Origin of the sequence: Gordonia prachuapensis (assembly GCF_036350515.1) — a bacterium.
GTDB classification, from domain to species: domain Bacteria; phylum Actinomycetota; class Actinomycetes; order Mycobacteriales; family Mycobacteriaceae; genus Gordonia; species Gordonia prachuapensis.
The window spans coordinates 170,748-227,006 of the sequence record NZ_JAZDUE010000008.1 but is presented as its reverse complement, the minus strand read 5'-3'; the positions used below and the strand labels follow the sequence as shown (position 1 = coordinate 227,006).

The 56,259-nt window shown below is 66.7% G+C and carries 56 protein-coding genes and 1 pseudogene (2 of these 57 running past the window's edge); 29 read left to right on the top strand and 28 right to left on the bottom strand.

Going from position 1 to position 56,259, the window contains the following annotated elements; translation table 11 throughout:
• Positions 1-908, bottom strand: the 5' portion of a protein-coding gene (gene fbaA, locus V1Y59_RS11885) for a class II fructose-bisphosphate aldolase (RefSeq protein WP_330505161.1). Its footprint begins 130 nt before the window's first position; 908 of the gene's 1,038 nt are visible here — the first part of the coding sequence; its start codon is at positions 906-908; its stop codon lies beyond the left edge, outside the window.
• Between the two features lie 155 nt (positions 909-1,063).
• Here fbaA and V1Y59_RS11880 point away from each other — a divergent pair, with 155 nt between their 5' ends.
• The gene (locus V1Y59_RS11880) at positions 1,064-2,041 is read left to right on the top strand and encodes a DUF368 domain-containing protein (protein ID WP_431309153.1); all 978 of its coding nucleotides are present in this window, start codon (positions 1,064-1,066) and stop codon (positions 2,039-2,041) included.
• Between the two features lie 57 nt (positions 2,042-2,098).
• Positions 2,099-2,839 (top strand): DedA family protein, encoded by a 741-nt coding sequence (locus V1Y59_RS11875; protein WP_330436312.1) that lies wholly within the window; start codon positions 2,099-2,101, stop codon positions 2,837-2,839.
• Positions 2,840-2,859: 20 nt separating this feature from the next.
• Here V1Y59_RS11875 and V1Y59_RS11870 read toward each other — a convergent pair whose 3' ends face one another.
• Positions 2,860-4,008, bottom strand: a complete 1,149-nt coding sequence (locus tag V1Y59_RS11870; protein ID WP_330505160.1) for a phosphatase PAP2 family protein — start codon at positions 4,006-4,008, stop codon at positions 2,860-2,862.
• A 114-nt stretch (positions 4,009-4,122) separates the two neighbouring features.
• On the opposite strand from V1Y59_RS11870, the gene V1Y59_RS11865 reads away from it, so the two are divergent.
• Positions 4,123-5,112, top strand: a complete 990-nt coding sequence (locus V1Y59_RS11865) for an MOSC domain-containing protein (RefSeq protein WP_330505159.1) — start codon at positions 4,123-4,125, stop codon at positions 5,110-5,112.
• 183 nt (positions 5,113-5,295) lie between these two features.
• Here V1Y59_RS11865 and V1Y59_RS11860 read toward each other — a convergent pair whose 3' ends face one another.
• From V1Y59_RS11860 to V1Y59_RS11845, 4 genes are read right to left on the bottom strand one after another with little or no spacing between them, the layout of a single operon-like run.
• The gene (locus V1Y59_RS11860) at positions 5,296-5,961 is read right to left on the bottom strand and encodes a TrmH family RNA methyltransferase (protein ID WP_330505158.1); all 666 of its coding nucleotides are present in this window, start codon (positions 5,959-5,961) and stop codon (positions 5,296-5,298) included.
• A 2-nt stretch (positions 5,962-5,963) separates the two neighbouring features.
• The gene (gene pyrE, locus V1Y59_RS11855; RefSeq protein WP_330505157.1) at positions 5,964-6,533 is read right to left on the bottom strand and encodes an orotate phosphoribosyltransferase; all 570 of its coding nucleotides are present in this window, start codon (positions 6,531-6,533) and stop codon (positions 5,964-5,966) included.
• An 8-nt stretch (positions 6,534-6,541) separates the two neighbouring features.
• Positions 6,542-7,498 carry a type III secretion system chaperone family protein gene (locus V1Y59_RS11850; RefSeq protein ID WP_330505156.1) on the bottom strand — a complete coding sequence of 319 codons (957 nt, stop codon included), beginning with the start codon at positions 7,496-7,498 and terminating at the stop codon, positions 6,542-6,544.
• 4 nt (positions 7,499-7,502) lie between these two features.
• Positions 7,503-8,528, bottom strand: a complete 1,026-nt coding sequence (locus V1Y59_RS11845) for a D-2-hydroxyacid dehydrogenase (protein WP_330505155.1) — start codon at positions 8,526-8,528, stop codon at positions 7,503-7,505.
• 121 nt (positions 8,529-8,649) lie between these two features.
• Between V1Y59_RS11845 and V1Y59_RS11840 the strand changes: the two genes are divergently transcribed.
• The 8 genes from V1Y59_RS11840 (at position 8,650) to V1Y59_RS11805 (ending at position 19,594) form a co-directional block, all read left to right on the top strand.
• Positions 8,650-9,255 (top strand): DJ-1/PfpI family protein, encoded by a 606-nt coding sequence (locus tag V1Y59_RS11840; protein WP_330505154.1) that lies wholly within the window; start codon positions 8,650-8,652, stop codon positions 9,253-9,255.
• Positions 9,252-9,716 carry a MarR family winged helix-turn-helix transcriptional regulator gene (locus tag V1Y59_RS11835; protein WP_431309152.1) on the top strand — a complete coding sequence of 155 codons (465 nt, stop codon included), beginning with the start codon at positions 9,252-9,254 and terminating at the stop codon, positions 9,714-9,716. The genes V1Y59_RS11840 and V1Y59_RS11835 overlap by 4 nt, the downstream gene beginning before the upstream one ends.
• A 114-nt stretch (positions 9,717-9,830) precedes the next feature.
• On the top strand, positions 9,831-11,156 hold the full coding sequence (locus V1Y59_RS11830) for an aspartate aminotransferase family protein (protein WP_330505153.1): 1,326 nt from the start codon (positions 9,831-9,833) through the stop codon (positions 11,154-11,156).
• Positions 11,153-14,278, top strand: a complete 3,126-nt coding sequence (locus V1Y59_RS11825) for an FAD-binding and (Fe-S)-binding domain-containing protein (protein ID WP_330505152.1) — start codon at positions 11,153-11,155, stop codon at positions 14,276-14,278. Before V1Y59_RS11830 ends, V1Y59_RS11825 begins: the two co-directional genes overlap by 4 nt.
• A 2-nt stretch (positions 14,279-14,280) precedes the next feature.
• On the top strand, positions 14,281-15,786 hold the full coding sequence (locus tag V1Y59_RS11820; protein WP_330505151.1) for an NAD-dependent succinate-semialdehyde dehydrogenase: 1,506 nt from the start codon (positions 14,281-14,283) through the stop codon (positions 15,784-15,786).
• A gap of 57 nt (positions 15,787-15,843) precedes the next feature.
• The gene (locus V1Y59_RS11815; RefSeq protein ID WP_330505150.1) at positions 15,844-17,037 is read left to right on the top strand and encodes a M24 family metallopeptidase; all 1,194 of its coding nucleotides are present in this window, start codon (positions 15,844-15,846) and stop codon (positions 17,035-17,037) included.
• Positions 17,038-17,112: 75 nt separating this feature from the next.
• A complete protein-coding gene (locus V1Y59_RS11810) occupies positions 17,113-18,357 on the top strand; it encodes an aminotransferase-like domain-containing protein (protein WP_330505149.1) in 1,245 nt (414 codons plus the stop codon).
• Between the two features lie 13 nt (positions 18,358-18,370).
• On the top strand, positions 18,371-19,594 hold the full coding sequence (locus V1Y59_RS11805; RefSeq protein ID WP_431309151.1) for a M20 family metallopeptidase: 1,224 nt from the start codon (positions 18,371-18,373) through the stop codon (positions 19,592-19,594).
• A gap of 300 nt (positions 19,595-19,894) precedes the next feature.
• Here V1Y59_RS11805 and V1Y59_RS11800 read toward each other — a convergent pair whose 3' ends face one another.
• The 4 genes from V1Y59_RS11800 to V1Y59_RS11785 all read right to left on the bottom strand — a co-directional run bounded on the left by V1Y59_RS11800 (position 19,895) and on the right by V1Y59_RS11785 (position 24,055).
• On the bottom strand, positions 19,895-21,274 hold the full coding sequence (locus tag V1Y59_RS11800) for an MFS transporter (RefSeq protein WP_330505148.1): 1,380 nt from the start codon (positions 21,272-21,274) through the stop codon (positions 19,895-19,897).
• Between the two features lie 123 nt (positions 21,275-21,397).
• Positions 21,398-22,117: a GntR family transcriptional regulator gene (locus tag V1Y59_RS11795; protein WP_330436352.1), complete on the bottom strand. Its 720-nt coding sequence runs from the start codon at positions 22,115-22,117 to the stop codon at positions 21,398-21,400.
• Positions 22,118-22,139: 22 nt separating this feature from the next.
• Positions 22,140-22,637, bottom strand: a complete 498-nt coding sequence (locus V1Y59_RS11790; protein WP_330436354.1) for a DUF3830 family protein — start codon at positions 22,635-22,637, stop codon at positions 22,140-22,142.
• Positions 22,634-24,055, bottom strand: a complete 1,422-nt coding sequence (locus V1Y59_RS11785; RefSeq protein WP_330505147.1) for an amidase — start codon at positions 24,053-24,055, stop codon at positions 22,634-22,636. Before V1Y59_RS11785 ends, V1Y59_RS11790 begins: the two co-directional genes overlap by 4 nt.
• A gap of 65 nt (positions 24,056-24,120) precedes the next feature.
• Here V1Y59_RS11785 and V1Y59_RS11780 point away from each other — a divergent pair, with 65 nt between their 5' ends.
• Positions 24,121-24,903 carry a maleate cis-trans isomerase family protein gene (locus V1Y59_RS11780; protein ID WP_330505146.1) on the top strand — a complete coding sequence of 261 codons (783 nt, stop codon included), beginning with the start codon at positions 24,121-24,123 and terminating at the stop codon, positions 24,901-24,903.
• On the opposite strand, the gene nhaA is transcribed toward V1Y59_RS11780, so the two are convergent.
• Together nhaA and V1Y59_RS11770 are read right to left on the bottom strand one after the other, a co-directional pair.
• The gene (gene nhaA / locus V1Y59_RS11775) at positions 24,798-26,138 is read right to left on the bottom strand and encodes a Na+/H+ antiporter NhaA (protein ID WP_330505145.1); all 1,341 of its coding nucleotides are present in this window, start codon (positions 26,136-26,138) and stop codon (positions 24,798-24,800) included. The two genes, V1Y59_RS11780 and nhaA, sit on opposite strands and share 106 nt — an antisense overlap.
• A gap of 271 nt (positions 26,139-26,409) precedes the next feature.
• Positions 26,410-26,708: pseudogene (locus V1Y59_RS11770) on the bottom strand (winged helix-turn-helix domain-containing protein); the annotation flags it as partial.
• Here V1Y59_RS11770 and V1Y59_RS11765 point away from each other — a divergent pair.
• Positions 26,629-26,901 carry a DUF6611 family protein gene (locus tag V1Y59_RS11765; RefSeq protein WP_330505144.1) on the top strand — a complete coding sequence of 91 codons (273 nt, stop codon included), beginning with the start codon at positions 26,629-26,631 and terminating at the stop codon, positions 26,899-26,901. The pseudogene V1Y59_RS11770 and the gene V1Y59_RS11765 sit on opposite strands and share 80 nt — an antisense overlap.
• 45 nt (positions 26,902-26,946) lie before the next feature.
• Here the strand turns inward: V1Y59_RS11765 and V1Y59_RS11760 are convergent, their stop codons facing one another.
• From V1Y59_RS11760 to V1Y59_RS11740, 5 genes are all read right to left on the bottom strand, one after another.
• Entirely contained in the window at positions 26,947-27,345 is a 399-nt protein-coding gene (locus V1Y59_RS11760) for a PPOX class F420-dependent oxidoreductase (protein WP_330505143.1), read from the bottom strand.
• Between the two features lie 5 nt (positions 27,346-27,350).
• Complete coding sequence (locus V1Y59_RS11755) at positions 27,351-28,103, bottom strand: maleate cis-trans isomerase family protein (protein WP_330505142.1); 753 nt, start codon at positions 28,101-28,103, stop codon at positions 27,351-27,353.
• Between the two features lie 75 nt (positions 28,104-28,178).
• On the bottom strand, positions 28,179-28,571 hold the full coding sequence (locus V1Y59_RS11750) for a PPOX class F420-dependent oxidoreductase (RefSeq protein ID WP_330505141.1): 393 nt from the start codon (positions 28,569-28,571) through the stop codon (positions 28,179-28,181).
• 155 nt (positions 28,572-28,726) lie between these two features.
• The gene (locus V1Y59_RS11745; RefSeq protein ID WP_330505140.1) at positions 28,727-29,335 is read right to left on the bottom strand and encodes a DNA-3-methyladenine glycosylase I; all 609 of its coding nucleotides are present in this window, start codon (positions 29,333-29,335) and stop codon (positions 28,727-28,729) included.
• A gap of 78 nt (positions 29,336-29,413) precedes the next feature.
• On the bottom strand, positions 29,414-30,415 hold the full coding sequence (locus V1Y59_RS11740) for a zinc-binding alcohol dehydrogenase family protein (RefSeq protein ID WP_330505139.1): 1,002 nt from the start codon (positions 30,413-30,415) through the stop codon (positions 29,414-29,416).
• Positions 30,416-30,498: 83 nt separating this feature from the next.
• On the opposite strand from V1Y59_RS11740, the gene V1Y59_RS11735 reads away from it, so the two are divergent.
• On the top strand, positions 30,499-30,843 hold the full coding sequence (locus V1Y59_RS11735) for a winged helix-turn-helix transcriptional regulator (protein WP_330505138.1): 345 nt from the start codon (positions 30,499-30,501) through the stop codon (positions 30,841-30,843).
• 10 nt (positions 30,844-30,853) lie between these two features.
• On the opposite strand, the gene V1Y59_RS11730 is transcribed toward V1Y59_RS11735, so the two are convergent.
• The gene (locus tag V1Y59_RS11730; RefSeq protein WP_330505137.1) at positions 30,854-31,675 is read right to left on the bottom strand and encodes a MerR family transcriptional regulator; all 822 of its coding nucleotides are present in this window, start codon (positions 31,673-31,675) and stop codon (positions 30,854-30,856) included.
• A 154-nt stretch (positions 31,676-31,829) separates the two neighbouring features.
• Here V1Y59_RS11730 and V1Y59_RS11725 point away from each other — a divergent pair, with 154 nt between their 5' ends.
• The 3 genes from V1Y59_RS11725 (at position 31,830) to V1Y59_RS11715 (ending at position 36,091) form a co-directional block, all read left to right on the top strand.
• The gene (locus V1Y59_RS11725) at positions 31,830-33,671 is read left to right on the top strand and encodes a glycoside hydrolase family 15 protein (protein ID WP_330505136.1); all 1,842 of its coding nucleotides are present in this window, start codon (positions 31,830-31,832) and stop codon (positions 33,669-33,671) included.
• A gap of 187 nt (positions 33,672-33,858) precedes the next feature.
• The gene (sigK, locus tag V1Y59_RS11720; protein WP_330505174.1) at positions 33,859-34,434 is read left to right on the top strand and encodes an ECF RNA polymerase sigma factor SigK; all 576 of its coding nucleotides are present in this window, start codon (positions 33,859-33,861) and stop codon (positions 34,432-34,434) included.
• A 10-nt stretch (positions 34,435-34,444) separates the two neighbouring features.
• Positions 34,445-36,091, top strand: coding sequence for a dihydroxyacetone kinase family protein (locus tag V1Y59_RS11715; RefSeq protein WP_330505135.1), 1,647 nt, complete (start codon positions 34,445-34,447; stop codon positions 36,089-36,091).
• 90 nt (positions 36,092-36,181) lie between these two features.
• Here V1Y59_RS11715 and clpB read toward each other — a convergent pair whose 3' ends face one another.
• Positions 36,182-38,734, bottom strand: a complete 2,553-nt coding sequence (gene clpB, locus V1Y59_RS11710) for an ATP-dependent chaperone ClpB (RefSeq protein ID WP_330505134.1) — start codon at positions 38,732-38,734, stop codon at positions 36,182-36,184.
• 235 nt (positions 38,735-38,969) lie between these two features.
• Between clpB and V1Y59_RS11705 the strand changes: the two genes are divergently transcribed.
• From V1Y59_RS11705 to V1Y59_RS11685, 5 genes are all read left to right on the top strand, one after another.
• The gene (locus V1Y59_RS11705) at positions 38,970-39,923 is read left to right on the top strand and encodes a LysR family transcriptional regulator (RefSeq protein WP_330505133.1); all 954 of its coding nucleotides are present in this window, start codon (positions 38,970-38,972) and stop codon (positions 39,921-39,923) included.
• 232 nt (positions 39,924-40,155) lie between these two features.
• Complete coding sequence (locus V1Y59_RS11700; protein ID WP_330505132.1) at positions 40,156-41,127, top strand: putative oxygenase MesX; 972 nt, start codon at positions 40,156-40,158, stop codon at positions 41,125-41,127.
• Positions 41,128-41,154: 27 nt separating this feature from the next.
• Positions 41,155-42,180: a methionine synthase gene (locus V1Y59_RS11695; protein WP_330505131.1), complete on the top strand. Its 1,026-nt coding sequence runs from the start codon at positions 41,155-41,157 to the stop codon at positions 42,178-42,180.
• Positions 42,181-42,671: 491 nt separating this feature from the next.
• The gene (locus tag V1Y59_RS11690) at positions 42,672-42,914 is read left to right on the top strand and encodes a type II toxin-antitoxin system VapB family antitoxin (RefSeq protein ID WP_330435978.1); all 243 of its coding nucleotides are present in this window, start codon (positions 42,672-42,674) and stop codon (positions 42,912-42,914) included.
• Positions 42,914-43,330: a type II toxin-antitoxin system VapC family toxin gene (locus V1Y59_RS11685; RefSeq protein WP_330505173.1), complete on the top strand. Its 417-nt coding sequence runs from the start codon at positions 42,914-42,916 to the stop codon at positions 43,328-43,330. The genes V1Y59_RS11690 and V1Y59_RS11685 overlap by 1 nt, the downstream gene beginning before the upstream one ends.
• A gap of 58 nt (positions 43,331-43,388) precedes the next feature.
• Here the strand turns inward: V1Y59_RS11685 and V1Y59_RS11680 are convergent, their stop codons facing one another.
• From V1Y59_RS11680 to V1Y59_RS11655, 6 genes are all read right to left on the bottom strand, one after another.
• Positions 43,389-44,249, bottom strand: a complete 861-nt coding sequence (locus tag V1Y59_RS11680; protein ID WP_330505130.1) for a DUF1353 domain-containing protein — start codon at positions 44,247-44,249, stop codon at positions 43,389-43,391.
• A gap of 123 nt (positions 44,250-44,372) precedes the next feature.
• The gene (locus tag V1Y59_RS11675; RefSeq protein ID WP_330505129.1) at positions 44,373-44,831 is read right to left on the bottom strand and encodes an SRPBCC family protein; all 459 of its coding nucleotides are present in this window, start codon (positions 44,829-44,831) and stop codon (positions 44,373-44,375) included.
• 33 nt (positions 44,832-44,864) lie between these two features.
• Complete coding sequence (locus V1Y59_RS11670) at positions 44,865-45,293, bottom strand: nitroreductase family deazaflavin-dependent oxidoreductase (protein ID WP_330505128.1); 429 nt, start codon at positions 45,291-45,293, stop codon at positions 44,865-44,867.
• Positions 45,294-45,372: 79 nt separating this feature from the next.
• Complete coding sequence (locus V1Y59_RS11665) at positions 45,373-45,981, bottom strand: LGFP repeat-containing protein (RefSeq protein WP_330505127.1); 609 nt, start codon at positions 45,979-45,981, stop codon at positions 45,373-45,375.
• A 59-nt stretch (positions 45,982-46,040) separates the two neighbouring features.
• Positions 46,041-46,874 carry an SDR family NAD(P)-dependent oxidoreductase gene (locus V1Y59_RS11660; protein ID WP_330505126.1) on the bottom strand — a complete coding sequence of 278 codons (834 nt, stop codon included), beginning with the start codon at positions 46,872-46,874 and terminating at the stop codon, positions 46,041-46,043.
• A 97-nt stretch (positions 46,875-46,971) separates the two neighbouring features.
• The gene (locus V1Y59_RS11655; RefSeq protein WP_330505125.1) at positions 46,972-47,496 is read right to left on the bottom strand and encodes a Uma2 family endonuclease; all 525 of its coding nucleotides are present in this window, start codon (positions 47,494-47,496) and stop codon (positions 46,972-46,974) included.
• Between the two features lie 171 nt (positions 47,497-47,667).
• On the opposite strand from V1Y59_RS11655, the gene V1Y59_RS11650 reads away from it, so the two are divergent.
• Both V1Y59_RS11650 and V1Y59_RS11645 read left to right on the top strand, forming a co-directional pair.
• Positions 47,668-48,396: a mycothiol-dependent nitroreductase Rv2466c family protein gene (locus V1Y59_RS11650; RefSeq protein ID WP_330505124.1), complete on the top strand. Its 729-nt coding sequence runs from the start codon at positions 47,668-47,670 to the stop codon at positions 48,394-48,396.
• 147 nt (positions 48,397-48,543) lie between these two features.
• Complete coding sequence (locus V1Y59_RS11645) at positions 48,544-49,779, top strand: glucose-1-phosphate adenylyltransferase family protein (protein WP_330505123.1); 1,236 nt, start codon at positions 48,544-48,546, stop codon at positions 49,777-49,779.
• Between the two features lie 12 nt (positions 49,780-49,791).
• Here V1Y59_RS11645 and V1Y59_RS11640 read toward each other — a convergent pair whose 3' ends face one another.
• Positions 49,792-49,992 (bottom strand): hypothetical protein, encoded by a 201-nt coding sequence (locus V1Y59_RS11640; RefSeq protein ID WP_330505122.1) that lies wholly within the window; start codon positions 49,990-49,992, stop codon positions 49,792-49,794.
• 100 nt (positions 49,993-50,092) lie between these two features.
• On the bottom strand, positions 50,093-50,545 hold the full coding sequence (locus V1Y59_RS11635; RefSeq protein ID WP_330505121.1) for a PaaI family thioesterase: 453 nt from the start codon (positions 50,543-50,545) through the stop codon (positions 50,093-50,095).
• 38 nt (positions 50,546-50,583) lie between these two features.
• Between V1Y59_RS11635 and V1Y59_RS11630 the strand changes: the two genes are divergently transcribed.
• Together V1Y59_RS11630 and V1Y59_RS11625 are read left to right on the top strand one after the other, a co-directional pair.
• Positions 50,584-51,186: a maleylpyruvate isomerase family mycothiol-dependent enzyme gene (locus V1Y59_RS11630; protein ID WP_330505120.1), complete on the top strand. Its 603-nt coding sequence runs from the start codon at positions 50,584-50,586 to the stop codon at positions 51,184-51,186.
• A gap of 79 nt (positions 51,187-51,265) precedes the next feature.
• Positions 51,266-52,411, top strand: coding sequence for a metallophosphoesterase (locus tag V1Y59_RS11625; RefSeq protein ID WP_330505172.1), 1,146 nt, complete (start codon positions 51,266-51,268; stop codon positions 52,409-52,411).
• A 30-nt stretch (positions 52,412-52,441) separates the two neighbouring features.
• Here V1Y59_RS11625 and V1Y59_RS11620 read toward each other — a convergent pair whose 3' ends face one another.
• The gene (locus V1Y59_RS11620) at positions 52,442-52,648 is read right to left on the bottom strand and encodes a hypothetical protein (RefSeq protein ID WP_330505119.1); all 207 of its coding nucleotides are present in this window, start codon (positions 52,646-52,648) and stop codon (positions 52,442-52,444) included.
• 274 nt (positions 52,649-52,922) lie between these two features.
• On the opposite strand from V1Y59_RS11620, the gene V1Y59_RS11615 reads away from it, so the two are divergent.
• From V1Y59_RS11615 to V1Y59_RS11605, 3 genes are all read left to right on the top strand, one after another.
• Entirely contained in the window at positions 52,923-53,951 is a 1,029-nt protein-coding gene (locus V1Y59_RS11615; protein ID WP_330505118.1) for a LacI family DNA-binding transcriptional regulator, read from the top strand.
• Between the two features lie 66 nt (positions 53,952-54,017).
• Positions 54,018-55,103, top strand: coding sequence for a pyrimidine utilization protein A (gene rutA, locus V1Y59_RS11610; protein WP_330505117.1), 1,086 nt, complete (start codon positions 54,018-54,020; stop codon positions 55,101-55,103).
• On the top strand, positions 55,100-56,259 hold the 5' portion of the coding sequence (locus V1Y59_RS11605; RefSeq protein WP_330505171.1) for an MFS transporter. The gene runs 328 nt beyond the window's last position; the window shows 1,160 of its 1,488 coding nt (coding positions 1-1,160); it begins with the start codon at positions 55,100-55,102; the stop codon falls past the right edge of the window. The genes rutA and V1Y59_RS11605 overlap by 4 nt, the downstream gene beginning before the upstream one ends.

Genomic DNA, 56,259 nt, shown 5'->3' with positions numbered 1-56,259 from the left:
TCCACCTTCAGGACGCCGTCATAGTTCTCGAACATGTGCCCGGCGACCGGACGGGTGTAGGCGTACTGGGTGTCGGTGTCGACGTTCATCTTCACGACGCCGTAGCTGAGGGCCTCCTCGATCTCGCTCTTGAGCGAGCCGGAACCACCGTGGAAGACGAAGTCGAACGGCTTCGCGCCCTCGGCCAGACCGAGCTTCTTGACCCCGACCTCCTGGCCGGTGTTCAGCACGTCGGGGCGCAGTTTCACGTTGCCCGGCTTGTAGACGCCATGCACGTTCCCGAAGGTCGCGGCGAGCAGGTACCGGTTGCCGGTGTCGCTCGCGCCCAGCGCGTCGAGGGTCTTCTCGAAGTCCTCGGGGGTGGTGAACAGCTTGTCGTTGATCTCGTTCTCCACACCGTCTTCTTCACCGCCGACGACGCCGATCTCGATCTCCAGGATGATCTTGGCGGCGCCCGCCTTCGCGAGCAGATCTTTCGCGATCTCCAGGTTCTCGTCGAGCGGCACGGCGCTGCCGTCCCACATGTGCGACTGGAACAGCGGGTTCTTGCCGGCGTCGACGCGCTCCTGGGAGATTGCGAGCAGCGGACGCACGTAGGTGTCGAGCTTGTCCTTGGGGCAGTGGTCGGTGTGCAGACCGATCGTGACGTCGTACTTCGCCGCGACGACATGAGCGAACTCGGCCAACGCCACCGCGCCGGTGACCATGTCCTTCACACCGAGGCCGGAACCGAATTCGGCACCGCCGGTGGAGAACTGGATGATGCCGTCACTGCCGGCGTCCGCGAATCCCTTGATGGCCGCATTGATCGTCGACGACGACGTGCAGTTGATCGCGGGAAACGCGTAGCCGCCCTTCTTGGCCTTGTCGAACATCTCTGCGTACTGCTCGGGTGTTGCAATGGGCATCGATGAATCCTTCGAACGTAGGTTCCTCGCCGCAGCGAGCTGCCATCGCGTCTCAGTATGGCAGGTACACGGGTCGCGGTTGAGATGTACACATGGAGTTCCCCGGCCGGCCACCGGCGCCGATCGGGGCCCTGTGTGCCCGCTACGATGTCAGCGTGACGCCGAGGCAGGAGAACCCAGCGCCGTCGGACGGGTCTCCCCGCGGCGGACAACGACCACCGGCGACCGAGACGATCGGCAACGTCGTTCGCGGCGGCCTGATCGGACTGGCCGAGACGGTTCCCGGCGTCTCCGGCGGCACCGTCGCTCTGGTCACCGGGATCTACACGCGACTGATCGCCTCGGCCAAGCATCTGACCGACGTCCCGCGGGGCATGATCACCAGGTCGGACTGGCGCGCGGACGCCCGCAGCGTCGACTGGTGGCTCCTGATCCCCGTGGCCATCGGCATGCTCGTCGCGGTCTTCTCCATCGCGGGCGTGATGGAGACATTCGTCACCGACCAGCCGGTGTATTCCAAGGCGCTGTTCATGGGCATGATAGCGGCATCGGTGGCGATCCCGTTCCTGGAAGTCCGGCCCGGTGATCTCGACAGCGGCGGCGCCAAGGCCAAGGCAGCCGCGCTGTTCATCGCCATGGCGACGGCCGTTTTCGTACTCACCTCGTTGCCCCGCAGCGAGATCAGCGATCCTCCGTTGATCCTCGTGTTCTGCGCGGCGGCGGTCGCGGTCTGCGCGCTCGTCCTGCCCGGAGTGTCCGGTTCGTTCTTCCTGCTGGTGGTGGGCATCTATGCGCCCACGATGGCCGCCGTCGACGACCGAAACGTCCAGTACCTGGCGGTTTTCGCCGTCGGCGCGCTGGTGGGCATCGTGACGTTCGTGCGCATCCTCGAATGGCTGCTCGAAAACCATCACACTGCCGCGATGATCGGCGCCGCCGGTCTGCTGCTCGGGTCCCTGCGCGCATTGTGGCCCTGGCAGACCGACGACGGCGGCCTGCTCGGGGTCGGCGACGAATGGCCCGGGGCGCTGGGCCTGTTCGTGCTCGGTGTCGCCGTGGTCGCCGTCGTGGCACTCGTCCAGCACAAGGTGTACTCCGCCGACGCTCGCGCGTCGGAGCCGGCGGATCGGTAGCAGTTCGCCGGCTTCGCTGCGCGGTCGTGGGTCGAATCGCGGGTACATTGTTTCGACGTGATCGACACCGCCCTCTCCACGAGCACGACTGCTCTGAGCACGACCACCACCAACCTCGCCTTGCTGCCGGGGTTCCTGGACCCGGTCAACCTGCTGAACTCGTTCGGCACCTGGATTCTGGCCGGACTGCTGCTGGTCGTGTTCATCGAGTCGGGGCTGCTGTTCCCGCTCCTGCCCGGTGACTCCCTGCTGTTCACCGCCGGGCTGATCGTCGCGGCGAAGTCCGCCGACATCGAGCCGTTCGCGCCGCTGTGGGTGCTGCTGGTGACGATTCCGATCGCCGCGTTCCTCGGCGACCAGGTCGGTTACTGGATCGGCAACCGCGTCGGGTACTCGCTGTTCCGGCCGGACGCGAAGGTGCTCAAGGAGCGCTACATCGTCGAGGCGCACGAGTTCTTCGAGAAGCACGGCCCCATCACGATCTTCCTGGCGCGGTTCGTGCCGATCGTGCGGACGTACGCGCCACTCGTCGCCGGCGCGGCCAAGATGCGCTACCCGGTGTTCCTGACCTACAACGTGGTCGGCGCCATCGTGTGGGGCGCGGGGGTCACCCTGCTCGGCTACTTCCTCGGCCAGATCGAATTCATCCGCGACAACATCGACATCATCTTCCTGCTCATCGTGTTCGTCTCGGTCATCCCCATCATCAGCGAGGTGACCAAGCGGTTCCTCCGGTCGCGCCGGCCGATCGTCGAGGAGCCGGTCGACGTCGAACGCGAGGAGAACCCGACCGCGTAGTCAGTCGGGTTTCTCGCCGATCAGGGGGTCACCGCGTACGCCGCGGCCAGGTCGATTCGCAGCCAGCCACCGTTGGACCCGGCCTTGTCGAGCGGATAACCCGCATCGATCGCGGTCTGTCGCAGGATGTCGAGGCGCTGGGCGTCGGACAGGCGCGGGAAGCGGCTCTTGAGCAGTGCCGCCGCCGACGCCGGGATCTCGTTGCGCTGACCGGGCGCGACCTTTCCGAATCCGTACGTCATCATCTGCCGGTGCGCGGCCACCGCTTCCTGGGTGCTCATGTACGGGGTGTCGGCTGCGATGAACCGCGCCAGCGGCACACCGACCGCCCGTTCGAGTTCGGCGCGCAACTGCCGGCCGGCCTGATCGACGAGCGAGGCGAAACCCGGATCGGACAGTCGCGCGGAGACGAGGTCGGTGGCCAGGATCCGGCCGCCCATGACGTCGAGCGGATAGTGCACACCGAGCACGATCCGGCTGCGTCCGATCTCACCGGCGCGCACGGTGATCTGCGGCCCCAGCTCGGGCAGCCAGTAGGCGAGGAGCCCGCCGATCAGGTAACCCATGCTGGTGTGCCCGGATGGGTAGGAGCCGTTGCCGCCGAGGTCGGCGTACAGATCTTCGCCTGGCCGGTTGTAGCGCTCGATCTTGCCGGGTGCCACCACGAAGGGACGCGGATTGCCGAAGATCTCCTTCTCGATCAGCGTCGTACCGAGCGGCAGCATGGCGCGCGCGGTGTACCCCTCGGTCAGTGCCGCGACCTTGGGCAGCCGCCCGTCGGCGAGCAGCTTGCGGAACACCGGCCCGAGCCGCGCGCCGAGTGCCTCCGACAGTGAGAGGAGCCGGTCGTCGTAGTTGATCGCGACCGCGTCGTTCTGCTCCGCGCGGGTGGCCGACCCGTTGATCCGTTCGACGGTGCGCAGATTCTGCGCCATGATGTCCGGCCGGTTGTCACGTAGGTACGAGAAGCCATCCAGCACCGGGACATACGTCCCACCCGGCGGATAATCCGACGGGTACGGCCCGACGAGCTGGGCCGGTGTGAACGCCGCCGGCGCCGCCACCGCGGTGGGTGTCGCCGCGGCGACTCCACCGGAGACGAGACCGAGGCCGACGGTCAGGGCGGTCAGTACGGAGATGAGCGCAGGGCGGAGGCGCGAGGTCGACACGGGTGATCACTCTTCCGTCCCAGCCGTTGGTTGCGCAAGTGAACGATCGGTTACCGTGGGCGCGACCCACCGCCGCGCACGCAGGTGCCGGGAAGCGCCGGAGAGCAGGGACCGATGAGCAGCACACCGTGTCGTATCACCGAGTTGTGGCGCCATCCGGTGAAGTCGATGGGTGGCGAGTCGCTCGAGTCGCTCGAGTTGAGACCGCGTGGGGTACACGGTGATCGGCTGTGGGCCCTGCACGATGTCGAACGCGACACCACCATCTCGGCGCGCCGGCTGCCCGCCGTCCTCGGATTCTCCGCGCGGTTCGCGGCGCCACCCGGTCCCGACGCCGGCCCGGGCCGGGCACCGGCGGTGATCGTCACCGCTCCCGACGGCTCGGAGCATCACAGCGACGACCCGCGGATCCACTCCGCCATGTCGGCGCTCCTCGACCGCGACGTGCGCCTGGTCCCGCTGCCCGACGATCCGCGCGCGCACCGGTTGTCGTGGCGCGAGCGGATGACGTCGCTGACCCCGGGAGTGCTCGCCCGCGACCTCGGTATCGCGTCCGACGAGAAACTGCCGAAGGTCTCCGACATGAATGCCCGCGCGCTGGCGACGTTGACCCGCAACGCCACCCCGCCCGGTACGTTCGTCGATCTGTGTCCGGTGCACCTCGTGACCGAGACGAGCGTGGACACCATCGCCGCCGCGATGGGTGTCGAGCACCTCGATCCCCGACGGTTCCGGCCGAACCTGGTGCTCGCCGGCGACTTCGGCGCCGATGGCCTGCCCGAGGCCCGATGGGCCGACGCCGGCCTGGGTCTGGGCGACGCACGCATGCGGGTGGTGATGCGGACGGTGCGCTGCGTGGTGCCCAGCCGCGCACATGTGGACCTGCCGGTGGAGGCCGGTCTGACCCGTGCGGTCGCCACGACCGCCGATCGCTACCTCGGCGTGTATGCCGACGTGATCCGGTCGGGCCGGGTCCGGGTGGGCGACCCGTTGACGATCACACCGCCGAGCCCACCGTCGGCGCCGCGACGACTGGCCGGCCGCGGCCGCGTGCTGGCCTTCGACTCCGCCAACCGGGTCGCCGAGATGTTCCGCCGCGGTTGACGCGGTGCTGGTTGGGCGACCGAGATCAACCCGCAGACCCGCACCCTACCGCTGGTTGAGTAGAACGGACCCGCACCCAACCGCTGGTTGATAGAGCAGACCGCACCCCACCGCTGGTTGAGTAGGCGACGAGCTTGCGAGGAGCCGTATCGAAACCTATCGAAACCCATCGAAACCCCTTGCCTACCAAGCCGCCCCGAGATCCGCGTGCTGTCGCACCCACGCGTGCATCGCAATCCCCGCGGCCACACCGGCATTGATGCTGCGCGTGGAGCCGAACTGGGCGATCGAGACGGTGAGATCGGCGTGGCTGTGGGCGTCCTCGCTCACGCCCGGCCCCTCCTGACCGAACAGCAGGACGCAGTCGCGCGGCAGTTCCGCCGTCTCGAGGCGCCGGGAGCCCGGCGTGTTGTCGACGGCCACCACGGCGAGACCTTCGGCGCGCGCCCAGCCGATCAGATCGGCTACCGAATCATGGTGCATCAGGTGCTGATAGCGGTCGGTGACCATGGCGCCGCGGCGGTTCCACCGCCGCTTTCCGACGATGTGCACGGCAGCCGCGGCGAAGGCGTTGGCGGTGCGGACGACCGTCCCGATGTTGGCGTCGTGCGCGAAGTTCTCGATGGCGACGTGAAACGGGTGCCGTCGGGAGTCGATGTCGGCGACGATGGCGTCGCGCGTCCAATAACGGTAGGCGTCAACGACATTGCGGGTGTCACCGTCGGCCAGCAGTTCCGGGTCGTAGCGCGGGTCGGCGGGTGGCGACGTGCCGCGTTCGTCAACCCACGGACCGACACCCACCTCCGGGCCCGACCGCGACTGCCACTCGGTGGGACCGGGTTGGTCCACGCCTACCCCAGTCCGAGGTCGGCGAGCCCGAGCAGCGAGCGGTACGGCACGCCGAGCGCCGTGATGACCTCGTCGGCACCGGTGGCACGGTCGACGACCGTCGCCACGCCGATCACCGTCGCACCGGCCTCCCGCGCCGCTTCCACCGCCGTCGACGGCGACGCGCCGGTGGTGGAGGTGTCCTCGACGACGAGCACGTTGCGCCCGGCGATGTCGGGTCCCTCGATGCGGCGTTGCATGCCGTGGGTCTTGGTGGCCTTGCGGACGACGAAGGAATCGATCGGGCGGCCGTCGGCGTGCATGATCGACGTCGCGACCGGATCGGCGCCGAGGGTGAGCCCACCCACCGACTCGTACTCCCAATCGGCGGTGAGCTCCCGCATCAGGCTGCCGATCAGCCGGGACGCCTCGTTGTGCAGGGTGGCGCGACGCAGGTCGACATAGTAGTCGGCTTCCTTGCCCGACGACAGGGTCACCCGGCCGTGCACGACGGCAAGTTCGGTGACCAGTTTCGCGAGGCGGGTCCGGTCGCCGTCGTCGACGGCGGGGGCGGCGGGCGCTGACGAAGACATATCGCGGCTCAACTCTTGTGGTGGCGGTTGGGTCGGTCCGTTGCGGGCGGCGGGCCCGGCGGCATGTCGTACGGACGAGGTGCGGGACCCGGGCGACGCACCGGCATCGGCTGCATCCGCCGGCCCGGCGTCGTCTCGGGGGTCCATGCCGGCGGTGCGGCATCATCGCCGCCGCGCTGCGGGGTCGGCGCGGCGACGTCGGCGTCGCCAGTCGGCACCGCGTCGCGAGCACGAGAGTCCTCGGCGGCGATGCGGGCGCGACGTTGTTTGTCGCGCATCGATTCGGTCTTCTCGTCGGCCAGTTCGGCGCGCGTGGGTCCGTGCGGGTCGCGGGGGTCCGGCGCATCCTGGGGGTCGACGAGCGGCGGCAGCACCCGGAGTAGATCCGCGAACCGGCGAACCACTTCGAGGCCGATGTCGAGCTGGTCGTCCTCGGCGGTCTGCGGCATCGATCCGAGGACCCAGTTGCCCTCGTTCCAGAGGACCTCGATGAATGGCGGCGCGTTGTTGGCCAGGGCCACCATCCGGCGGTCACAGACGCGGCGCGCGACGTCGAGGTTGTTGGAGAACATCACCCGGGGACCCATCGCGCCGAGCAGTTCGACGTCCTCTTCGGCCGGGGCGAGCACATCCTCGTGCCGGAGGTCGATGACGACCGGCGACGGCGCGGATCGGCGAACGGCGACCACCGTCGCAGTCTCGGCCAGGTCGAACACCACGGCCTCGGCGCCCCCGAACTGGCCGTAGGCGACGTCCTGGACCGCGACACGTTCGGGCACGTTCATCGTCGCGCGATGAAAGACCTTGCGCAGCTTGGTGTCCGTCTCACGGAACTTGAACTCGTGCTGGTCACCCCAGACCGCTCGCCGATGCCGAACGGCACTCGAACGCTGCCGGTCGAGCCACAACAGGGCGACCGCACCGGCGAGTGCCAACACGGCGATCACGAAATACACGATGGTCATCGCGCTACAGCCTACTATCGCCGCCCGCGCGTGTAGCGCCGGCGACATAACCCCGGTCCTTGTCGACGACGTTGCCGAGCACCGTGGCCAACGGTACGGACGCATCGAGGTAACGCCGCAGGTTCGTGAGGAACTGTTCGGCGAGTACGTCGCGCCATCCGACGACGTCACCGCTCATGTGCGGCGAGATGGCGACGTTCTCCATCGCCCACAGCGGGCTCGACGGGTCGAGCGGTTCGTCGGTGAACACGTCGAGCGAGGCCGCACCGATGTCGCCGGAGGACAGTGCGTCGATCAGGGCCGGTTCGTCGACGAGTTGGCCGCGGCCGACGTTGACGAAGTGCGCATCCGACCGCATCGCAGACAGCACGGCCGCGTCGATCATCCGCTCGGTCTGGGCGGTCAGCGGGGCGATCGCGACCACGGTGTCGAATCCGCCGACGTGCTCGACCAAGTCATCGGTGGGCACGACGGTGCCGAAGTCGGGGTCGTCGGACCGTGCGGTCCGACCCGCTCCGGTCACCCGGATCCCGACGGCCTTCAGCAGCCGGGCGGTGGCGCGACCGATGCCGCCGGTACCGATCACCAACGCGGAGGAGCCCTCGGTGCGCGCGGTCTCCCGATGCTCCCAGGCGCGCTGCTGCTGAAATCGCTTGGAGATGTGTAACTGCTTGTCGCGCGCGAGGATCGAGGCGAGGACGAATTCGGCGATCGGGCGGTCGAACACCCCGGCGGCGTTGGTGACGACAATGTCCGAGGCGCGCAGGTCGTCGAACAGCAACGAGTCCACGCCGGCCGCACACACGTGCACCCAGCGTAGGTCCGCCGTCGCGGGTCCCCAATTGTCTTTCAGCGCACGGGAGAAGAAGTCCCAGACGAGGAGGACATCGGCGCCGGGCAGCGCCGACGGCAGGGTGTCGGCCGTGCACGGCCGGATGGTCGCGAGGTCGGCGATCTGATCGAGGTTGGGCGGGTCCGGGACTCCGTCGGCCCCGAGGATCGCGATGGTCGGTCGTCGTTGTGTGGGCACGCCTCACCGTAACCAGACACTCCGCGACCGCGCCCGCCATCGAGGCCTCCCCATTGACAGTATGCTGTCATACTGACAGAATACTGTCATATCGGAGGCGCAAACCTACTGAGGAGATCCGATGAAGACCGTTCACTTGGGCGTCTACCCTGGCCTCGCCGACTGGGAGTACGGCTACGTCGCAGCCGGCATCAACAACCCCGAGTACCAGCGCGATCCCGGCGCATTTCGCATCGTGACCGTCGGCGCGACCGCCGAGCCGGTTCGCACGATCGGCGGCGTCACCATGGTTCCCGACACCGTTCTTGATGACGTCGACCCTGACGGCAGTACCATGCTCGTCCTGCCCGGAGCGCAGTCGTGGGACGGCAACGACGCGTTCGTCGACGCCGCCCGCCGCTGGGCCGACGCCGGCATTCCGGTCGCCGGGATCTGTGGCGCCACAGTAGGTTTGGCACGGTCTGGACTACTCGACGATCGTCGCCACACCAGCAACGCGCCGCAGCAGCTCGAGCCGACGGGCTACGCGGGCGCCGCGCGGTACATCGACGCCCCGGCGGTCACCGATCGCGGGGTCATCACCGCGGGCGCGGTCGCACCCATCGAGTTCGCCCGTGAGGTGTTCGCGCAGCTCGGCGTGTACACGCAGCCCGTGCTCGAGGCCTGGTACCGGCTCTACGGTGAGCAGGACCCGAGCGGTTTCTACGCGCTCGGTGAACAGTCGTGACCGACGTCCCACCCGCCATCGAACAGGTGCAACAACTCCTGAGTGACAGCGCCCTCACCACGTTCCGCCTCAATGGCCAGTTCCTCGCGCTGGCGGAGAACCTCGCCCGCCCGGCCGGCCTCACGGCCACCCGCTGGCAGGTCCTCGGCGCCGTGATCGACGCGCCACTCACCGTTTCCGACATCGCACGGGCCATGGGCATCACCCGACAGAGCGTTCAGCGCACCGCCGACCTGCTCGCCGCCGACGGCCTGGTCGAATACCGTGACAACCCGGGACACCGGCGCGCCAAGCTGGTCCGGCTGACCGACGACGGGCTGGCCGCGATCCGCCGGATCAATCCCGGTCACCGGATCGCGGCGACCACCCTCGCCGAGCGCGTGGGCGTCGAGCGGCTGGCCGAGGCGGTCGCGACCCTCCACGCTCTGAGCACGGCTCTCGACGACCCGATCGACCTCTGACCCGATCCACTCTGCATACGTTCTGGCCGCACCGCTGGACCTGGGGATTGGGGCCGCGAACTGGCCCTATGTCCAATTGTTGACAATCCGACGATCGACCGTCACCGTGTACGCATGACCGTCACCGCCGAATCCCTGCCGACCGCCCAGACCGCGTCCTTGAGCCCCGCGCTCAAACAGGCGACACCCGTCGTCGTCGACCATGCACAGGGCTCGTGGATCCGCGGTACCGACGGTCACGACTACCTCGACTTCACCACCGGTATCGGCGTCACCAGCACCGGCCACTGCCACCCGCGCGTCGTCGCGGCCGCCCAGGAGCAGTGCACCAAGATCATCCACGCCCAGTACACGACGGTGATGCATCAGCCGCTGCTCGAACTGACCGAGAAGCTCGGCGGCGTGCTGCCCCTCGGCTTGGACTCTGTCTTCTACGCCAACTCGGGGTCGGAGGCCGTCGAGGCGGCGATCCGTCTCGCCCGGATGGCGACCGCACGTCCGAACATCGTCGTGTTCCAGGGTGGCTTCCACGGCCGCACGGTGGCAGCGGCCAGTCTCACGACCGCCGGAACCAAGTTCTCGGCCGGTTTCTCGCCGCTCATGGCCGGCGTGCACATGTCGCCGTTCCCCTACGCCTACCGCTACGGCTGGGACACCGACACCGCCGTCGACTTCGCGCTGCGGGAACTCGACTATCTGCTGCAGTCACGCGTGGCCCCCAACGACACGGCCGCCTTCCTCATCGAACCGGTCCTCGGTGACGGCGGCTACCTGCCCACCCCGCCGCGGTTCCTCGAGGGACTGCGCGAACGCGCCGACCGGCACGGCATCGTCCTGATCCTCGACGAGGTGCAGGCCGGGTTCGGCCGCACCGGCAAGTTCTGGGGTCATCAGCACGCCACCGACCTCACCCCGGACATCCTCATCACGGCCAAGGGCCTCGCCTCGGGTTTCCCGATCTCCGCCATCGCGGCGTCGACGGAACTGATGAGCAAGGCGTGGCCGGGATCGCAGGGCGGCACCTATGGCGGCAACGCGGTCGCCGCCGCGGCCGCCGTCGCCACCATCGACGTGATCCGCGACGAGAACCTCGTGGAGAACGCGCGCATCCGGGGCGACCAGATGTTGAGCGGATTGCAGGACATCGCAGGTCGATTCGACGCCGTCGGTGACGTGCGTGGACTGGGTCTCATGGCCGGGATCGAGTTCGTCAAGAGCGGCGACGGCGCGACCCCCGTCCCCGACGCCGCCGCGGCCGCCGCCGTCCAGCAGGCCACCACCCGCCACGGCCTGCTCACCCTCACCTGCGGCCCCGCCGGCAACGTCGTGCGACTCATCCCGGCGCTGGTCGTCACCGAGGACGAGATCAGCATGGGTCTGGAGCGGTTTTCCGCAACCCTGACCGATGTGTTCTCAGGCGATACCCTCGGACAGAGATGACACATGTCAGCAACTCGGCGCTCACGGACGACGATCGACCCGCTCGTTCCGGCGAACCCGATGTAGCCGTCGACCTCGATGCCCTGGGCGTCGAGGTCGACGTCTCGTCGCGGCGCCTCGCCGAGTATTCCTACGACGCTTCCAATTACCGGATTCGTCCGATTGCGGTGGTCTTCCCGCGCACCGAGCTCGACGTGGCGCGCACCGCCGAGTACTGCCATGCCCACGGCATCCCGCTGATCGCCCGTGGCGGTGGCACGTCGATGGGCGGCAACGCGATCGGGCGTGGCGTGGTGATCGACCTGTCGCGCCACATGCACCGGCTCCGTGAGGTCGACGTCGACACGTCCACCGCGGTCGCCGAGAGCGGCGCCGTGTTGACCACCCTCGCGGCGAAAGCCCGCAGCGCCACCGACGGCCGCCTGACGTTCGCTCCCGACCCGTCGTCGGCGTCGCGGGCGACCCTCGGAGGGGCCATCGGCAACGACGCCTGCGGTAACCACTCGGTCCGGCACGGTCGCACCACCGATCACGTCGAGGAGCTCTACCTCGTCACCGCGGACGGCCTGCGACTCACGGCCACCCGCACCGGGATCGCCGCCACCGATCCCGACGACACGGCAGCTGCGCAGCGCGCCGCGACGCTCACCGAGCACCTGCGTGATCTGACGGACCGCAACCTCGCCATCCTGCGCACCGACCTGGAGACCATTCCGCGCCAGGTGTCCGGATATCACCTGTCGAAGTTGCTGCCGGAGAACGGCTTCGACGTTGCACGCACCCTGGTGGGCAGTGAGGGGACGTGTGCGATCGTGGTGGCCGCGCGCGTCCGACTGGTCCCGGTCGCGTCCTCGTCGCTGCTGTTGTGCGTCGGCTACCCGACGGCCAGCGATGCGGCTCGCGACGTACCCGTGATCCTGCCGTATGCGCCGTCGGCGGTGGAGGGCATCGACCGCAAGATCGTCGCCACGATGGCCGCGCGTCGTGGGCGGGACACGGTCACGGCGCTACCCGGAATCGCCGACCCGGACTGCACCGCATGGCTGTTCATCGACCTCGACGAGCACAGCGCCACACAGCAATCCGAGACCGACGTGCCCGCGACCGCCAAGCGACTCCTCGATGAGCTCCGCGCCCATGGACGCATGATCGCCGGGACCACCGTCCCGGATCCGGTGGCACGCAAGACGCTCTGGCGGGTCCGAGAGGACGGCGCCGGGCTCTCGTCACGCCTCGCCGACCCCGACGACGACAGCATCGGCAGTGGCTACGAGTCATGGCCCGGCTGGGAAGACGCCGCGGTCGCGCCGGAACGGCTGGCTGACTATCTCGACGACTTCACCGCACTGCTCGACCGCTACGGCCTCACCGGGGTGATGTACGGACACTTCGGCGCCGGCTGCATGCACGTCCGCATCACGTTCGATCTACGATCCGCCGAGGGCCGGGCGGCGATGGACCGTTTCTGCACCGACGCAGCACATCTCGTCGTCGCACACGGCGGGTCGCTGTCGGGTGAGCACGGAGACGGGCGCGCGCGGTCGGCGCTGCTGCCCGTGATGTACTCCCCCGCCATGCTCGCCGCGTTCGCCGAGTTCAAGAAGATCTGGGACCCGACGGGCACGCTGAATCCCGGCTCGATCATCGATGCACCGCCCATCACGGACGACCTGGCGCTGGCCGACGTCCCGGCACGACGCTGGCCGACGATGTTCACCCTCACGCCGGCCGAATCAGGAAGCACTACGGAGACGGCCGACACCCTCGATCCGTTCGTGCACGCCGTGCAGGGATGTATCGGCGTGGGTCGCTGCCGCGCGTCATCGGGCGGCGTGATGTGTCCGAGTTTCCGGGCCACCCGCGACGAGAAGGACTCCACCCGCGGACGGGCCCGGGTGCTGCAGGACATGGTCCGTACCGCGCCGGACATCGAGTCCGGCTGGCAATCAACAGATGTGGCCGAGGCACTGGATCTCTGCCTGTCCTGCAAGGCATGCTCCACCGACTGCCCGACCGGAGTCGACATGGCCACCTACAAGTCGGAGTTCCTGCACCATCACTACACCGGCCGCCGCCGCCCGATGTCGCACTACTCCCTCGGCTGGATGCCGGCGTGGCTGAACGTGGCCGGGACCCTGGCACCGGTGATCAACGCGAGCCTGAACACCCCGTTGCGGCGGATCGCGGCCCGCGCAGGTGGTCTCGATGCACGGCGCAGCATGCCGCGGTTCGCCACCCGCCGCGACCGCCGACGTCACCTGCGCGCACTGGCGCCGGTGACCCCGACCACCGACACGATCCTCTTCGTCGACTCGTTCACGAAAGCGTTCCGTCCGCAGGTCGCGACCGCCGCCGCCGAGGTCCTGGGTGGCAGCGGCGACCAAGTGGGATGTAGCGCGGACAACTGCTGTGCCCTCACCTGGATCTCCACCGGGCAGCTCACGCACGCACGGAAAGTGCTGACGCGCACGGCGACAGCGCTCGACGACGGCACCGACCGGCCGATCGTGCTCCCGGAACCGAGTTGCGCCGCGGCCCTGCGCAAAGATCTACCCGAACTCGTCGACAGTGCCGCGGCCCACCGTGTGTCCGCCCGGGTGCACAGCTTCGCCGACTACCTACCACGGCTCATCGACCGTGGCTGGACTCCGACGGGGCTACCCGACTCCGTCACCCTGCAGACGCATTGCCACGAGTACGCGGTGTTCGGCGCCCGCACCGGCGCGTCGGTCCTGGAGGCGCTCGGCGTCGAGGTCCACACGGCGGACGGATGCTGTGGTGTGGCGGGCAACTTCGGGTTCGAACGCGGGCACTACGACGTGAGTGTCGCCGTCGCCGAGAACGCGCTCGCCCCGGCCCTGCGGGCGGACCCGGACCGGCCGGTCATCACCGACGGTTTCAGTTGCGCGATGTCGGTCGACCACCTCGCCGCGACCGACTCGGCCATCACCGCGACCGGCCTGCACCTCGCGGAACTGCTCACCCGCCGCGGCCCCGCCACCCCGCCGACAGAACCCCGATCCTCGCCGACAGAACCCCGAAAGTCGCCGACAGAACCCAAGTTCCCGTCGACGGAATCCGATCCTTCGTCGACAGAACCCACCACCACGGAAGGAGCGTGACCATGACGGCCACCATTCCCACCTCGGACGCATCGCAGGCCATCGCGCGGCTCCACACCGACCTGTTCATCGACGGCCAGTGGCGACCTGCCGAGGCGGGCGCCACCTTCACCGTCGAGAACCCGGCCACCGGTCAACCCTTGGCCGTGGTCGCCGACGGCAGCGCCGCCGACGCGCGCAGTGCACTGCAGGCAGCCGCCGATCATCAAGCGGCGTGGGCGGCCACGTCACCCCGTTCCCGCAGCGAGATCCTCTATCGCGCATACCAGCTCATCATGGATCGCGTCGACGAGATCGCATCCGTGATGACCGCCGAGATGGGTAAGCCGCTGGCCGAGGCCAAGGGCGAGGTCGCCTACGGCGCCGAGTTCTTCCGGTGGTTCGCCGAGGAGGCCGTGCGCATCGGGGGCGACCACACCGTGACCGGCGACGGCAACAACCGTGTGGTCGTCAGCAAGCAACCGGTGGGTCCGTGCATCCTGATCACCCCGTGGAACTTCCCCCTCGCCATGGGAACCCGCAAGATCGGACCGGCGGTCGCGGCGGGCTGCACGATGGTGTTCAAGCCGGCCGAACTCACCCCGCTGACCGCTCTGCTGCTCACCGACATCCTGCGTGAGGCCGGGTTACCCGATGGCGTGCTCAACGTCGTCACCACCACCGACCCCGGATCCGTGGTGGGCGAATGGATGTCCTCAGGCAAGGCCCGCAAGGTCAGTTTCACCGGTTCGACCGAGGTCGGGAAGATTCTGCTCGGGCAGGCCGCCGGCACCGTGATGCGCACATCGATGGAACTGGGCGGCAACGCACCGTTCATCGTGTGCGCCGACGCCGATGTCGATCGTGCGATCGAGGGTGTCATGGTCGCCAAGATGCGCAACATGGGGCAGGCGTGTACCGCGGCCAACCGGATCTTTGTGCACCGCGACGTGATCGGCGACTTCACGGAGAAGTTGGCCGCACGGATGGGTGGGCTCACCGTCGGCGACGGCGCGGCAGAGGGCACCCAGGTGGGTCCGCTCGTGGAGGGTAAGGCCACCGACAAGGTCACTGCCCTTGTCTCCGACGCCGTCGACCGTGGTGCGCGAATCGTCTGCGGTGCAGAGCGTCCCGACGGACCGGGGCACTTCTACCCACCGACCGTGTTGACCGACGTCGACCCGTCCGCCGACCTGATGCACACCGAGATCTTCGGTCCGGTCGCCGCGATCATCCCGTTCGGCACCAGCGGTGGCGATGCCGGCGCCGACGACGAGGAGGTGCTGCGGCTGGCCAACGACACCCCGTGGGGACTCGTCGGATACCTCTACACCCAGGACATCGACCGCGCAGACCGGTTGTCGTCGGCCCTGGAGGTCGGGATGGTCGGTGTCAACACCGGTCTCGTCTCCAATCCGGCCGCACCTTTCGGCGGGATCAAGGAGTCAGGACTCGGCCGCGAGGGCGGTCGACTCGGCATCGAGGAGTTTCTCGACGTAAAGTACGTTGCACGGCCGATAGCCCGTTGACACAACATGATTGACCGGTCCACCCACGGCCGGTGATGACCCGACAGGAGACCACGGATGTACCTCGGCGCTCAGCTGTTCACCGACAGCGAGTACGAACAGCGCCTGACCCGTGTCCGTGAACTCATGGACCGGCAGGGCCTCTCGGCGATCATCGTCACCGATCCGGCCAACATCTTCTATCTCATCGGGTACAACGCGTGGTCGTTCTACACCCCGCAGATGCTGTTCGTCCCGATCGAGGGCGAGATGGTGTTCTTCGCCCGGGAGATGGATGCCCATGGCGCACACCGCACCACGTGGCTGCCGGAAGATCAGATCGTCGGCTATCCGGAGAGCTACGTGCATCGGCCGCACGTGCACGCCTTCGACTGGGTGGCGTGGGCGCTGCGCCAGCGCCACCTCATCGCCCCGGCGTCACGGGCCGGGTCGGTGGGCCTGGAGATGGATTCACACTTCTTCTCGCCCAAGGCCTATCGTGCGCTCTACAACGCCATCCCGGAGTGGAAGCTCGTCGACAACTTCGAGCTCGTCAATTGGGTGCGGTCGGTGAAGTCCGACGCGGAGGTCCAACTGATGCGTCAGGCCGGCATGGTGTGTTCGGAAGCCATGCGCGCCGCCATCGAGACCATCGATGTCGGTGTCCGGCAATGCGATGCGGCGGCAGCGATCTCGCAAGCGCAGATCACCGGCACCTCGGACTTCGGCGGTGACTATCCGGCGATCGTGCCGATGATGCCGACCGGCGCCGCCGCCGACACCCCGCACTTGACGTGGCATCAGGGCACGTTCACCGACGACGAGGCGGTGGTCATCGAACTGACCGGCGCGCACAACCGATATCATTGTCCGCTTGCCCGCACCGTGTCACTCGGCGTGCCGTCGAAGGATCTCGACTACGTGGCCAAGGCCACCGCTGAGGGGCTCAACAACGTCCTCGAGGCCATCCGTCCGGGGGTGGCCACTCGTGAACTGGCGTCCACCTGGAACTGGTCCCTTGCCAAGTACGGACTGGAAAAGCCTTCGCGCCTGGGCTACTCGATCGGCATCGGGTATCCGCCCGACTGGGGCGAGCGCACGATCAGCATTCGGACCGAGGACGAGACGATCCTCGAGACCAACATGACCTTCCACATCGTCTGCGGAATGTGGATGGACGACTACGGCTTCGAACTGTCCGAGTCGGTGCGCGTCAGCCCGACCGGCGTCGAGACCTTCACCAGTTTCCCGCGCGAGTTGATCCGCAAATGAACCCCCGATCCCTGAGGAGCGAGGCGCTAGCCGAGCGTCACGAAGGGCCCCAACCACACCGAGAGAGGTGAACCGATGACCGCCACCGCCGACACCCACAACCTGCGCCATTCCGGCCCCACGCTGCCATTGGCCGGGCGCGCCAAGGACCTGGTCGGGTCGATGATCGACTCGTCCACCTCCCTACTCGCGGCACAAACCCACGACATCGTGCGCTTCGCCATGGGCTCGCCGGCCGACGAGGCTGTCCCGGCCGACGAGTTCCGGCAGATCGCCGGGGAGATCCTGGACAACTCGTCGTTCACCTACGGCGCCACCGAGGGCGAGCCACGCCTCCTGCAGCTCCTCGTCGACTACCTCGCGACCACACCGGATCCGTCGAGCCTCGACCGCCTCGTGATCACCACCGGAGGCATGCAGGGGCTCGACCTCGCGTGCAAGCTCTTCGTCGACCCCGGCGACCTCGTGATCGTCGAATCCCCCACCTACACCAACGGCAGCGCGACCGCCCTCTCCTATGGTGCGCAACTCCTCGAGGTTCCCACCGACGAGGACGGCATGCAGGTGGACACCCTGGAGGATCTCGTCTCCCACACCCACCAGACCCCCAAGGCGATCTACACGATCCCGACCTTCCAGAATCCGTCGGGCGTCACCCTCTCTGAGGAACGACGACGCGAACTGCTGCGCCTCGCGCACCAGTGGGGTGCGGTGATCATCGACGACGATCCCTACGGGCTGCTGCGTTTCGCCGGCGAGGATCTGCCGACCTTCCAGACGCTGAGTCCCCAAGACCCGCTGATCTTCTCGGTGCGCACCTTCTCCAAGATCCTGGCGCCCGGTTGGCGCGTCGGCTGGGTCGACGCGGACGCCTCGCTGCGCCAGCTGCTCATCAACGGCAAGCAGGCGATGGACACCTGCACCAACGTGCCCAATCAGCACATCGTCGCCGAGTACATCGCGCGTGGCGGTCTCGAAGACCACCTCGCCGGGATTCGCAAGCTCTATCGCGAACGCAAGGAGGCGATGCTGGACTCGATCAGCCGTCACCTCGGCGACCGCGTGGACACCACCGACCCCGATGGCGGCTTCTTCCTGTGGGTGACGCTGCGCGAGGAGTTCGCCGAGATCGACACCCGCGAACTGTTCGAGGTGGCCCTCGCCGACGGCGTCGCCTTCATCCCGGGCCCCGCATTGTCGCCGGGCGGACGGTTCCGCAACGCGATGCGGCTGTGCTTCGCGTCGAGCACACCGGAGCGGATCGATGAGGGCATCAAGCGCCTGACGGGCACGCTGGAGAAGATGGCTCATACTGGGTGACGGAATCCATTCGATGACGAGACGAGCACCCGGAGGTCGCGACGTGTCCCTGTCCGAAGCCGAGGCCGGCGTGTTGTCCCACATCAACGCCGACACCGTCGCCATGCTCACCGCAGGTCTCGTCGAGGCATCCAGCGAGAATCCGGGTGGCACCGAGGCAGCCGCCGTCGAGGTCCTCGAGAAGGCATGTCGCAGTGCGGGTTTCTCCGTGTCCACGCGAGAGGTCGCACCGGGCCGGCCGAATCTGGTTGCCACCTTGTCGGCCGGATCGGGCCCGGGATTGATGTTGCTCGGCCACTCCGATGTGGTGCCTGCCGGGCCCGGCTGGTCGGCCGACCCGTACCGCGCCCGGTATGCGGACGGACGACTCTACGGCCGTGGCGCCACCGACATGAAGGGCGGGCTGGCCGCCGCCGTCGTCGCCATGCAGGCCCTGTCCCATGCCTCGGCATACGGTGTCGACCTGTCCGGCCCCGTGCAGCTGGTCTGCACCGTGGATGAGGAAGAGCACGGGATCGGCGTGCGCGACTTCGTGTCCCAGACTCCGGAGTACGAGTTCGCCGGCTGCATCGTGGCCGAACCGACCGACCTCGAGGTCGTCCGGGGCTGCCGTGGGGCGTCGTACCTTGAGATCGACATCACCGGCCGGGCCGCGCATTCCGGCCGACCCGCAGACGGACGCAGCGCCATCAACGCCGCCGCATCCATCGTGGACCTGATCCGCTTCGACCACGAGCAACTCGCGATGACCGCAGACGACCTCCTCGGATCGGGCACCTGGAATGTCGGCACCATCGCCGGCGGCCAGGGCATCTCGGTGGTCGCACCGATGTGCAGCCTCGGCATCGATCGCCGATTGATGCCGCACGAGAGCGCAGAGACCATCGCCGCCGAACTGCGGCAGGCGATCTCGCAGTCCGGTATCGACTCCGACGGCATCTCCGTCGACGTCCGCGTAACCATGGAGATGCCCGGTTTCGCCACCGACGAGTCGCACGACCTGGTCGCCTTCACTGTCGGGGCGATCACCGATGCGGGCGGTTCCACCTCGGTCGGCGGGTGGAGCGCAGCCTGTGACGGCGGATTCGTGAACCGCGATCTCGGTATCCCCGCGATCGTGTGCGGCCCCGGCGAGATCCACACGCAGGCACACCAACCCGACGAATCCGTGGCGATCGCCGACCTCGAGACCGCGGCGCGTGCCTACGCGCTCACGGCGTTGCGGATGCTGGGCTGATCGCGAGCGTCCCTTCCGCTGATCGAGTAGCGTGCGAGCCGCCCCTCCGTTGATCGAGTAGCGTGCGAGCCGCTAGGCGAGCACGCGTATCGAGATCCCCTCACCAAGGCCTCGATACGCGTCGGGCTCGCTACGCTCGCACGTCGCTACTCGACCAACGAAAACCCCCACCCGCCGATCGAGTAGCCTGCGAGCCGCTAGGCGAGCACGCGTATCGAGATCCCCTCACCAAGGCCTCGATACGCGTCGGGCTCGCTACGCTCGCACGTCGCTACTCGACCAACGGGAATCCGAAACCGGTCACGTCGACTTCGCCGCCATCGCGAGATCGCGCTCCCTCGAGGGGATCTCGGAACCACGGATCGAGACTCCGGCGGTCTCCTTCAAGAACACCAGCGCCACCATGCCGATCGCACAGGCGCCCATCATGTACAGCGCCGGGAAGAGGTTCCAGCCCGTGCCCTCCACGACGGCGTCGTTCACGAGCGGAGCGGTACCACCGAACGCGGCCGTGGAGAGGTTGTAGGAGATCGCGAAACCGGCGTAGCGCACCTGGGTCGGGAACATGGCCGGGAAGGTGGCCGAGATCGTCGCGAGCTGCGGGATGTAGAGCAGCCCCAGGATCGTGAAACCGATGATCGCCCAGGCGAATCCCTGCCCCATCAGCCAATACAACGGCAAGGCGAGGACGAACAGTCCGATCAACGACGACCACCACATCGGTTTTCGTCCGGTCCGATCCGACCAGGCACCGAAGAACGGGATGACCGCCATCATTGCCAGCTCGCCGATGAGGATCACCGCCGTGGCGGTGTCCGTGCTCATCCCGAGCGTGTTCTCCAGATACGTCGGCTGATACGCCAGCAGAGTGTAATTCGCCACGTTGAGCGCGACCACCATGCCGAACATGATCGCCACCGGCTGCCAGTACGTCTTCACCAGATCGACCAGCTCGGCCCAGGGCGACGATTCGAGCTTGTGTTCGTCCTCGAGTTCCTCGAAGACCGGCGATTCGTCGACCTGGGTACGCAGGTAGAGGCCGATCAGACCCAGCGGCAGGGCGAGGAAGAACGGCAGGCGCCATCCCCAGGTGGCCATCGCGTCGTCACTCAGGAGCAGATCGAGGAAGAGCACGACCGCCGAGCCGAGGACGAACCCGCCCAACGTGCCGAACTCCAGGAAGCTGCCGTAGCGGCCACGTTTCTTGTCCGGGGCGTACTCGGCCATGAACGTGGCCGCACCGCCGTACTCACCGCCGGTGGAGAATCCCTGCACGACGCGGAGCAGGATGAGCAGCACGGGCGCCCATACACCGACAGAAGCGTGCGTCGGCAGGACGCCGATCAACGCAGTCGCGACCGAGATCAGCACGATGGTGAGCGCGAGCACGGAGCGACGTCCGATGCGGTCGCCGATCGGCCCCCAGACGAACCCGCCGAGCGGGCGGAGGACGAAGGAGACGGCGAAACCCAGCATGGTGCCGAGCGTGCCGAGGTCGCCGGGGAAGAAGGCGTCGGTCAGATAGGTCGCCGTCGCGGCGTAGACGCCGTAGTCGTACCACTCGGTGGCGTTGCCGATCGCGGAGGCGCTGATCGCCTTTCGGAGGATCGACTTTCCTTCGGGGGATTCCGGGTCGGGTCTGGGATGTGCCGTCGATCCGGTCGAACTCGGGTTCGTCATCTGCGCCTTCCTCAGTCTGGGCGGCCAGTTGTCTGGTGCTGATTCACATCGGCGATCTGACGTATCGAGACTAAGTCGGCAAGCCCGCGGGTGCGGGCGAATCCGTTCACATCATGGCAACGATCAGCCCGTCGACACCGCCCCGGACAGGTCGGGAATGGTGTCACCGACCAGACGGTGCAGCCCGTCGTTCATGTGCTCGATCATCAGTGCGTCGGCCGCCGCCACGTCCCCCGCGACGATGGCATCCACCAATGCCTGATGTTCTGCTATACGTTCCTTCCCCGATGCGTAGGTTCCCCGCATCGCCCGCAGACACATCCGGGTTTCTACCAGGATCGTCTCGTGTAGCCGCGAAAGGCGCTGGCTGGCGGCATGATCCACCAGCGTCTGGTGGAAACGCATGTCCGCGTCGGCCATCTCGACCCCGTTGGGATCATCGATGAACTCCCGCATCTGTGCCACTGCATCATTCAGGTCGTCGATGGCGTCATCGTCCCCACGATAGATCACCTGCTCCAGCGCGGCACGTTCGACCGCCGTTCGCGCAACGTACATGTCGCGAATGTCCGAATCATCCATCGACACAACGAAAAGGCCGCGATTGCGGTGACTGACGAGCAGCCCTTCGGCGGTGAGACGCTGCATGGCTTCACGCAGCGGCCCACGGCTCACGCCGAGATCCGCGGCGAGACCGGATTCGGTCAATTGGGACCCTGGCGGGAAGTCACCGCTGGCGATCGCGTCATGCAGTTTCCGCGCGATGATCGCCGGCGTCGACTCCTGAACCAGCGGGGTGAGCACTCGCTTGCGCCCGGGTTCTCGTTGTCGTGTTCCTGTCATGTGTTGGCTCCTCTGTCGGTTCTCACGCACGCCGGTAGGTGAGGGTCTCTCCGCGTGCACCACCCATCCAGACGTCGTTGCACGCGGCGGCGAATGCGTCGAGACCTTCGGTGATGGTCGCGAACACGTTGCCCGGTACCCATCCGACGTCGCCGTTGACAAGCAGGTTGTTGCGCCCGTAAAACACGGCGAGGTCGATCAGTAGTCGTTGACTGCCGGGCGCTCCACCCGGTTCGTACCCGTATGCCGGATTGTCGAGCACGCCGTCGAAGGTGAAGTAGCACAGGTCACCGGGAATGGGTGTGACGGTGCTGTTCTCCAGGCCCGGTTCCGTCGGGGCGAATGCGGGCAGCAGAGTGTAGATCTCGTTGCGGGCGAACTTGCCGTGGTAGACCTGTCCGCCCTGCGGTAGGGCATCCCAGACCGCGGCCGCGGTGCGCGGGGCCTCGTCGTCGAGCAACTTCGCGACCGCTGTCACGCCGCGCTGTTCCAAACTGACCGTGATGAAGCGGTCACTCACTGAATCCCCTCCCGTGTCGTGAACGGTGCGACCCGTTCGTAGGCGGCCGCGACGCGCAGCACCGTGTCGTCGGCATGGCGCGCTCCGACGATCTGCAGGCCAGTGGGCAGCGCGGTGGGGCCGCTGCGATCGAACCCGCTCGGGATCGTGATCGCCGGTTGCCCGGTCAGATTGAACGGATACGAGTACGGCGTCCACGACGTCCAGTCCGGCGAGGCAGATCCGGCGGGGACGTCGACACCTGCCTCGAATGCGACACGTGGCGTGCTGGGCGTGATCAACACGTCGAAGTCGAGGTGCAGCTGGCCCATCTCGACCCCGAGCGCCATCCGCAGCGCGGTGGCATCGAGATAGTCGGTGGCCGAGAAGTCCGCATGGCGGGTCAATGCCGCCGCCAATCCGTGATCGATCTTCTCCGTCGCGCCCGGGCCCTGCGCTCTGACGACGACGTCGGCTCCGCTGAACCACAGAATGTGGTAGGCCCATGCCGGGTCTTCCCAGCCGAGTTCGATCTCGGTGACCGAGGCCCCGAGGCCGCGCATGATCTCCAGTGCCGCTTCGGTGTTCTGTTGTACCACCGGATCATTTGATCCGTATCCGAGGTCGGGACTGTACGCGATGCGTACGCCGTCGAGGTGATGTGGTGCGCGGCTGAGGAGTTCGGCGGAGCTGGTCGTCGGGGTCGGCATGGCCCACCAGTCGCGGGGATCGAAGCCGCTGAGCACGTCGAGCATCGTGGCGCAGTCGGCGACGGTCCGGGTCATCGGCCCCGCGTGCGCGAGGGTGCCGAACGGACTGGCCGGATACAACGGCACGCGACCGAACGTCGGCTTCAAACCGACTATGCCGCAGAAGGATGCGGGGATGCGGATCGACCCACCCCCGTCTGTCCCGACCGACAGCGGACCGAGTCCGGCGGCCACCGCTGCCGCACTGCCGCCGCTGGAACCACCGGGCGTCCGTTCGGTGTCCCACGGGTTGCGGGTGACGCCGCACCGGGGGCTGTCGGTGACGCCCTTCCAACCGAACTCCGGCGTGGTCACCTTCCCCAGCAGTACCGCCCCGGCGTCACGCAGCCGGGCAACTGCGGGGGCGTCGACCGCCCACTCGTCGTCGTCGGCGTGGATCAACTCGGAGCCGCGCAGCGTGGGCCAGCCCTTGGTGAGGAAGAGGTCCTTGATGCTGACCGGCACCCCGTCGAGGGGTCCCAGGGCCACGCCCGCAGCGTGCCGCTCCGACGAGGCCCGGGCATCCCGCATCGCCGCATCCGCGTCGACGAGACAATAGGCGTTGACTGCGGGGTTATCGGCCTCGATGGCGGAGATGAGTTCCTCGGTCACCGAAACCGGGGAGAGCGCCCCGGACCGGTATCCCTCCGCCAATTGGGCGGCGGTCGACCAGCGTGCGGATGTGTCCATCGGTTCCTTCTGCAAATCGGCGAGATGTTGGTAGATTGTTGACAATCTACTCGGGAGGTCTGTGAGTGACAACCAGGACGCCGACGGTCGCATTGCTCTATCCGGGACACGCGGCGGAAGACGACTACCCGCTCGTGGAAACCGCCCTGGGGGGCGTGATCCGCCTGCCAGTGATCATCACCGACATCGAGTCCGATGACCACACCGTGGCGGCCATGCGTGCCGTCGGAACGGACACGCCATTGCGAGACGGTGCGCGTCGCGCAGCGCGGTACGAACCCGATGCGTTGATGTGGGCGTGTACATCCGGCAGCTTCCTGTACGGCTGGGACGGCGCGCATGAGCAGGTTTCGCGCCTCGCCGACGTCGTCGGTCTGCCGGTGTCATCCACGTCGCTCGCCTTCGCCGCGGCGTGCCGCGAACTCGGCGTCACGTCGGTGGCGGTCGCGGCCACCTACCCGACGCCCGTCGCCGACGGCTTCACCACGTTCCTCGCCGGGGCCGGGGTCACCGTCGTCGCGTCGGCCGCCCACGACATCCACACCGCCACCGAGGCCGGCACCGTCGACGGCGACAACCTGTTCGAGATGGTCCGATCGGCGGACTCGGCGAACGCGCAGGCGGTCCTGGTGCCCGACACCGCCCTGCACACGATCGGGTGGGTCGCCGACCTCGAACGCGAGATCGACAAGCCGGTACTCACCGCCAACCAGGTCACGGCGTGGCAGGCTGCCCGGCTGGCTTACGTCGATGTAGCCGCTGAGGGGCTTGGCGCGTTGTTCCGGCCCTCGGCGGACGAGGTGCGATGGGCGCCGTCGTCGCCGGCTGCCCGCCGCAGATCGCGATAGTGCCGGTTACGTAATCGGAGGACGATGGCCGCCAATGAGGCCGAGATGAGCGAACCGATCAGGACCCCTACCTTCACCACCTCGGCGCGGTCCCCGTCATCGGCATAGGCGAGTTCACCGATCAGCAACGACACCGTGAATCCGATCCCTGCCAACAGTGCGACACCGAAAATGTCGATCCACTTCACACTGCTGTCGAGCGAGGCTCGCGTGAGCGCCGAGACGATACGGGTGGTTCCGAGTATCCCGACCACCTTGCCCACGACCAGTCCGGCGATCACACCGAGCGCAACCGGATCGGTGACGGTGTCACGAAGTGCGCTCACCCCACCGACGGTCACTCCCGCCGCGAAGAATGCGAAGACAGGCACCGCCACACCGGCCGAGATCGGGCGCACTCGACGTTCGAAGTGGTGAGCGAGTCCACCGTGTTCGTCGTCATTCACACCGTCCCGAGCCAGAACCGGGACTGCGAACCCGAGTAGTACGCCTGCGACGGTCGCGTGAACACCCGATTCGTGCATGAAGATCCAGGTGAGCGTGGCCAGTGGGATGAGGACCCACCATTTCGACACACGTCGCTGCACGCAGATGGCAAAGAGTGCGAGCGGCACCAGTGCCAACGCGAGGAAAGTGAAATCGATTGATTCGCTGTAGAAGACAGCGATCACCGTGATGGCCAGCAGATCATCGACCACAGCCAAGGTCAGCAGGAACGTCCTGAGTGCGACTGGCAGATGTGTGGCCACCACCGCAAGGACAGCAAGAGCGAACGCGATGTCCGTCGCAGCCGGGATGGCCCACCCTTCGACGGCGCCATCCCCCGCCGGCAGGGTGACTGCCACGAAAATCGCTGCGGGAACAATCATCCCACCGAGAGCACCGGCGATCGGAAGCGCGGCCCGCGAAGGGTCGCGGAGATCCCCGGCAACGAACTCCTGCTTGAGTTCCAGACCGACGACGAAGAAGAATATCGCGAGCAGTCCGTCTGCAGCCCACGCGGAAAGGCTCAGGTCCAGGTGCAAGCCGAAGAGGTCGGCGCCGACCTCCACCTCGCCGAGGGCCGCATACTCATCACCCCAGGGCGAGTTTGCCCAGAGTAGGGCGAATACGGCGGCACCCAGCAACAGGAATCCGCCGACGGTGTCCCGCTGAAGAGTGTCGGAGAGTCTGGAGACGGCTGACCATGAACGGCTCGAGAACTCATCTGCCGTTGGTGATGCGCCGCCCTTCATGGCGAGCCATCGGTCGAAGTCCTCACATCAATTCGACTGCTTCTCGAGCATTGAGCTATCCACATCGGTGTTGGGCCTTTCGCGGGTCAATTTCTACACGAGGCGTCGAACAGTCAACAACCTCGTGGCCGACCAGGCTTCCCGGCACACCGACCACCGATAGTAGACGAACGCGCCCGCTCGTGCACATCGCGCTCAGCACAGCAGGACACAACCGGTATCGACTGGGATCGACAAATGCCCTGTGAGCCAACTATTTTGCGCGACTCGCTCACCAAACGAACCGGTACACCATCCCGGTCTCGGTCAGCAGGTGGCCTGGATGAGCCGGATCGTCTTCGAGTTTGCGGCGCAGGCCGGCCAGATACACTCGCAGGCAACTGGTCTGATTGACATACGTCGGTCCCCACACGGTCTACAGGATGTCCCTCTGCGACAACAGTTTGCCCTCGTGACGCACGAGCACTTCCAGGATCCCCATTCGTTGGTCGTGAGATGCAGTTGCTCGCCGCGACGGGTCACCGACTTCGCGGACAGGTCGACCACGAAGTCGCCTCCGTCGACGATCGGCACACCCACCGCATCCGACACCACCGGTGGGTGTCGCTCGACCTCGCCGCGGACGCTCACGTCGGTGCCGCGCAATCACCTGCTCGACCTCGTCGACGCTCTGCGACGCAACGACGCCGACCTGCGCCACGGGCGCATCACTCCGGCTCAGCACGGGGCGATCTGGGCGCGATGCTACGACCAGCTGATCTGATCACGCCGGCCACTCTCGCGCGGGCGCGGTGCACTCGCGGAAAGGTCAGCTGGGAGAAGTGCGCTGAATCGAGATGCCGATCGTGCCGTCCTTACCCCGGCGCCAGGTCGACGCCGTGACGATGGCCTTTCCGAGCAGACCGTATTTCCGACGGATCAGCTCACGAACCCTCTCGGTTCCCGCGGCGTCGAGTACCTCGCCGGTGCCCTCGACGACTTCTCCGCGCGTCTTCTTCCCGCGCGCGTCGCAGGCCTGGACGAGGACACGGCTGTCCCGACGCAGCCGTTTCACCTTCCACGAATCGGTTTCCGTCCACACCACCATCCGGTCCCCGTCCATCGCCGCCCAGATGGGTGACGGTTTGGGCGTGCCGTCCTTGCGAAAGGTGGTCAGCTGGACATAGGTGGCATCGGTCGCTTCGCCAAAAGGTGCGCCATCGGACATGGGCCTCAGGCTACTCGGGCGAACAGCGACTGCCCGTCGTCACCGGACAGGGATTCGGCCACCAGACCGGCATCCGACAGCGTCGCCCAGGCCGTGACCTGATTGGCCGACAGCACCGGCTTGCCGAGCTCCGCCTCCATGAGGCCGAGGATCTCGTAGGTCCACAAGTTGGTGCAGGACACGAAGATCGCGTCCGCATCCGGATGGTCGGCGGCCCGGATCAAGTCGCAGGTGACCGCGTACGGAATGGTCCAGATCTCATGGTCGCGCCCCAACCCCGCCTGGGACACCACCGTGCGGCCGGCCTCGCCGATGAAGTCGCACAGCAGCCCGGTCAGCGCGGACGTGTACGGGGTGGCCACCGCGATGCGGCTCAGGTTCATCACGTCGAGAGCGCGCACCAACGCCTCGGACGTGGTCACCGCCGCCGCGGCGCCGGCCGCGACCATACAGTGCGACAACTCCCTGGCACCGGTCATCCCGTACACGAAACTTCCGGAGGCGCAGGCATATCCGACGACCCGCGGGCCGACCGCGGTGATGCTGCGGACCGCGGCGGTGATGTCGGCATGGTTGTTGAGGTCGCGGCACAGGTCGACGTCGACAGGGGCGTCGATGAATCCGGTGCGCGTGAAGTAGATGGACGCCGAGTCCGGCATCCATCGCCACAGCTCGCGGTCGAGCGCCATGTCGAACGGACACACCATGCCGATCCCCACCTGCTGCTGGGGGACGCCTGTGACCTCCACCGGTTTCATGCAGGAATGATGACACATTGTCGGATTGTCAACAATCCAGGCGGAGTGACGTTTGTGTTACACGGTCTACGCAGGTCAGTCCGTGATTCCGAAGGCGATCACACGTTCCGGGTGGACCCGGATCAACGAGGAGTCCATACCCGGTCGAGGTGACGGCGCGTCCGTGATCTGCTCGCCGCGTCCGCGGATCTCGACCATTCGTGGCCGCCACGGCTTCACCGACGCCAAGTCGTCTACGACGAACGCGACCCGGTCGTTGTGCGTGAGGTTGCGGAACTTGCGACTCGTCGACAGGCTCATTCCGCCGATGTCGATGGTGCCCAGCTCCTCGTTGACCCAGAACCCGACCGCATTGTTCTGCGGCGCCCCGTGTCGGTCGACGGTCGCGAGTCGGCCGAGCTTCTGCGTTGCCAGGTACTCGAGCACATCGGGATCGGACAGTTTGCGTTCGGTCATCTGCGTAGGCATATTCGCGACGGTAGGGCTTCAAGTCCACTTGAGGTCAAGCTGCGCCGGACGGCCTAGCGCGGGTCAACTTCCGTGGCGCGGGCCGGCAGGGTTCGCGCGGGTGGTCGACAACTCGCGTGACCCGAGCCGACCAGCGCGACCGGAGATGACCCGCGTCACGGACGCGAAACCGTCGGCCGCGCCGCTGCCCGCGCCACCGCGACCCGCTCCCGCGTCACACACTCGAGGGCGTGGTCGTTGACGATGCCACTGGCCTGCAACAGCGCGAACATGGTGGTGGGTCCCACGAACTTCCAGCCCCGCTTCTTGAGTTCCTTCGACAAGGCGATCGACTCGGCGGACGTGGTCTGCGACTGCGGTTCCGCCTCGGCATCGGACTCATACCGCCAGAAGAAGCCGGGCAACGATCCCTCACTCTCGATCAGTTCCTCGGCGCGACGAGCGTTGTTGATGGTCGCCTCGATCTTCCCGCGATGCCGCACGATCCCGGCATCCGCGAGCAGTCGGGCCACATCGGCGTCGGTGAACCGGGCGACCTTCTGTATGGAGAAGCCGGCGAATGCGGCGCGGAAGTTCTCCCGCTTGGTGAGGATGGTGCGCCAGCTCAGCCCGGACTGGAAGCCCTCGAGGGCGACTCGTTCAAAGAACGCGTCGTCGCCCTCGAGGGGGAATCCCCACTCGTCGTCGTGGTAGGTGGTCTCCGGCTCGACCGCCGCCCAGGCGCACCTCGTCAAGCCGTCTTCCCCGGTGATCACCCACGACATGCGCGCTCCTCGGCTCGATCAGCAGTACCTCGATCTGCAGTACGCAGTACCGTACCGCCGGGCGCCGACAAGACCCGGCTACCGAACCACGACCGCCTTCCCGATGGCCCCGCCGCTCTCCGAGATGCGATGGGCTTCACGCAGATTCTCGACCGTGAAGCCGGCGAACACGTGATTGATGGTGGTTCGAAGAGTTCCTTCATCGACGAGGCGGGCGACCTCCTCGAGGATGCGGTGCTGGCTGTCGTCGGACGGGAGGTAGAGCGCCTTGCTGAACATCAGCTCCCAATGCCAGCTCTGGCTCTTGCTCTTGAGCGGGAACGTGTCCAGCCCCTCGGGCTCGTCGATGGCGACCACCTGGCCGTGCACTCCCATGATCTCGGCGTAGGTCTCGACATTCCCGCGTGAGTGCGGAGAAAACACGTAGTCGATTCCCTCCGGCACCAGCACGGATGCTTCCTTGCGCAGCCGCCGCGGGTCGATGACGTGATGAGCGCCGAGATCGCGCGCCCATTCGGCCGAGTTCTCGCGCGATGCGGTCGCGACGATCGTGAGGTCCGTCAGCGTGCGCGCCAGTTGAATGACCATGGAACCGACGCCTCCCGCACCGGCGACCACCAGGATCGAACCGGCGGAGGACTTCTCGATCCGCAGCTTCTCGAACAGCACCTCCCACGCGGTCAGCGTGGTCAGCGGTAGCGCGGCGGCCTCGCCGAACGTCAGTGACGCCGGCTTGTGCCCGACGATGTGTTCGTCGACGAGTTGCAGTGCGCCATTGCTCCCGGGGCGGTTGATGACGCCGGCGTAGTACACCTCGTCGCCGACGGCGAATCGGGTCACCTCGGAGCCGACCGCGGTGACGACCCCGGACGCGTCGTACCCGAGCACCTTGGGTCCATCGTCTACGGCAAATGAGGCCCGGACCTTCACGTCGACTGGATTGACCGAGACCGCGCGGACCTCGACGAGAAGGTCGTGCGGTCCCGGGTCGTCGACGGTGATGTCGACCGGTACGAACGACGTGTCGGCGTCGATCGGCCCGGGCGCGAGGGCGGCGATGGCAGATGCTGTTGTCGGCATGGCCCGACGGTATCCGGAAGATCCTGGTTACCCGCAAGGGACATTGGTACCCTGTGGGTACTGATACAGCTCAGGAGGCTTTGATGACGGTTACGCCCCACCGCGGCGACGCGTACTCGGCGACGTGCCCGTGCCGAGGGATGCTCGATCTGCTTGCCGACAAATGGAGCGCCCTGATCATCGGCGCGCTACAGGCCGGGCCCATGCGCTTCGGGGAACTGCGCACGAGACTCGAGGGAATCAGCCCCAAGGTCCTGACCGCGACGTTGCGGCGCCTCGAGGACAACGGCATCCTCACCCGCACCGTCTACCCGGCGGTGCCGCTGCACGTCGAGTACGAACTCACCGAACTCGGCGCCGATGCCTCGGTGCCCCTGGAGGCCCTTCGCGCGTGGGTGGAGGACAACCTTCCACGGTTCCCGCACTGACGGGGTCCCGTCACACCGACGCGGCCACCGGCATCTGCAACTCGGTCTGCCACTTCTCCTCCGGCTCGGGATGGCTGACCAGGTAGACCTCCCGGGCGGTGCCGTCGGTGACGTACCCGTTGTCGTCGATCCAGGTCGCGAGGGTCTGATAGGCCTCGCCGATGTCGGCCATCACGCCATGGTGCACATAGGAGGCGACCTGCTCCTGCACCGGGAGGATCGATGTGTCGAGGCCGTCGACCACCACGCCGTCGGCGACGGTGCACGCCGCCTTCACCGACAGCTTTCCGTCGGCAGTCGGCGCGTAGGTCGCGATGATGGGGCCGGCGGGCTCCGCCCCGGCTGGTCCCAATGCGGCGAACAGTCGCCCGAACAGCTGCTGGATGACGGGTGCGACGTCCGCGGAATCGGTGCTCTCGGCGACATCGCCGACCGACAGGATTCGCAGGGCATCGACCGACTTCACGGTGACGGAACTGGTGCTCATGGTGCCTTCCCTTTCGATCATCCGGAGTCTCGCCTCGATGCGTCGGAGCCGATTGGAATCGGCCTCGATCTGGGCGGCCACCTGCGATTGCCGCAGGGTCAGCATGCCCCGCAACTCGGCGGTGTCGACGTCGGCGTCGATGATCCGGGTGACCTCGGACAGGGTGAATCCCAGATCCTTCAACGCGACCAGCCGGTTCAGTCGACGGAGTTGGTCGGCCTCGTAGTAGCGATAGCCGGTGTGATCGTCGACCCGTGCCGGTTGCAGGAGCCCGATCGAGTCGTAGTGCCGCAACATCCGCACCGACACCCGACCCATCGTGGCGAAATCTCCGATGGTGAACATGACACGATCACACTCCTGTCTCACACGGTGTCAGGGTCAAGGCGCCGTTTCCGGCGAAACCGATCGATACCGAATCGTGGCATCGGGTCACGACTCTGTGACCGTATGTGGTCGCCGCGGGTCGCGGGCGCGCGAGCCTCCCTACTGTGCGGATATGTCCACCCGATGCGACGGCGCCACCACCACGTCTTCCCCAACGCACGGGTATCTACCGATCGCCGACCACGGCGTCATCGGCGACCTACGCACGGCCGCCGTGATCGGGGTCGACGGCCGGATCGACTGGTTCTGTTGCCCACGCTTCGATTCGCCCAGCGTCTTCGGCTCCCTGCTCGACGCGGAGCGCGGCGGTGCGTGGACGATCGAACAACTCGACGGCGACGTCACGACCCGGCAGTTCTACCTCCCCGACTCGAACGTCCTGGTGACCCGCTTCATGAGCGACGACGGCGTGGCCGAAGTCCAGGATCTGATGCCGATCGCACGACCCCACGACGACCATCACCGCACGCGGATCGTGCGCCGGGTCGTCTGCGTACGCGGTGAGGTGACGTTTCGCATGCGGGTCGCGCCCCGGTTCGACTACGGACGCGTGCCGCACACCGTGTCGGCCGACGGCGGCCGCGTCGGTTTCACGGCAGACGGATTCGCCCTGCACGTTCTCGGCCAGGGAGACTGGACGGTTCTCGACGACAGCGACATCGAGACGACGTTCACCGTGCGCACCGGCGAATCGATGACCACCGTGGCAGCCCCCGAACCGATTGCCGACGACTGCTTCGCGCACGACCGCGAACCGGCGGTGGTCGCCGAGACCGTCGCCTTCTGGCAGCGCTGGATCTCGCAGAGCACCTACACCGGCCGCTGGCGCGAGATGGTGCACCGGTCGGCGCTCACGCTGAAGTTGCTGACCCACGAGCCCACCGGCGCAGTGGTGTCCGCGGTGACCGCAGGCCTCCCGGAAAGCATTGGTGGCGAACGTAACTGGGACTACCGATACGTGTGGATCCGGGACACCGCGTTCACGCTGTACGCCCTGCTTCGACTCGGGTTCACCGACGAGGCGGCGTCCTTCATGCAGTGGCTGACGTGCCGCTTCGCCGACGGCGGTGACGAACAGACCGGCCCGCTGCGCCTGATGTACACCCTCGACGGTGATCCACCGCCGAACGAGACGCGCCTCGACTGGGAGGGATACGAGGGGTCGTCCCCGGTGGTGATCGGCAATGCCGCCGCCCAGCAGCGTCAGCTCGACATCTACGGCGAGCTCATCGACTCGGTCTATCTGTACAACAAGTACGGGCCCGGCATCTCGTATGACTCGTGGGCCCAGTTGTGCGAGGTCGCGGCGTGGCTCGTCGACCACTGGGATCAACCCGATCAGAGCATCTGGGAGGTCCGCACCGAACCCCGCCATCACGTGTACTCACGGCTGATGTGCTGGGTGGCGCTGGAGCGGATGATCCGGATGAGCCGACAGCGCGGGCTGCCCGGCGACGTCGCCACCTGGATGGCCACCCGTGACGAGATCTTCACCCAGATCATGGAGCGCGGCTGGAACGAGAAGCTCGGCGCATTCGTGCAGACCCTGGACTCCGATCGACTCGACGCCGCGCTCCTGCTCATCCCGGCGGTCAAACTCCTCGCCCCCACCGACCACCGGTTCCTGAGCACGTTGCGCTCCATCGAGGACGAGTTGGTCAGCGATTCCCTGGTGTTCCGCTACGACACCGCCGACGGCCACGACGGCCTCGACGGCGGCGAGGGCACTTTCTCGCTGTGCTCGTTTTGGTACGTCGAGGCGTTGACACGCTCGGGCCGTCTCGCCGACGCCCGGCTGGCGATGGAGAAGATGTTCACCCACGCCAATCATCTGGGCCTCTACGCCGAGCAGATCGGGTTGACCGGCGAGCAGCTCGGCAACCTGCCGCAGGCCTTCACTCATTTGTCGCTGATCAGTGCGGCCATCAACCTCGACCGACGTCTGGACAGCTGATGCGCAGAACCTCCGTTACCTTTCCGTTATCGCAGGTTTCGATCGGGTCGCAGTGGGCACTCAGCAGGGACCGTGCGCAGTCGGCGCGGATAGCGTCATCGACATCGGCACGGAAATGAATGACCGAACGGGTGGCTCGATGACTCTTCTCGACGATCGGCACGTCGCGGCGACCGTCGCGCCATCGATGCACGGACCGGGTGCCGGCACACACGTCGATCTCGCGCACCTACTCGGCCGTATCGGCGACGGGGACCAGGCGGCATTCGCGGACTTTTACGACGGCACGTGCCAGCGGGTCTACGGAATGGTGCACCGGGTACTGCGCGACGATGGCTACAGCGAGGAGACCACCCAGGAGGTCTACCTACAGGTCTGGCGTTCCGCACGAACCTACGATCCGGACGCGGGATCCGCACTCGCCTGGCTGTTGACCATGGCGCATCGTCGCGCCGTCGATCGCGTCCGGTCGGAGTCCGCATCGAGTCGCCGCGCCAACGCATTCGGCATCGCCTCGCTCCGTCGCGACACCGACGAGGTCATCGACGCCGTCGAATCACTGGAATGTCGACGCGACATCCGCGACGGCCTCGGATCGTTGACCACCCTGCAGCGAGAATCGGTGGAACTGGCCTACTTTCACGGCCTGACCTACCGCGAGGTCGCCGAACGACTCGGCATCGGCCTACCGACCGTGAAGTCCCGGATCCGCGACGGCATGCGTCGTCTGCGCGCACACCTGGAACCGGGACGGGCTGCCTAGGGTGGGAGGGGTGACCCCTCGCGACTACGTTCTCAACACCCCCGACACCTTCCTCACCGATTCCCTGCGCGGCTTCGTCGCGGCCAACCCGTCGATCGGCTGGCAACCCGACCCCGGATTCCTGCACCGCCGCGATGCCGATGACACATCCCGGGTGACGCTGGTCTCCGGCGGCGGGTCGGGTCACGAGCCGATGCACGCCGGGTTGATCGGCGCCGGCATGCTCGACGCCGCATGCCCGGGGTTGGTGTTCACCTCCCCCAACGCGCTGCAGGTGGCCGGGGCGACGCGCTGGGCCGACCGCGGCAAGGGTGTGCTGCACGTGGTGAAGAACTACACCGGCGACGTGATGAACTTCCGGATCGCGCGGCATCTGCTCCGGGAGGAGGTGACCACCGACCACGTCCTCGTCGACGACGACGTCGCGACCGAGTCGGAATCGGGCCCCGGTCGGCGCGGCACCGGGGCGACCATCATCGTGGAAAAGATCTGCGGCGCAGCAGTTGCCGACGGTTCTGACCTCGCGGCGGTGGCCGATCTGGGGCGCCGGACGGTGGCGAACGCACGGAGCTTCGCTGTCGCCTACCGGGCCTGCACGATTCCGGGCGCCGATGACCCGACGTTCGACCTCGAACCGGGTCAGATGGAGTTCGGTGTCGGCATCCACGGCGAGGCGGGTGAAGATCGGACCGATCAGGTCGGGACGCGTGAGCTCGTCACGCGCATGCTTGATCGCATCGTGGACTCGCTCGGGCTCACCGGCGGCGATCGGGTGATCTGCCTCGTCAACGGACTCGGCGCCGCGCACCCGCTCGAGCTGTCGCTGGTGTTCGGTGAGGTGGCCACCGACCTGAACCGGCGCGATGTCACCATCGAGCGGTCAATGGTCGGCGCATTCGTCACGGCCCTGGACATGACCGGGTTCTCGCTCACCCTCGTCCGGGTCGATGACGAGATCCTGCGGTTGTTCGACGCACCGACCGATGCGCCCGCGTGGCCGTCAAGGGTCGGTCGCGGTCCGGTGTCGGTGTCCGACATCGCTTTCGCCGAACCACATGACAGCGCGACAGAGGGTGCCGAATCGGTCTGGCTCTCGGAATTCGTGGGCCGCGTGCGGGAGTCGATCGACGACCTCACCGCCCTCGACCGCCAGGCCGGCGACGGCGACTTCGGCGCCAACATGGCCGCCGCGCTCGGCCACTACGAGCTGCCGCTGCGCGGGTCGGACGCGGACGTGCTGACCGCCATCAGCACCTCGTTCCTCGTTCGTGCCGGCGGCACGTCCGGCGCGGTGTTCGGTGTGCTGTTTCGCCAACTCGCCTCCGCGTTCGCCGATTCCGACGATATGCGCGCAGCTCTTCGTGATGGGACCGCGTCCGCGCTCGCGGAGATCCAGGATCTCGGTGGGGCCGAAGTCGGTGACAACACAATGGTCGACGCCCTGGCACCGACCGCCGCGGCCCTTTCGGAGGACAAGTCGCTCGGTGAGGTGGCCGAGGCCGCCGAGGACGGCGCCGAATCCACCCGCGACACAACGGCCTCCAAGGGACGGGCCAGCTATGTCGGCGAGAATGCCCGCGGGGTGGTCGATCCGGGCGCACTGGTCACGTCGTGGTTGTTCCGGGCGGCCGCCGACCACCTGCCTACGGGCGAATGACGAAAATCGGCTCCGTCAGAGGGCACCGAGGGGAATACTCCCTCGGACCCACCTGACGAAGCCGATTTCAGTCATTCTCGGACCTGCCGATCAGCCGAGCACCAACGTCTCTCCGTCGGCGCTCACGTTCACCGGCACGATGTCGCCGTCATGGATGTCACCGGCCAGCAACGACTTCGCGAGCTGATCGCCGATCGCCTGCTGCACCAGCCGCCGCAACGGACGGGCACCGTAGAGCGGGTCGAAACCACGCTCGGCCAGCCATTCCTTCGCCTTCGGTGTCACCTCGAGTTCCAGGCGACGCTGCGCCAGGCGCTTTCCGAGCTGGGCGAGCTGGATGTCGACGATCGACACCAACTCCTCCGGGCTCAGGGCGTCGAACACGATGACGTCGTCGAGCCGGTTGATGAACTCCGGCTTGAACGCCACCCGCACGGCGGTCATCACCTGATCCTTGTCACCGCCGGCGCCCAGGTTGGACGTCAGGATGAGGATGGTGTTGCGGAAGTCGACCGTGCGGCCCTGGCCGTCGGTGAGACGACCTTCGTCGAGTACCTGCAGCAGCACGTCGAACACATCCGGGTGCGCCTTCTCGACCTCGTCGAACAGCACCACCGTGTAGGGACGTCGTCGCACCGCCTCGGTCAGCTGGCCGCCGGACTCGTAGCCGACGTAGCCGGGAGGGGCGCCGACGAGTCGTGCGACGCTGTGCTTCTCGCCGTACTCGCTCATGTCGATGCGAACCATGGCGCGTTCGTCGTCGAACAGGAACTCGGCGAGTGCCTTGGCCAGCTCGGTCTTACCGACACCGGTGGGACCGAGGAACATGAACGAACCGAGCGGCCGGTTCGGGTCGGCGACACCGGCGCGGGCGCGACGAACTGCGTCGGATACCGCGGTCACCGCGTCCTTCTGGCCGATGACCCGGTGTCCCAGTTCGTCTTCCATCCGCAGCAGCTTGGCGGTCTCGCCTTCCAGCATGCGGCCCGCAGGGATACCGGTCCACGACGAGACGACCTGCGCCACATCGTCGGGTCCGACCTCCTCCTGCAGCATCACGTCCTGGCCCGGATCGGTGCCGGTCTTCTCCAGCGCCGCGGCAAGGTCTTTCTCCAGGCCGGGGATCTTTCCGTAGCGCAGTTCGGCGGCCCGCCCGAGGTCGCTCTCGCGCTCGGCCCGATCGGCCTCTCCGCGAAGACGTTCCAGTTCTTCCTTGAGGTCGCGCACCGCGTCGATGGCGGTCTTCTCCGACTGCCACCGCGCCGACAGCTCGTTGAGCTTCTCCTTCTGGTCGGCCAGCTCGCCGCGCAGCTTCTCCAGCCGTTCCTTCGACGCCGCGTCCGTCTCCTTCTCCAGGGCGACCTCTTCGACCTCGAGCCGGCGGACGATGCGCTCGACCTCGTCGATCTCGACGGGGCGCGAGTCGATCTCCATCCGCAACCGCGACGCGGCCTCGTCGACGAGGTCGATGGCCTTGTCCGGCAAGAAGCGTGAGGTGATGTACCGATCCGACAACGTCGCCGCCGACACCAGCGCGGAGTCGGTGATGCGCACGCCGTGGTGCACCTCATAACGATCCTTGAGTCCGCGCAGAATGCCGATGGTGTCCTCCACCGACGGCTCCCCGACGTAGACCTGCTGGAAACGACGCTCCAGCGCGGCGTCCTTCTCGATGTGCTGGCGGTACTCCTCGAGCGTGGTGGCGCCGACCAGCCGCAGCTCGCCGCGGGCGAGCATCGGCTTGATCATGTTGCCTGCATCCATGGCGGAGTCGCCTGTCGCGCCGGCTCCGACGATGGTGTGCAGCTCGTCGATGAAGGTGATGACCTGTCCGGCCGAGCCCTTGATCTCGTCGAGCACCGCCTTGAGCCGCTCCTCGAACTCGCCGCGATACTTCGCGCCGGCCACCATCGACCCCATGTCCAGCGAGATGACCGTCTTGTTGCGCAGGGATTCTGGGACGTCGCCGGCGATGATGCGCTGGGCCAGGCCTTCGACGATGGCGGTCTTGCCGACGCCGGGCTCACCGATGAGCACCGGGTTGTTCTTGGTACGACGGCTCAGCACCTGCACCACGCGGCGGATCTCGGTGTCACGCCCGATGACCGGATCGAGCTTGCCCTCGCGGGCAGCCGCGGTCAGGTCGGTCGAGTACTTCGCGAGGGCCTGATACGTCGATTCCGGGTCCTCGGTGGTGACCCGGGAGTTACCGCGCACCGCGACGAACGCGTCGCGCAGGGCCTGCGGGGTCGCACCGGCGTTGGCCAGTAGCTTGGCGGTGTCGGAGTCGCCGGTCGCCAGGCCCACGAGGATGTGTTCGGTCGACACGTACTCGTCGCTGAGTTCGCCGGCGAGCTGCTGAGCAGCACTGATGGCCGCGATCGACTCGCGGGAGAGCTGCGGCTGCGCACTCGCACTGGCCACCGTCGGGGCCCGGTCCACTAGGGCCTGGGCCTGCGAGCGCACCGTCGACGGGTCCACCCCGACCGCCTTGAGCAGCGGTGCGGCGATGCCGTCGGACTGGTCGAGCAGGGCCACCAGGATGTGAGCCGGGCGCACGTCGGAATTGCCTGCAGAGGCCGCCGCCTGCACAGCAGCGCTCAGCGCCTGCTGTGTCTTGGTGGTCGGGTTGAAGCTGTCCACTCGCGTGTACCTTTCTCTCTGTAACACTCTTTAGTCCATATGGCTCAAGTATGAACCCACGGCTTGTTCAGCGCATCCAGAGTTGAGCGTATTCCGCTCAAGTTACTGACTAGGTGTGATATACATCACGGTACTGGAGTACGCGAATCTGGAACCGCCCGACGTTTGATGATCAGCCGGGGCCGGGAGGTGCTGCGAGCCGGGCTACCCGCAGAGGCCTCGATAGTCTCTTGACATGGCACGGCAGACCGCGGGAGCCCTGCGTGGAATCACCCTGCAGCAGTTGCGCTACTTCGTGGAGGTGGCAGCGGAGGGATCGATCAGCGCCGCGGCAGACGTGCTCTATGTGGCTCAACCAACCATGTCCGCGGCGCTCAAGGACCTCGAAAGTCGGCTGGGACGAACGCTCTTCGTTCGTTCGACCCGGGGAGTGACGCTCACCGACGACGGGGCGGAGTTCCTCGGCTACGCGCGCCAGGTCGTCGAGCAATCAGAACTTCTGGAACAGAAATATCTCGGGCGCGGCCCCTCGCGCCGGCTCCTGGCCGTATCGACTCAGCACTACTCCTTCGTCGTCGATGCCTTCGCGCGCATGGTCAAAGCCTCACAAGCCGCCGAGTATGCGTTCAGTCTTCGCGAGACCCGCACGTGGGACATCATCGAGGATGTCCGCACGCTGCGAAGTGAGATCGGTGTGCTCTATCGCAACGAGTTCAACGCAAGGGTGATCAACAAGCTCATCCGCGAAGCCGGACTGGTCTTCACGCCACTGTTCTTCGCGTCACCGCACATCTTCATCGCCCGCACGAACCCCCTGGCAGGACAAGCGAGTGTGACGCTGAAGGATCTCGAACAATTGCCCCGGCTCACGTTCGACCAGGGTGTGAACAACTCGTTCTACCTCGCCGAAGAGATCCTCTCCACGCGGTCATCAAAGCAAGAAATCCGCGTGAGCGATCGAGCAACCATCTTCAACCTGATGATCGGCCTCGGCGGCTACACCATCTCGACCGGCATCATCTCTGACGATCTGGATCCATCGATCGTCGCTGTTCCCCTCGACGTGGACGAGCGCATCGAGATCGGTTGGATCGGTCATGCCTCAGTCTCGTTGACCACCCAGGCTCAGCGATTCGTGGCCGAGATGCGCGACGTCGTCGCGGAGTTCGGCGTCGACCTACTGACATAGCCAGTGCCTATATCAGGCGATCGAAAGTACCAATTAGGCTATGGTAACTTCCGTCCCTACACTGGTCTCCACACCACTTCGGATCGCTGGTTCCCGGCTGTCTTTGGGACCGAGACAACGGATCTCGAGCACCGCGACCACGGCGCGAAGTGTTACCGAAACCGACACAGTGAACCGAGCGTGACCCGTCCGTCGCTTCACTCACCGCAATCGATTGGGACAACTGATCCGTATGACGAACGAATGTGTGTTCAGCATTGGCACGACACGCTTCGACGAGCACTACACCCCGTCGACCACCTCGCGCGGCACGACGAACTTCGCGAATCTCGCACGCGGCGAGGATCGCCGGCAGAATCTGCGCAATGCGGTGACGATGATGAACACCCGCGTCAACGGGCTACTCCATTGGGACAATCCGAGCGGTGACCGCTACGCGCTCGAACTCGACATCGTCTCGGTGGATCTGCATCTCCCGTCGGCTGGGGACGACGCCGCGTTTCCGGTGATCGAGGTGCTCGACGTCGACATCCTCGACACCACCACGGGCGTCCGCACCGACGGCATCGTCGGAAACAACTTCTCCTCCTACATTCGCGACTACGACTTCAGCGTTCGGCTCCCGGGGCACCAGGCGACGGGCGTCCCCAGCGACTTCGGCGATCTGCACGGTCAGGTCTTTCAGCGTTTTCTCGAATCGGACGAGTACCGCGAACGGTTCTCGCAGCCACCGGTCATCTGCATCAGCGTCTCGACGTCGCGGACGTACACCCGGCTCACGAATCACCACCCGATCCTCGGGGTGGAATACGTAGCAGACGCACTGTCACTCACCGATGAGTACTTCGAAAAGATGGGGCTGACGGTTCGCTACTTCATGCCTCCGGGTTCCGTGGCCCCGTTGGCGTTCTACCACCGCGGCGATCTCCTCAACGATTATTCGTTCGTCGCCCTCGCGGGCACGGTCGGGACAATGGAGACGTTCCAGAAGATCTACCGCCCCGAGATCTACAACGCGAACACTGCGGCGTCAGAGGTGTACCGGCCGAGTCTCGACTACGGCAACTACTCCCTTCCGCAGGTGACCTACGACCGTGTCGAGCGCACTCAGCTCGCGACCACGCAGGGAAAGTTCACCCAGGTGAGTCTCATGGAGCCGTACGGCGATGTCCTGGAGCGGTGGGCCACCAAGCAATCGGCCTGACCCACGCGAGACCTTGAGGTACGAGAGATGAACACACTCCTTCCCACCACGATCGTCGGCAGCCTGCCCAAGCCCATATGGCTTTCGGAGCCGGAGAAGCTCTGGTCGCCGTGGAAGTTGCACGACGAAGAATTGCGTGACGGAAAGCTCGATGCCCAGTCGCTCGCGGCCCACGAGCAGTCTCGTGCCGGGCTCGACATCATCAGCGACGGCGAACAGACGCGTCAGCACTTCGTGACCACGTTCATCGAGCACCTCGACGGCGTCGACTTCGACCGGCGCGAGACCGTGCGAATCCGTGACCGTTACGACGCGAGCGTCCCGACGGTCGTCCGCGCGGTGACTCGCGAAAAGCCGGTATTCGCAGCGGATGCGGCTCATCTTCGGGCAGCGACCGACCAGCCGATCAAATGGGCCCTGCCCGGGCCGATGACGATGATCGATACGCTCTACGACGCCCACTATCAGAGTCGCGAGAAGCTGGCATGGGAGTTCGCGACCATCCTGAATCAAGAGGCGAAGGACTTGGAGGCCGCCGGCGTCGACATCATCCAGTTCGACGAGCCCGCGTTCAACGTGTTCTTCGACGAGTTGAAGGACTGGGGTGTCGCGGCGCTCGAGCGCGCAGCCGAAGGGTTGAGCGCCAAGACCGCCGTGCACATCTGCTACGGCTACGGCATCAAGGCCAACACCGACTGGAAGGCGACGCTCGGGGCGGAATGGCGACAGTACGAAGAGTCGTTCCCGCTGCTGCAGCAGTCATCGATCGACATCGTGTCGCTGGAGAGTCACAACTCGCGGGTACCTGTCGAGGTGATCGAACTGCTTCGCGGCAAGACTGTCATGCTGGGAGCGATCGACGTGGCCAGCGACACCATCGAGACGCCCGAGGACGTTGCCACGACACTGCGCAGCGCACTTCCCTACGTCGACAAGGACAAGCTCTGGACCAGCGGGAACTGCGGGATGGCACCGCTCGCTCGTGGCGTCGCACGGGACAAGATGATCGCGCTCGCCGAGGGAGCCGAGATTCTGCGCGCTGAGCTCTCCTAGTGCTCCCAGGCCTCGCGGGATCTCTTGTCCGCTGTGCAGGCGAAGCGCACGCAGGCGTCAACGACTGCGACGTCCGGTAGAACGCCCTCGGTGCGTCGGCGGTATGTCACGACACCGGCGCTCCCCAAGGCCGGGAGTACGTGTTGATTGTCGAGTGCTGGGGCCTCCACGGCGTTCCCAACAGGTTCCCGCTGTACACGGTCGGCCCCTACACGCAGTCCAGCCGGTGGTTCGTCCCCACCGGTCAGGCGTCGGGGAACTGCAGCACGAGTTGGGGTGCTCCCTCGTTCAATGCCGGCGTCGTGACCGGGGCGCACGTGGAGATCTATCGACAGTAGCGGTCGCCGACCGCACCGCATCTACCTCGCGATCGACAACGTCACGTCTTGAGTACCCACCATCCCCCAAGACTGCCGCGCCCGGCCAGCCGGGCGCGGCAGGCGCGCAGATGGCGAGGTAGCCTGGTACCAATTCCGTATAGGTAGGTACCCATGGCAATGAACATCAAGAACGACCAGACGCACTCGCTGGTCAAAGAGATCGCTCGGCTCACCGGGGAGTCTCAGGAGACGGCGGTGCTGCGGTCGGTCGAACAACGCCTGCGCAGCCTCCGAGCGAACAGCACGGTCGAGACGACGCTGCGCGAGGGTGCGGAACTCAGGCAAATGCTGGGTCTGGAACCGGGCGACGACCCGACCGACGATCTCTACGACGACTCGGGCCTGCCAGCGTGATCGTCGTTGACACCTCGGCCATCATCGCCATCATCGTGCAGGAGTCCGACGCCAGGGTCTACGCTGAAGCGCTTGCGTTGCACCACCCGTTGATGGCGGTACCCACATATCTGGAGTGCTGCATCGTCGCGGATGCGAAGAGGATTCCCGTCGCAAGCCGGAAGCTGGACCGAATCCTCGAGGAGAACGGTGTGGAGGTCGTGGACACCGACAAAGCGCAGGGCGACATCGCCCGCCAAGCGTTCCGCGACTTCGGCAAGGGAATGGGGCATCCCGCCCAGCTGAACTTCGGAGATTGCTTCTCCTATGCGCTGGCGATACACCGCAACCTTCCTCTGCTCTGGAAGGGAGACGACTTCATGCACACCGGAGTTCGCTCCGCCCTGCTGGAGATCCAGGACAGCCGAAGCGGCTGAATCCGGAATCTGCCACGCTCCCGAGTCATCGGTCCCGGTTCCCCACGCACATGACGTGTCAACGCAAGCGACGGAAGACGAGACGTTCGGCGACGAGGTAGATGCCCCATCCAATGGCTGCCATGATGGCCGGGGGCAGGACCCATAGTGCGACGCCGGCCGCCACGATGGCGGCGCCGATCTGGTTGCCCCACAGCGGCGCGGCGACGAAGATCAGGATGACGGCCACGCCGAGCAACCAATACGTCGACGCGTTCGGCCATGACAAGGCGACGGTCAGCGTCGGCCAGGACAGATCGAAGATCAGTGACCCGACGGCCAGTGCGGCGCACGAGATGCCCACCACGCTCAGTGCGAGCCACCCGATGACGCTCCACATGCGCAGCCCGCCTGCGACCCACCGAGTTCGGAGCGCCACGGCCGACCAGATGATCCACCGCCTCAAGAACGGAACGCCGGAGCTGCGCATCATCTCTCGAAAGAACCGGTCGGACAGGGAGTCGCTGCCCAGGGTGCCCCGGTCTGGCTGCTTTGTGATGAGCTCGTCGTGGATCATCGCGGCCAAAGTGTGCTTGCCGTATGAATTTTCGAACCAGCGAAGGAACCGCGGGATGGTCGCCAGATCCGTGGGACTGTCGTCACGCGGCACATAGGTCCGGGCATCGTCGACAGCCCGACGCGCCTCCGTCGGATCCAGTCCCCGCTCAACCAGTTTGGCTACGAGGTAATCCTCCACGGGCGGATGGGAATAGCGGAACTTGTTCAGCACGTCGAACTGCCGCTCGTCGATCTGTTCGATACCGACCCCGGCAACCTTCATGGTCTCACCGGTGTCGGACGATACGGCGACCTCGAACTTCGAATCGGGCGCCGCCCGCCACGGAAGCCATTGTTCACCCACGCCTGCGGTGTCACTCATGCGCTCTCTCCGGACCTCGGCGATGCACACAAAAGTACTGCGAACGTGGCGCGCGAACTGAAGATTCCCGGATTCTTGCGGACCTCCCCGAGCCCGTCCGGGATCACCGGCTGAGCAGACGCGTCAGGTCGTCTCGACCGTCCGCGCGAGAATACCCAGGGTGGCGCGGATACCGGCCTCTGGGATGATCGGGAAGACACCTCGGAGCTTGTTGTGCACCCGGCTCCAGTCGTAGTACGACGTGACGCGCGTTCCGCCGTCGACGGACTCGAGCTGATAGCCGTACCGATGCTCCAGCGGCGGGTAGCCCATACCGGCGACGGTCCACTCGATCAAGTCGCCTTCGACGTAGGCGGTGATGATGACCCGAACGTCGTACTTTCCCATCGGCCGATCGTTGAGGGATTCCCGGTCCATGTGCACCACGAACTCATCGCCGACCGCGGTGACGGCCGGCCCGTCGGCGCCCTGCAACATTCCGGAACTGTCGATCGCGACGTGACCGGCGGGCGACCTCAGAAGCGCGAAGATCTCTGCGCGATCCGCCGCGATCAGGCGCGCCACCTCGAACCGTTCCGTCATTCTCATGTCCCCTTGTCCGAGCGCAGATAGGCGTCAGGAGCGACGTAGCGCCAGCACCGGTATCGTCCGGATGCCCGCGGTCTTCGACGCGTACTCCGCAAAGCCGGGGTACCGCTTGGCCTGCTCGGCGTAGATCTCGTCCCGGTCGTCGCCGGTCACCTCGGTGACAGCGACGTCAAAGCTGTCCGTGCCGACCTCGACCGTCGCGCTGCCGGCCGCCGTGAGGTTGTGATACCAGGCGGGATGGGTCGGGGCGCCCGCCTTCGAAGCGAAGATGTACATGAGCGACGAGTCCTCGTCGTCGGCCATGTACATCAGCGGGGTCACGTTCTGCTTGCCGCTCTTGCGACCGACATGATGCAGCAGCACCATCGGCGCCCCCTCGAACGGGCCGCCCACTTTCCCGTCGTTCTCGCGAAACTCGTTGATGATCTGCGTGTTCCAGTCGTCCGCTGTGCTCATGACCCGCCTCTGCTGTCGAAGGACCCCGCCCACTCCACCCTTACCACCGAATACCGGCGGTAAGCGCAGACGACAGCTCTCAGGGCCAGAAGATGGTGCCGTTGGCGAAGTCCTGGGCGAAGCGCGAGCCCACTCGGTATTCGCCGCCGAGCGGCACGCCGTAGTAGCCCCGAGCACCCCCGGCATCCTCCCATTTCCGCTGGATCTCGCCCCACACGATCTGGGCACCGCCGGTTTTGCTCCAACAGATGACGCCGCCCTGGAACTCGTTGGCGCGGCCGCTGCCCGCCCTATCTTCGTCGCTGGTCGGGAACCCGAGCGGCCCTCGTTCCCAGCCGGCCTTCGCCCACCGGGCCCGGATCGCGCCGCCGACCTGGTGTGCGGTCCCGTCATCCACCGACGGGTGGGTGTAGAAGGAGACATCACGCGCGAAGGTCTGGAAACGTCCACCCTGCGCGGCCGCCGCCTCGGCGGCCGTCGGGGCGCCCCACTTGAAGACCCCGCCGCTGCCCAGGTATGCGTCGCCGATCTCGCCGCCGACCGAGTATCCGCCGATCATGATGTCCGCGTTGGCGTTCGGGGCCTGAATGACCACACCGCTCGCGAGGGCCGCCAACGCGGCGGCCACGAGCCTCGACGTCCATCGTGGTCGACGGGTCAGCGGCCGCGAAGTCTGAGCTGAGAACATGGCACGGAGTCTACGGACCGTGCGGGTGGGCGGGCTGTGCGGCTCCCCACATCTGCTCGCTATGTCAGGCCGACCAGCTCGGCCGATGCCGACCACAATCCGTCGATGACGTCGTGGTGCCGGGCCTGCGGGTTCTCCAGTCCGCGGGCACGGTGACGGTGGAAGTAGACGCCGTTGATCTCGGGGTCTGCGCCTCGGCGGGCGAGCGTGATCAGTGGCTCCGCACCCTGTTCGGGTGTGATGGTGCCGAGGTGACGTAGCGGAGTTCGGTAGTACAGTCCGAACACCCACGATCCGCGTCCGAAACTGGTCGCCACGGCGCCCGGATGAACTGCGGCGGAATAGATCTTGTCGTCGGTCCAGCGCTGGGCGATTCCTCTGGTGAACATGATGTTCATGAGTTTGCTGGTGCCGTAGGCGAAGGTGTTCGAGCCGCGTCCGCGTTGTCGGTCCAGGTCGGACAGGTCGACCCGGCCGATCAGGTTGCCGATGCTCGATGTGTTGAGTACCAGCGCCCCTCGGTCGGCGGCGGCGAGTTGTTCGCGCAGCAAGTTGGTGAGCAGGAACGGCGCCAGGTGGTTGATCTGGAAATGCGGTTCGTGTCCGTCTTCGGTGCGGGTCTCGGCGTCAAAGGTTCCGCCGGCATTGTTGAGCAGCAGGTCGATATGACCGAAACGGCTGTGCACCTGTTTCGCAAGGTCGCGGACGTCGTCGAACCGGGAGAAGTCCGCTGTGAGGCCGGTGGCGCCCGTGTCGGCGGTGATCGCCTCGAGTTTGTCGGCGGAGCGTCCCACCACCACCATGTCGATGTCGGGGCCCGCCAAGGCTCGCGCGGTGACCGCGCCGATGCCGTCGCTGGCGCCGGTGATCACCATGGTCGTGCGGGAACTCATTGATTGTCAGCCGCTTTCGTCTCGGAGTCGTCGACGCCGCGTCATTGACGACCAGTATCGACCACCGCCGTCGATCGAGTACTCGATTCGGAAAGACTCAGTCGAGAGTGATACGCAGCGGCCACGGCGACGATGTCACGATCGTGCTGTCGTAACGGGTCGCTTCGTACCCGGCGTCGGTGAGACGGAGTGCGGTGACGGCGTGGTCTTCGTCGACGATCCAGTAGTGCGGGATACCGGCCTCGGCGTACTCGCTGCTCTTGGTCACCCGGTCGGTGCGACGCGAACCCGGCGACACGACCTCGACGGCGAGGATCACCTGATCTGCGCCGATCTGTGCATCATCGGCTGCGGTCGGGCGGACGATGAGGTCGGGGATTCGGACCGTCGGCGGCATGCGCGGGTCGATGACGACGTCAACCTCTGGAAGCACCTCGAGGCCGGCGGGAATCTGGTCCATGAGTTGTCGAGCGATGCTCAAGGCGACCCGTGCGTGCGAAGGGGTCGGCCGGGGCGACACTATGCGTACGCCTTCCTGCAGCTCGACCCGGACTCCGTTGTCCTCGCCGAGTGCCCGCCACTCATCCAGCGACAGCAAGTGGATGTGGGCCTGACCGGTCATGATGGCAGTGTAGTGCGTTTCGAATTTCCATGTGGCCGAGACTGTCACGCGGTAAGACCCCGGCTCGGTCGGGCAACCGATTTGTGGACAGATGCGAAGCGTCCACAACCGGCCGCACGTCCGCGCTACCGTCGACTGAGACCGACCTCGTCCGCGACGAAAGCGACACTCATGCCCGACGCCGACATCCACTTCTACTTCGACCCCGTGTGCCCGTTCGCCTGGATGACGAGCAAGTGGGTTCGGAAAGTGCAGGCGCAGCGGGACTACACCGTCGACTGGCGGTTCATCTCGCTGCGACTTCTCAACGCGCACATCGACTATGCGTCCCACTTCCCGCCCGAGTACGAGGCCGGCCACACAGCGGGGCTACGGCTGCTGCGGGTGGCGGCGAGCGTCCGGCGTGAGGACGGCAGCGCCGCGATCGAACCGCTGTACCCCGCTTTCGGCACCCGTATCTTCGACTCGCACACCGGCACCTACATGGTCGAGAGCCGAGACCACCGCGGGACCGCGGACTTCCTGGCGCCGATCCTCGACGAACTAGGGCTGCCGTCGCACCACGTCGACGCCCTGGACGACACTTCGTTCGACGACGAGATCCAGGCCGAGACCGATGCCGCGTTGGCGCTGACCGGACGTGACGTCGGCACACCGATCATCCAGTTCGAACCGCCCGAGGGGGTGGCCTTCTTCGGACCGGTGATCAGCCGGTTGCCCGGCGACGCCGAGGCCGTCGAACTTTGGGACCACGTCATCGGCCTGGCCCGCTTCCCCGGGTTCGCCGAGCTCAAGCGAAGTCTGCGGGAGAAGCCGCAGCTCGTGGCCTTCGGGGTGGACCCGGACGAGGTGGGTGTTCAGGAGGACTGGCACGCGGGGAGTCGTCGCCTCAAGAAGTGAGGCCGCCCCCTGCTGCCTGAGGAGCACGCAACCCATGCTGCTGCCTGAGGAGCACGCGACGAAGGAGCGGGCGTCACGAAGGCCCTTCGTGACGCATCCTCGCAGGCTTGGACGCTCCTCAGGGACCAGTGGGTGCATTCTGGACAGATGAGCAGAGCGAACGTGGTGGCGATCGTGCAGGCGGGCGGCAAGGGCTCCCGGATGGAGGTGCTCACCGAGAACCGGGCGAAACCGGCGCTGCCGTTCGGCGGGAACTACCAGCTCATCGACTTCCCGTTGTCGAATCTGCACCACAGCGGGATCGACGAGGTGTGGTTGTGCGTTCAGTACGAGGCGCACTCGCTGCTCGAGCGGGTGGCCGGCGGGCGCCCGTGGGAGCTCGACCGCACGCGGGGCGGCCTGCGCTTCGTGCTGCCCGAACAGACCGACGCCCCCGCCACCGAGGACGGCTTCGCCACCGGCAACGCGGACCTGCTGTACCGCATCCGCCGCACGATTCGCGACCGCGATGCCGAGGCGGTGATCGTGATGAGCGCCGACCACGTGTACACACTCGATTTCGACGACGTCCTCGACACGCATCGCGCGGCGGATGCCGAGTGCACGGTGGTGACGACCACGTGCCCCCGCGACGAGGCGTCGGCGCACGCGACGGTCACCTATCGCAAGGACGGCACGGTCACCGACTTCCGCTACAAACCCGAGCGGCCGACGACGTCGGTCGTCGCGGCAGAGATCTTCGTGTACAGGCCGAGCGTGCTCGTGACCGCACTCGAGGAACTCGCGTCGAGAACCGACGGCGACGCGGACGATCCGGGCGACACCGGGCTCGGCGACTACGGTGAGCACCTGCTCCCGTGGTTCGTCGCCCGGGGCAAGACCGTGGCACATCCGATGTCGGGGTACTGGATCGACGCCGGACGCCCGGAGACCTACCTGAAGGCGCACCGCGACCTGATCGACGGGACGATCGAGCTCGACGAGCCGGACTGGCCGGTCCTGACACGACAGCCCCAGCGCGCGGCCGCCCGCATCTGCGCAGGAGCGGTCGTCGCCGACAGTCTGGTCTCCAGCGGCGCGCACATCGCCGGGACCGTACGACGCAGCGTCATCGGTCCGGGGGTGCGAGTCGAGCAGGGCGCCACCGTCGTCGACTCGATCGTGTTCTCCGACACCGTGATCAAGTCCGGCGCCACGGTGTCCTGGTCGATCGTCGACGAGCACGTGGTGATCGGCAATGACGCGACGGTCGGTGGTCGTCCGCGGTCACGACCGGTGCCGACGGAGAAGATCACCCTAGTCGGCACGGGCGCCCACATCACCAAGGGCGCCCGGGTCGAGGGCGGCGCGCGCGTCCCGTCGGGGGCCAGAATCCGCCGGTGACGGCCGGCCGGATCAGCGCGCGGAGTCCACGACCACCAGTGGCGGCACGTCGGTGCGGTCCGGCGGCAGAGCCGATGCCTCGGCGCCGGCGAACGCGAGCACACCGACGATCAGCAGCTGAGGCACCGCGGTGGCGGTCGTGTCCAATACGGAATCCCAGCGCCGCCGCAGACCTCGTCCGGGTCGACGACGGATCGACGGGCAGACAGCCATGGCGCGCTCCTCGTGTTCGGTGTGTCCACCGACGAGGTTCACCGAGCGGGCTTGGGGTTCACTTGCGGCTCACTGGTGCCGCCGGTGACTCCGGATTCGGCTACCGCGGCCGCCACCGTTTCCACACCGCACGACCGGTGGCGCGGGTCTTGTCGTCGTGGCGGAGTTCGACATCGCAGATGATCTCGGCTTCCGACGACTCGATGATGACCGCCCGCAAGTCCACAGGACTGTCGAGCGGACTGGGGCGCAGATACCGCACGTCGATGCCGGCGGTCACGAACGGCAGCAGGGCGCCGTCCAAGGCCTGCCAGCCGCGAACCGACGCCTCGTTCATGACCCCGGCGGCCGAATGGCAGTCGAGCAGGGTTGCGATGATGCCGCCGTTGAGGAATCCGATCCCGTTGTCGTGCTCGGGCCAGGGCGTGAAGGTGGCCGAGACGTACTCGTCGCCGGCATAACTCTTGAGCCGCAGCCCGCGACTGTTCGCCGGACCGCAGCCGAAGCAGTTCATGGTCGGGAAGAGACGATCCTGGATCGCGAGCTGTTCCACAGCTGATCAGTATCCGCCATCGCAATACACTTGCGTCCATGTCTGCCCAGATCGAGACGTTCCGAGCAGCTGCCGACCGGTTCGTCGCACTGACTCGGCAGGTACCCGACGACCGGTGGAACGACCCGGGTCTCGGCGACTGGAACATCAGGTCCCTCGTCGGGCACACGAGCCGCGCACTCAAAACGGTCGCGACCTACGCATACACGCCGGCCGCCGACATCACGCTGGCCGACGCGGCCGACTATTACCTGGCAACCGCCGCGTTCGATCAGGCCGCGGTCAGCGCCCGGGGTGTACAGGCCGGGGCGGATCTCGGCGACGATCCGGTGGGGCGCATCTCGGCGATGGTCGAGGAGGCCATGACCGCCCTGCACAGCACCGACCCCGACAGCGCGATCGAGACCCCGTTCGGGGGAATCCGATTCGGCGACTATGTCCCGACGCGGGTCTTCGAACTCGCTGTGCATGGCCTCGACTTGGCGCGCGCCCTCGGCGAATCGCTCACCTTGCCCGCGAACGTGGCCGACGACGCCGTCGGCCTGCTGGGCCGGATCGCCATCGCACGGGGCGACGGACCGTTGCTGCTGATGGCGTTGACCGGGCGCGAACCGCTTCCGGACGGCTACTGCGTGGTCTGATCCACGGCCCGGGTCGCCGACGATCAGGGCAGGTCAGAAGGCCCGCAGAACCCGATCGGATACCGTCGACGCCGTGCCGATGCTCCTCTTCGCCGCGCTGTTCCTCGCGCTGATCACCTTCTGGCTGCACCGACGTCTCGTCCGCGCCACCGCCCTCCCCCGTCCGTGGTCCGTGGTCGCCGACGTGACCCTCGTGGTGCTGTGGGCCTTGGCCGTGGTCGGGGTCGGCACGGGCAGGGTGCTCGATCCGGCCCGGTTCCGGATTCCCGCGTTCGTAGGCCTGACCTGGATGGGGGCCGTGCTGTACCTGTTTCTCGGGCTGGCCGTCGTGGGGATCGTCTCGTTCATCGTGCGCATATTCCGTCGTATCCGTCATACGGCCGGCGAGGATGCCGCGCGTCGGCATCTGAAGGTGCTGCGGGTCGCCACCGCCGGCGTGGTGGTGGTTGCGGTCGCGACCACGGCCTACGGCGTGGTGGAAGCTGCTCGGCCGCAGGTCGTGCAGCAGGAGGTCGAGTTGGCCCGACTTCCCGCCGGCTTCGACGACGTCCGGGTCGCCCTCATCTCCGATCTGCATGTCGGTCCCGCGCACAGCGCGGAGTTCACACAGCGCGTCGTCGACCTGGTGAACGAGCAACGCCCCGATCTGATCGTCATCGCCGGCGACGTCAGCGACGGAACCATCGACCTGGTGGGCGCCGACATCGCGCCGCTCGCCGAACTGACCGCCCCGCTGGGCGTCTTCGGGGTCAGCGGAAACCACGAGTTCTACTCCGACGACGGCGGCGCCTGGCTCGACGAGTGGGAGAAAGTCGGTGTGCGGACGCTGCGCAACGAGCGGGTCACGCTCGAACGCAACGGCGCGTCCATCGAACTCGCCGGCATCCACGACTACACCGCCCCCGAACCCTACGAGCCGGATCTGCCGGCGACGCTGACAGGCCTCGACCCGCAGCAGTTCGTTCTCCTGCTCGCCCACGAACCACTCCAGGCCGACGAGGCCTCCGAGCTCGGGGTGGCCATGCAGGTCTCCGGGCACACGCACGGCGGGCAGATGTGGCCGATCCAGTATCTGGTGCCGCTGCAGCAGCCATCTCTGGAGGGGCTCGACCAGATCGGCGACACCACGCTCTACACCACTCGCGGCGCAGGCGCGTGGGGTCCGCCGGTGCGGGTCGGGGCGCCACCGGAGATCACGATGCTCACCCTCCGCGCCGAGGCCTGACGGCAGCTGACGTAACCGTCGACGGCCGATTCACTGCCCGTCGGCGGTACCCTCGCTCCCACCGACCGCGTGGCCGTGATCCGAGTGGCCGTCCGAGGACGCACCTTTGTAGATGTCCTTCTCCTCGGCGATGCGGTCGGTCTCGCCGATCTCCGGATCGTCGGCCGTGGGCATCGCCGAGTGCTTGTCGTCGTACTCGTTCGGCATGTCGGGATCGAGCTCGTCGGGGTCGGGCATGGCGACAGCGTGCCCCGAGACCGGGTCGTGCAAACACTCTCGGCCCGCACACCGTGCTCTGGTGTGCGGGCCGAGGGTTGGCGTCACTAGATGATGGCGACGACGAGATTCCAGATGGCGACCCCGAGGTTCCAGACTGCGACGATCATGGTGTTCTCCTACCGGTGATGTGTGTGACGTAGCCGGTCGGCGACCGGACACCGATCAGACGCGACGTGATCCGGAGAATGTTCCCGGCGCACCTGACGGCGAGGCCATACCTACAATCTGATCCGTGCGGAACAAGCCCGTCACCGGCTACGACGTCGCCCGTCGTGCCGGGGTGTCCCAGTCGACGGTCTCCCGCGCCCTGCGCGACGACCCGCGGGTGATCAAGGAGACGCGCGACGAGATCCAGGCGCTGGCCAAAGAGATGGGCTACGTCCCGCACGTGACCGCCCGCAGTCTGATCACGCGACGATCGTCGTCGATCGCGGTCGTGAGCGGGGACCTGCGCAATCCGTCGTATCCGACCCTGGTCAACACCCTGCAGGACCGTTTCGCGCGCGACGACTACCGGGTGCTGCTGATGAGTGACCGCACCGAGGGCTCGCTGGACGGCGACATCCGGGCGCTGCGCGGTGGGCTCGTCGACGGCGTCGTCTTCATCTCCGCCCGCCTCGATTCACCCATCGTCTCGGAGATGATCGATTGGAAGATCCCACTGGTCATCCTCAACCGCGACGTCGACGGCAGCCAGGCCGGCCGCGTCGATCGCGTGACCTCGGACAACGTCGGCGGCGGACGGCTCGTCGCCGATCACCTCGTCGCGATGGGCCACCGCCGGATCGGGTTGATCTCCGGCCCACTCGACAACGCCAGCGTCAAGCTGCGCGAAACCGGGTTCCGGGAGGCGCTGGAGCGGCACGGCATCGTCATCGACGATGCGCTCACGCACCGCGGTGCGGTCGACGCGAAGACCGGCCTCGACGGAGGATTCGCGTTACTCGACCGCGACGACCCGCCGACGGCGGTCTTCTGCATCACCGACTACGTCGCGTTCGGCACTCTGGACGCGACAAAGCGTCTCGGAATCGCTGTGCCGGAAGATCTCTCGGTGGTCGGGTACAACGATCTCGACATCTCCGGGTGGTCGATCCTCGACCTGACGACCGTGCGCCAACCCCTGGAGGACATGGCGCTGGCCGCGGCGGAGCTCCTCCTCGCCCGCATCGACGGTGCCGCCGGCGCTCCGGTTCACCGGCAGTTCGGTGTCGACTGGGTGCAGCGCGGGACTGCCGCACCACCTCCGTCAATCCCTTGACGCGCGCAACAAAGCCGTTACGCGGCAGCCACCGACCGGAAAAAAGCCCTGCATACATTCGAAGTCATGGAAATCGGCGTCTTCATCCCCATCGGCAACAACGGCTGGCTCATCTCCAAGAGCGCTCCGCAATACATGCCGTCCTTCGAACTGAACAAGACCATCGTGCAGAAGGCCGAACACTACGGCCTCGACTTCGCGCTCTCGATGATCAAGCTCCGTGGCTTCGGCGGCGAGACCGAGTTCTGGGATCACAACCTCGAGTCGTTCACGCTCATGTCCGCCCTCGCCGCGGTCACCGACCGGATCAAGCTGTTCGCGTCCACCCCCATCCTCACGCTGCCGCCGGCGATCGTCGCCCGGATGGCGACCACGATCGATTCCGTCGCTCCCGGACGGTTCGGCATCAACATCGTGACCGGCTGGGCACCAAACGAATACAGCCAGATGGGCCTGTGGCCGGGCGAGGAGCATTTCGGTAGGCGCTACGACCATGCCGCCGAATACGTGCAGGTGATGCGGGAACTGTGGGCCGACGGCGTCAGCAACTTCAAGGGCTCCTACTACGAGATGGACGACTGCGTCCTCTCCCCACAGCCGGCCGCCGGGTCGGTCCCGATCGTCGCCGCCGGACAGTCCAAGAACGGCATGAAGTTCGCCGCCGAGATGGCCGACTTCAACTTCATCCTGGGCGCCGGCATCAACACGCCGACCGCCATCACCGAGGCGACCGCGAACTTGATGCGTGAGGCAGACGCCGCCGGCCGGGACATGGGTGCGATGACCCTGTTCATGGTAATCGCCGACGAGACCGACGAAGCGGCACAGGCGAAATGGCAGGACTACCACGACAACGCCGACCTCGCCGCCCTCGGCTACATGGCCGATCAGTCGGCCACCGACACCAACGCCGACGACTCGTCGACCGCGAAGACGATCTCGCTGCCCGAGGGTGCGGTGAACTTCAACATGGGGACCCTGGTCGGGTCGTATGAGACCGTCGCGAAGATGCTCGACGAGATCGCCGCCGTGGACGGGATCAAGGGGATCATGCTCACCTTCGACGATTTCGTCGAAGGCATCGAGAACTTCGGCACCCGCATCCAGCCGTTGATGAAGTGCCGCGCCGACATCCGTCCCGAGGCCGCCTGAGCACGGAGGCCGCCCCGCAGCATCCCCATCCGTGGCGGGTTTTCGCGGCCACCAGCACCGGCGTCGTCGCGGTCTTCGTGAGCATGAGCGGCCTCACGGTCGCCCTGCCCACGCTGACCCGTGAACTCGGGGCGTCCGCCGCGCAGGCCACCTGGATTCTGCTCGGCTACATGGTGGTCACGACCGCGCTGATCCTGGTGTTCGGCCGGTTGTCAGACATCGTCGGTCGTCGCCCGCTCTACCTCTGCGGGTTGGTGGTGTTCACAGCGGCGACCGCGTTGTGCGTGTTCTCGCCGACGGCCGGGTGGCTGATCGCCGCCCGGGTGCTGCAGGGGATCGGTGCAGCCGCTGTGGTCACCAACAACACGTCCCTGCTCACCGACACCTTTGCACCGCGGCAGCTGGGACGCGCACTGGGTTCCAATGCGACGGTGGCCGCGGTCGCACAGGTGATCGGCCCGGTTGTCGGCGGTGCGGCCACCGCCGTATTCGGGTGGCGTGGAATGTTTCTCGCGGTCCTGCCGATCGCGGCGACGGCCACGGTCGCATCGCTGGCGGTGATTCCGCGGATGGGACCACCGGCGTCACACCGAGAACCGTTCGATCTGGCGGGCGCGATCCTGTCGTGTGTCCTGCTCACCTTGATCGTGTTGGCCTTGACACCCGGCCTCACGGAGACGCCATGGGCGTTCTGGACCGCGGCCGCCGTGACCGCAGCCGCGTTCATCGTCGTGCAGGTACGCCGCCGGCATCCGCTGGTGGATCTGTCCCTGTTCCGCAGCCGCGGTATCGGACTGGTCCTGCTGGCGGCGCTGCTGATCGCAGTCGCGACCTACGCTGTGCCGCTGCTGATCTCGATGTTCGCACAGGCGGTCGACGGGTCATCACCCTTCGTCGCGGGTCTGCTCGTGACACCGATGGCCCTGGGCACGGTGATCGCCGCGTACGCGGCCGGGCACCTGGTCAACCGGTTCTCCCCGCGGGCTCTGTCGTCCTGCGGCATGGGCCTCACCGCTGTCGGGCTGCTGGCCACGACGATCGCACTGTCCGCAGGTGGCGGCACAGCGGTGGTGACCGTCGCGCTGTCGGTCATCGGTTGCGGCGTCGGTCTTTTCATGACCCCGAGCACCAGCGCACTGATGCTGTCGGTGGAGTC

What these genes read in the sequence shown, in the direction of transcription:
- V1Y59_RS11865 (WP_330505159.1), top strand. Translation starts at nt 4,123, where the DNA reads ATGAGCAGCACACCGTGTCGTATCACCGAGTTGTGGCGCCATCCGGTG.
- pyrE (WP_330505157.1), bottom strand. Translation starts at nt 6,533, where the DNA reads ATGTCTTCGTCAGCGCCCGCCGCCCCCGCCGTCGACGACGGCGACCGG.
- V1Y59_RS11850 (WP_330505156.1), bottom strand. Translation starts at nt 7,498, where the DNA reads ATGACCATCGTGTATTTCGTGATCGCCGTGTTGGCACTCGCCGGTGCG.
- V1Y59_RS11840 (WP_330505154.1), top strand. Translation starts at nt 8,650, where the DNA reads ATGAAGACCGTTCACTTGGGCGTCTACCCTGGCCTCGCCGACTGGGAG.
- V1Y59_RS11830 (WP_330505153.1), top strand. Translation starts at nt 9,831, where the DNA reads ATGACCGTCACCGCCGAATCCCTGCCGACCGCCCAGACCGCGTCCTTG.
- V1Y59_RS11825 (WP_330505152.1), top strand. Translation starts at nt 11,153, where the DNA reads ATGACACATGTCAGCAACTCGGCGCTCACGGACGACGATCGACCCGCT.
- V1Y59_RS11820 (WP_330505151.1), top strand. Translation starts at nt 14,281, where the DNA reads ATGACGGCCACCATTCCCACCTCGGACGCATCGCAGGCCATCGCGCGG.
- V1Y59_RS11815 (WP_330505150.1), top strand. Translation starts at nt 15,844, where the DNA reads ATGTACCTCGGCGCTCAGCTGTTCACCGACAGCGAGTACGAACAGCGC.
- V1Y59_RS11810 (WP_330505149.1), top strand. Translation starts at nt 17,113, where the DNA reads ATGACCGCCACCGCCGACACCCACAACCTGCGCCATTCCGGCCCCACG.
- V1Y59_RS11805 (WP_431309151.1), top strand. Translation starts at nt 18,371, where the DNA reads ATGACGAGACGAGCACCCGGAGGTCGCGACGTGTCCCTGTCCGAAGCC.
- V1Y59_RS11800 (WP_330505148.1), bottom strand. Translation starts at nt 21,274, where the DNA reads ATGACGAACCCGAGTTCGACCGGATCGACGGCACATCCCAGACCCGAC.
- V1Y59_RS11795 (WP_330436352.1), bottom strand. Translation starts at nt 22,117, where the DNA reads ATGACAGGAACACGACAACGAGAACCCGGGCGCAAGCGAGTGCTCACC.
- V1Y59_RS11785 (WP_330505147.1), bottom strand. Translation starts at nt 24,055, where the DNA reads ATGGACACATCCGCACGCTGGTCGACCGCCGCCCAATTGGCGGAGGGA.
- nhaA (WP_330505145.1), bottom strand. Translation starts at nt 26,138, where the DNA reads ATGAAGGGCGGCGCATCACCAACGGCAGATGAGTTCTCGAGCCGTTCA.
- V1Y59_RS11760 (WP_330505143.1), bottom strand. Translation starts at nt 27,345, where the DNA reads ATGTCCGATGGCGCACCTTTTGGCGAAGCGACCGATGCCACCTATGTC.
- V1Y59_RS11755 (WP_330505142.1), bottom strand. Translation starts at nt 28,103, where the DNA reads ATGAAACCGGTGGAGGTCACAGGCGTCCCCCAGCAGCAGGTGGGGATC.
- V1Y59_RS11750 (WP_330505141.1), bottom strand. Translation starts at nt 28,571, where the DNA reads ATGCCTACGCAGATGACCGAACGCAAACTGTCCGATCCCGATGTGCTC.
- V1Y59_RS11745 (WP_330505140.1), bottom strand. Translation starts at nt 29,335, where the DNA reads ATGTCGTGGGTGATCACCGGGGAAGACGGCTTGACGAGGTGCGCCTGG.
- V1Y59_RS11740 (WP_330505139.1), bottom strand. Translation starts at nt 30,415, where the DNA reads ATGCCGACAACAGCATCTGCCATCGCCGCCCTCGCGCCCGGGCCGATC.
- V1Y59_RS11735 (WP_330505138.1), top strand. Translation starts at nt 30,499, where the DNA reads ATGACGGTTACGCCCCACCGCGGCGACGCGTACTCGGCGACGTGCCCG.
- V1Y59_RS11730 (WP_330505137.1), bottom strand. Translation starts at nt 31,675, where the DNA reads ATGTTCACCATCGGAGATTTCGCCACGATGGGTCGGGTGTCGGTGCGG.
- V1Y59_RS11725 (WP_330505136.1), top strand. Translation starts at nt 31,830, where the DNA reads ATGTCCACCCGATGCGACGGCGCCACCACCACGTCTTCCCCAACGCAC.
- sigK (WP_330505174.1), top strand. Translation starts at nt 33,859, where the DNA reads ATGCACGGACCGGGTGCCGGCACACACGTCGATCTCGCGCACCTACTC.
- V1Y59_RS11705 (WP_330505133.1), top strand. Translation starts at nt 38,970, where the DNA reads ATGGCACGGCAGACCGCGGGAGCCCTGCGTGGAATCACCCTGCAGCAG.
- V1Y59_RS11700 (WP_330505132.1), top strand. Translation starts at nt 40,156, where the DNA reads ATGACGAACGAATGTGTGTTCAGCATTGGCACGACACGCTTCGACGAG.
- V1Y59_RS11695 (WP_330505131.1), top strand. Translation starts at nt 41,155, where the DNA reads ATGAACACACTCCTTCCCACCACGATCGTCGGCAGCCTGCCCAAGCCC.
- V1Y59_RS11690 (WP_330435978.1), top strand. Translation starts at nt 42,672, where the DNA reads ATGGCAATGAACATCAAGAACGACCAGACGCACTCGCTGGTCAAAGAG.
- V1Y59_RS11680 (WP_330505130.1), bottom strand. Translation starts at nt 44,249, where the DNA reads ATGAGTGACACCGCAGGCGTGGGTGAACAATGGCTTCCGTGGCGGGCG.
- V1Y59_RS11675 (WP_330505129.1), bottom strand. Translation starts at nt 44,831, where the DNA reads ATGACGGAACGGTTCGAGGTGGCGCGCCTGATCGCGGCGGATCGCGCA.
- V1Y59_RS11670 (WP_330505128.1), bottom strand. Translation starts at nt 45,293, where the DNA reads ATGAGCACAGCGGACGACTGGAACACGCAGATCATCAACGAGTTTCGC.
- V1Y59_RS11665 (WP_330505127.1), bottom strand. Translation starts at nt 45,981, where the DNA reads ATGTTCTCAGCTCAGACTTCGCGGCCGCTGACCCGTCGACCACGATGG.
- V1Y59_RS11660 (WP_330505126.1), bottom strand. Translation starts at nt 46,874, where the DNA reads ATGAGTTCCCGCACGACCATGGTGATCACCGGCGCCAGCGACGGCATC.
- V1Y59_RS11655 (WP_330505125.1), bottom strand. Translation starts at nt 47,496, where the DNA reads ATGACCGGTCAGGCCCACATCCACTTGCTGTCGCTGGATGAGTGGCGG.
- V1Y59_RS11650 (WP_330505124.1), top strand. Translation starts at nt 47,668, where the DNA reads ATGCCCGACGCCGACATCCACTTCTACTTCGACCCCGTGTGCCCGTTC.
- V1Y59_RS11645 (WP_330505123.1), top strand. Translation starts at nt 48,544, where the DNA reads ATGAGCAGAGCGAACGTGGTGGCGATCGTGCAGGCGGGCGGCAAGGGC.
- V1Y59_RS11640 (WP_330505122.1), bottom strand. Translation starts at nt 49,992, where the DNA reads ATGGCTGTCTGCCCGTCGATCCGTCGTCGACCCGGACGAGGTCTGCGG.
- V1Y59_RS11630 (WP_330505120.1), top strand. Translation starts at nt 50,584, where the DNA reads ATGTCTGCCCAGATCGAGACGTTCCGAGCAGCTGCCGACCGGTTCGTC.
- V1Y59_RS11625 (WP_330505172.1), top strand. Translation starts at nt 51,266, where the DNA reads ATGCTCCTCTTCGCCGCGCTGTTCCTCGCGCTGATCACCTTCTGGCTG.
- V1Y59_RS11620 (WP_330505119.1), bottom strand. Translation starts at nt 52,648, where the DNA reads ATGCCCGACCCCGACGAGCTCGATCCCGACATGCCGAACGAGTACGAC.
- rutA (WP_330505117.1), top strand. Translation starts at nt 54,018, where the DNA reads ATGGAAATCGGCGTCTTCATCCCCATCGGCAACAACGGCTGGCTCATC.